This window comes from Sphingomonas sp. 179-A 2A2 NHS, from assembly GCF_045371305.1.
GTDB lineage: Bacteria > Pseudomonadota > Alphaproteobacteria > Sphingomonadales > Sphingomonadaceae > Sphingomonas.
In genome coordinates, this window is the sequence record NZ_JBIQDE010000010.1 from 1 (window position 1) to 53,606 (window position 53,606).

General features: G+C 64.4%; 47 protein-coding genes and 1 pseudogene. 26 read left to right on the forward strand and 22 right to left on the reverse strand.

Features of this window, described 5'->3' with window-relative positions; genetic code table 11:
• Nucleotides 1-147: 147 nt before the first annotated feature.
• From ACH0AE_RS16930 to ACH0AE_RS16940, 3 genes are all read right to left on the reverse strand, one after another.
• Nucleotides 148-2,454: an AAA family ATPase gene (locus ACH0AE_RS16930; RefSeq protein ID WP_406876030.1), complete on the reverse strand. Its 2,307-nt coding sequence runs from the start codon at nt 2,452-2,454 to the stop codon at nt 148-150.
• 140 nt (nt 2,455-2,594) lie between these two features.
• Nucleotides 2,595-3,749, reverse strand: coding sequence for a hypothetical protein (locus ACH0AE_RS16935; RefSeq protein WP_406876031.1), 1,155 nt, complete (start codon nt 3,747-3,749; stop codon nt 2,595-2,597).
• A gap of 143 nt (nt 3,750-3,892) precedes the next feature.
• On the reverse strand, nt 3,893-4,540 hold the full coding sequence (locus ACH0AE_RS16940; protein WP_406876032.1) for a hypothetical protein: 648 nt from the start codon (nt 4,538-4,540) through the stop codon (nt 3,893-3,895).
• 291 nt (nt 4,541-4,831) lie between these two features.
• Between ACH0AE_RS16940 and dcm the strand changes: the two genes are divergently transcribed.
• The 3 genes from dcm to ACH0AE_RS16955 are packed head-to-tail and all read left to right on the forward strand — an operon-like array spanning nt 4,832 to nt 7,931.
• Nucleotides 4,832-6,109 carry a DNA (cytosine-5-)-methyltransferase gene (dcm, locus tag ACH0AE_RS16945; protein WP_406876033.1) on the forward strand — a complete coding sequence of 426 codons (1,278 nt, stop codon included), beginning with the start codon at nt 4,832-4,834 and terminating at the stop codon, nt 6,107-6,109.
• Nucleotides 6,106-6,663 (forward strand): very short patch repair endonuclease, encoded by a 558-nt coding sequence (locus ACH0AE_RS16950; protein WP_406876073.1) that lies wholly within the window; start codon nt 6,106-6,108, stop codon nt 6,661-6,663. Before dcm ends, ACH0AE_RS16950 begins: the two co-directional genes overlap by 4 nt.
• Nucleotides 6,664-6,698: 35 nt before the next feature.
• Nucleotides 6,699-7,931 carry a type II restriction endonuclease gene (locus ACH0AE_RS16955; RefSeq protein ID WP_406876034.1) on the forward strand — a complete coding sequence of 411 codons (1,233 nt, stop codon included), beginning with the start codon at nt 6,699-6,701 and terminating at the stop codon, nt 7,929-7,931.
• 22 nt (nt 7,932-7,953) lie between these two features.
• Here the strand turns inward: ACH0AE_RS16955 and ACH0AE_RS16960 are convergent, their stop codons facing one another.
• From ACH0AE_RS16960 to ACH0AE_RS16980, 5 genes are read right to left on the reverse strand one after another with little or no spacing between them, the layout of a single operon-like run.
• Complete coding sequence (locus tag ACH0AE_RS16960) at nt 7,954-8,802, reverse strand: HNH endonuclease (RefSeq protein WP_406876035.1); 849 nt, start codon at nt 8,800-8,802, stop codon at nt 7,954-7,956.
• Complete coding sequence (locus ACH0AE_RS16965) at nt 8,786-10,390, reverse strand: ATP-binding protein (protein WP_406876036.1); 1,605 nt, start codon at nt 10,388-10,390, stop codon at nt 8,786-8,788. The genes ACH0AE_RS16960 and ACH0AE_RS16965 overlap by 17 nt, the downstream gene beginning before the upstream one ends.
• 18 nt (nt 10,391-10,408) lie before the next feature.
• Entirely contained in the window at nt 10,409-10,825 is a 417-nt protein-coding gene (locus ACH0AE_RS16970; protein WP_406876037.1) for an EcoRII N-terminal effector-binding domain-containing protein, read from the reverse strand.
• Nucleotides 10,822-12,753: a DEAD/DEAH box helicase gene (locus ACH0AE_RS16975; protein ID WP_406876038.1), complete on the reverse strand. Its 1,932-nt coding sequence runs from the start codon at nt 12,751-12,753 to the stop codon at nt 10,822-10,824. Before ACH0AE_RS16975 ends, ACH0AE_RS16970 begins: the two co-directional genes overlap by 4 nt.
• Before the next feature lie 31 nt (nt 12,754-12,784).
• On the reverse strand, nt 12,785-14,938 hold the full coding sequence (locus ACH0AE_RS16980) for an AIPR family protein (RefSeq protein ID WP_406876039.1): 2,154 nt from the start codon (nt 14,936-14,938) through the stop codon (nt 12,785-12,787).
• A 188-nt stretch (nt 14,939-15,126) separates the two neighbouring features.
• On the opposite strand from ACH0AE_RS16980, the gene ACH0AE_RS16985 reads away from it, so the two are divergent.
• Together ACH0AE_RS16985 and ACH0AE_RS16990 are read left to right on the forward strand one after the other, a co-directional pair.
• Entirely contained in the window at nt 15,127-16,926 is a 1,800-nt protein-coding gene (locus ACH0AE_RS16985) for a hypothetical protein (RefSeq protein WP_406876040.1), read from the forward strand.
• A complete protein-coding gene (locus ACH0AE_RS16990; RefSeq protein ID WP_406876041.1) occupies nt 16,923-17,924 on the forward strand; it encodes an HNH endonuclease in 1,002 nt (333 codons plus the stop codon). Before ACH0AE_RS16985 ends, ACH0AE_RS16990 begins: the two co-directional genes overlap by 4 nt.
• 268 nt (nt 17,925-18,192) lie before the next feature.
• Here the strand turns inward: ACH0AE_RS16990 and ACH0AE_RS16995 are convergent, their stop codons facing one another.
• The 4 genes from ACH0AE_RS16995 to ACH0AE_RS17010 form a co-directional block, all read right to left on the reverse strand.
• On the reverse strand, nt 18,193-18,801 hold the full coding sequence (locus ACH0AE_RS16995) for a GntR family transcriptional regulator (protein WP_406876042.1): 609 nt from the start codon (nt 18,799-18,801) through the stop codon (nt 18,193-18,195).
• Nucleotides 18,802-18,804: 3 nt separating this feature from the next.
• The gene (locus tag ACH0AE_RS17000; protein ID WP_406876043.1) at nt 18,805-19,695 is read right to left on the reverse strand and encodes a phytanoyl-CoA dioxygenase family protein; all 891 of its coding nucleotides are present in this window, start codon (nt 19,693-19,695) and stop codon (nt 18,805-18,807) included.
• Complete coding sequence (locus ACH0AE_RS17005; protein ID WP_406876044.1) at nt 19,695-20,303, reverse strand: acyl-homoserine-lactone synthase; 609 nt, start codon at nt 20,301-20,303, stop codon at nt 19,695-19,697. Before ACH0AE_RS17005 ends, ACH0AE_RS17000 begins: the two co-directional genes overlap by 1 nt.
• A gap of 74 nt (nt 20,304-20,377) precedes the next feature.
• A complete protein-coding gene (locus tag ACH0AE_RS17010) occupies nt 20,378-21,121 on the reverse strand; it encodes a LuxR family transcriptional regulator (protein WP_406876045.1) in 744 nt (247 codons plus the stop codon).
• Between the two features lie 220 nt (nt 21,122-21,341).
• Between ACH0AE_RS17010 and ACH0AE_RS17015 the strand changes: the two genes are divergently transcribed.
• Both ACH0AE_RS17015 and ACH0AE_RS17020 read left to right on the forward strand, forming a co-directional pair.
• Nucleotides 21,342-21,722, forward strand: coding sequence for a transcriptional regulator domain-containing protein (locus tag ACH0AE_RS17015; RefSeq protein WP_406876046.1), 381 nt, complete (start codon nt 21,342-21,344; stop codon nt 21,720-21,722).
• Entirely contained in the window at nt 21,694-22,134 is a 441-nt protein-coding gene (locus ACH0AE_RS17020; RefSeq protein ID WP_406876047.1) for a DNA -binding domain-containing protein, read from the forward strand. The genes ACH0AE_RS17015 and ACH0AE_RS17020 overlap by 29 nt, the downstream gene beginning before the upstream one ends.
• Nucleotides 22,135-22,159: 25 nt before the next feature.
• Here ACH0AE_RS17020 and ACH0AE_RS17025 read toward each other — a convergent pair whose 3' ends face one another.
• The gene (locus ACH0AE_RS17025; protein ID WP_406876048.1) at nt 22,160-22,618 is read right to left on the reverse strand and encodes a hypothetical protein; all 459 of its coding nucleotides are present in this window, start codon (nt 22,616-22,618) and stop codon (nt 22,160-22,162) included.
• Between the two features lie 237 nt (nt 22,619-22,855).
• On the opposite strand from ACH0AE_RS17025, the gene ACH0AE_RS17030 reads away from it, so the two are divergent.
• On the forward strand, nt 22,856-24,643 hold the full coding sequence (locus ACH0AE_RS17030; RefSeq protein ID WP_406876049.1) for a hypothetical protein: 1,788 nt from the start codon (nt 22,856-22,858) through the stop codon (nt 24,641-24,643).
• 200 nt (nt 24,644-24,843) lie between these two features.
• On the opposite strand, the gene ACH0AE_RS17035 is transcribed toward ACH0AE_RS17030, so the two are convergent.
• Nucleotides 24,844-25,248: a hypothetical protein gene (locus ACH0AE_RS17035; RefSeq protein WP_167297725.1), complete on the reverse strand. Its 405-nt coding sequence runs from the start codon at nt 25,246-25,248 to the stop codon at nt 24,844-24,846.
• A gap of 615 nt (nt 25,249-25,863) precedes the next feature.
• On the opposite strand from ACH0AE_RS17035, the gene ACH0AE_RS17040 reads away from it, so the two are divergent.
• The 4 genes from ACH0AE_RS17040 (at nt 25,864) to ACH0AE_RS17055 (ending at nt 29,154) form a co-directional block, all read left to right on the forward strand.
• Nucleotides 25,864-26,808: an ArdC family protein gene (locus ACH0AE_RS17040; RefSeq protein WP_406876050.1), complete on the forward strand. Its 945-nt coding sequence runs from the start codon at nt 25,864-25,866 to the stop codon at nt 26,806-26,808.
• Nucleotides 26,805-27,257 (forward strand): DUF2958 domain-containing protein, encoded by a 453-nt coding sequence (locus ACH0AE_RS17045; RefSeq protein ID WP_406876051.1) that lies wholly within the window; start codon nt 26,805-26,807, stop codon nt 27,255-27,257. The genes ACH0AE_RS17040 and ACH0AE_RS17045 overlap by 4 nt, the downstream gene beginning before the upstream one ends.
• 104 nt (nt 27,258-27,361) lie before the next feature.
• Complete coding sequence (locus ACH0AE_RS17050; RefSeq protein ID WP_406876052.1) at nt 27,362-27,562, forward strand: hypothetical protein; 201 nt, start codon at nt 27,362-27,364, stop codon at nt 27,560-27,562.
• Nucleotides 27,563-27,672: 110 nt separating this feature from the next.
• On the forward strand, nt 27,673-29,154 hold the full coding sequence (locus ACH0AE_RS17055) for a chromosome partitioning protein ParB (protein ID WP_406876053.1): 1,482 nt from the start codon (nt 27,673-27,675) through the stop codon (nt 29,152-29,154).
• 36 nt (nt 29,155-29,190) lie between these two features.
• Here ACH0AE_RS17055 and ACH0AE_RS17060 read toward each other — a convergent pair whose 3' ends face one another.
• Nucleotides 29,191-29,586, reverse strand: coding sequence for a thermonuclease family protein (locus ACH0AE_RS17060; RefSeq protein WP_406876054.1), 396 nt, complete (start codon nt 29,584-29,586; stop codon nt 29,191-29,193).
• Complete coding sequence (locus ACH0AE_RS17065; RefSeq protein ID WP_406876055.1) at nt 29,573-29,788, reverse strand: hypothetical protein; 216 nt, start codon at nt 29,786-29,788, stop codon at nt 29,573-29,575. Before ACH0AE_RS17065 ends, ACH0AE_RS17060 begins: the two co-directional genes overlap by 14 nt.
• 387 nt (nt 29,789-30,175) lie before the next feature.
• Between ACH0AE_RS17065 and ACH0AE_RS17070 the strand changes: the two genes are divergently transcribed.
• The 6 genes from ACH0AE_RS17070 to rlxS all read left to right on the forward strand — a co-directional run bounded on the left by ACH0AE_RS17070 (nt 30,176) and on the right by rlxS (nt 34,791).
• On the forward strand, nt 30,176-30,475 hold the full coding sequence (locus ACH0AE_RS17070; protein WP_167297719.1) for a DUF736 domain-containing protein: 300 nt from the start codon (nt 30,176-30,178) through the stop codon (nt 30,473-30,475).
• A gap of 138 nt (nt 30,476-30,613) precedes the next feature.
• Complete coding sequence (locus ACH0AE_RS17075) at nt 30,614-30,841, forward strand: helix-turn-helix domain-containing protein (RefSeq protein ID WP_406876056.1); 228 nt, start codon at nt 30,614-30,616, stop codon at nt 30,839-30,841.
• On the forward strand, nt 30,838-31,416 hold the full coding sequence (locus tag ACH0AE_RS17080) for a S26 family signal peptidase (protein ID WP_406876057.1): 579 nt from the start codon (nt 30,838-30,840) through the stop codon (nt 31,414-31,416). The genes ACH0AE_RS17075 and ACH0AE_RS17080 overlap by 4 nt, the downstream gene beginning before the upstream one ends.
• Nucleotides 31,404-31,997 (forward strand): lytic transglycosylase domain-containing protein, encoded by a 594-nt coding sequence (locus ACH0AE_RS17085; RefSeq protein ID WP_406876058.1) that lies wholly within the window; start codon nt 31,404-31,406, stop codon nt 31,995-31,997. Before ACH0AE_RS17080 ends, ACH0AE_RS17085 begins: the two co-directional genes overlap by 13 nt.
• 133 nt (nt 31,998-32,130) lie before the next feature.
• On the forward strand, nt 32,131-32,574 hold the full coding sequence (locus ACH0AE_RS17090) for a hypothetical protein (protein WP_406876059.1): 444 nt from the start codon (nt 32,131-32,133) through the stop codon (nt 32,572-32,574).
• A 255-nt stretch (nt 32,575-32,829) separates the two neighbouring features.
• Nucleotides 32,830-34,791, forward strand: coding sequence for a relaxase/mobilization nuclease RlxS (gene rlxS / locus ACH0AE_RS17095; protein ID WP_406876060.1), 1,962 nt, complete (start codon nt 32,830-32,832; stop codon nt 34,789-34,791).
• A gap of 180 nt (nt 34,792-34,971) precedes the next feature.
• Here the strand turns inward: rlxS and ACH0AE_RS17100 are convergent, their stop codons facing one another.
• From ACH0AE_RS17100 to ACH0AE_RS17110, 3 genes are read right to left on the reverse strand one after another with little or no spacing between them, the layout of a single operon-like run.
• Nucleotides 34,972-39,510 carry a hypothetical protein gene (locus ACH0AE_RS17100; RefSeq protein ID WP_406876061.1) on the reverse strand — a complete coding sequence of 1,513 codons (4,539 nt, stop codon included), beginning with the start codon at nt 39,508-39,510 and terminating at the stop codon, nt 34,972-34,974.
• On the reverse strand, nt 39,507-40,421 hold the full coding sequence (locus ACH0AE_RS17105) for a nucleotidyl transferase AbiEii/AbiGii toxin family protein (RefSeq protein WP_406876062.1): 915 nt from the start codon (nt 40,419-40,421) through the stop codon (nt 39,507-39,509). The genes ACH0AE_RS17100 and ACH0AE_RS17105 overlap by 4 nt, the downstream gene beginning before the upstream one ends.
• Nucleotides 40,421-41,281 carry a type IV toxin-antitoxin system AbiEi family antitoxin domain-containing protein gene (locus ACH0AE_RS17110; RefSeq protein ID WP_406876063.1) on the reverse strand — a complete coding sequence of 287 codons (861 nt, stop codon included), beginning with the start codon at nt 41,279-41,281 and terminating at the stop codon, nt 40,421-40,423. Before ACH0AE_RS17110 ends, ACH0AE_RS17105 begins: the two co-directional genes overlap by 1 nt.
• A gap of 394 nt (nt 41,282-41,675) precedes the next feature.
• On the opposite strand from ACH0AE_RS17110, the gene ACH0AE_RS17115 reads away from it, so the two are divergent.
• From ACH0AE_RS17115 to ACH0AE_RS17150, 8 genes and pseudogenes are all read left to right on the forward strand, one after another.
• The gene (locus ACH0AE_RS17115) at nt 41,676-43,697 is read left to right on the forward strand and encodes a conjugal transfer protein TraG (protein WP_406876064.1); all 2,022 of its coding nucleotides are present in this window, start codon (nt 41,676-41,678) and stop codon (nt 43,695-43,697) included.
• Between the two features lies 1 nt (nt 43,698).
• Nucleotides 43,699-44,100 (forward strand): CopG family transcriptional regulator, encoded by a 402-nt coding sequence (locus tag ACH0AE_RS17120; RefSeq protein WP_406876065.1) that lies wholly within the window; start codon nt 43,699-43,701, stop codon nt 44,098-44,100.
• Nucleotides 44,097-45,083 (forward strand): P-type conjugative transfer ATPase TrbB, encoded by a 987-nt coding sequence (gene trbB, locus ACH0AE_RS17125; RefSeq protein WP_406876066.1) that lies wholly within the window; start codon nt 44,097-44,099, stop codon nt 45,081-45,083. The genes ACH0AE_RS17120 and trbB overlap by 4 nt, the downstream gene beginning before the upstream one ends.
• Nucleotides 45,084-45,085: 2 nt before the next feature.
• Nucleotides 45,086-45,412 carry a TrbC/VirB2 family protein gene (locus ACH0AE_RS17130; protein WP_406876067.1) on the forward strand — a complete coding sequence of 109 codons (327 nt, stop codon included), beginning with the start codon at nt 45,086-45,088 and terminating at the stop codon, nt 45,410-45,412.
• Nucleotides 45,409-45,681, forward strand: a complete 273-nt coding sequence (locus tag ACH0AE_RS17135) for a VirB3 family type IV secretion system protein (protein WP_406876068.1) — start codon at nt 45,409-45,411, stop codon at nt 45,679-45,681. Before ACH0AE_RS17130 ends, ACH0AE_RS17135 begins: the two co-directional genes overlap by 4 nt.
• A complete protein-coding gene (trbE, locus tag ACH0AE_RS17140) occupies nt 45,675-48,113 on the forward strand; it encodes a conjugal transfer protein TrbE (protein ID WP_406876069.1) in 2,439 nt (812 codons plus the stop codon). Before ACH0AE_RS17135 ends, trbE begins: the two co-directional genes overlap by 7 nt.
• Before the next feature lie 5 nt (nt 48,114-48,118).
• Nucleotides 48,119-48,301: pseudogene (locus ACH0AE_RS17145) on the forward strand (P-type conjugative transfer protein TrbJ); the annotation flags it as partial.
• 17 nt (nt 48,302-48,318) lie between these two features.
• On the forward strand, nt 48,319-50,649 hold the full coding sequence (locus tag ACH0AE_RS17150) for a TonB-dependent receptor domain-containing protein (protein WP_406876070.1): 2,331 nt from the start codon (nt 48,319-48,321) through the stop codon (nt 50,647-50,649).
• Between the two features lie 67 nt (nt 50,650-50,716).
• Here the strand turns inward: ACH0AE_RS17150 and ACH0AE_RS17155 are convergent, their stop codons facing one another.
• From ACH0AE_RS17155 to ACH0AE_RS17165, 3 genes are all read right to left on the reverse strand, one after another.
• A complete protein-coding gene (locus tag ACH0AE_RS17155; RefSeq protein ID WP_406876071.1) occupies nt 50,717-50,905 on the reverse strand; it encodes a hypothetical protein in 189 nt (62 codons plus the stop codon).
• Between the two features lie 73 nt (nt 50,906-50,978).
• On the reverse strand, nt 50,979-52,301 hold the full coding sequence (locus tag ACH0AE_RS17160; RefSeq protein WP_406876072.1) for a KfrB domain-containing protein: 1,323 nt from the start codon (nt 52,299-52,301) through the stop codon (nt 50,979-50,981).
• Nucleotides 52,302-52,454: 153 nt separating this feature from the next.
• Nucleotides 52,455-53,492 (reverse strand): zinc-dependent alcohol dehydrogenase family protein, encoded by a 1,038-nt coding sequence (locus ACH0AE_RS17165; RefSeq protein WP_113731489.1) that lies wholly within the window; start codon nt 53,490-53,492, stop codon nt 52,455-52,457.
• Nucleotides 53,493-53,606 lie beyond the last annotated feature (114 nt).

Genomic DNA, 53,606 nt, shown 5'->3' on the forward strand with positions numbered 1-53,606 from the left:
CGCCCGCGCCCTCGTCAAAGACGATAAGCATCCCGGCTACGGCCAAACGAGCAAGGCGGCCCTCAGGCCACGCTTACGCTTGTGCATCGGGGTCGGGGTGAGATGCTCCCACCACGCCCTATCGATCGAGACCGGGCCGGCCATCGCCTAACCAGCAGCTGGCTGCTCGGGAGCTTGGGCGGGCGGGGCAGGTGCAACAGGAGGAGCCGCGACTGCGCCGACAGGTGCCGCAGCCCCTCCACCATCTTCCGAATCGTCCTCGCTGATGCGCATCATCATCCGGTAGTGCGCGCCGTGGCCCGTGCGCTCGAATACCTCTCTGAACACGCGGAGGTAGCCTTGCACGGCATTGTCATCGACGGCGACGTAGATATCGTCGTGCGAGCTGTGCGATCCGTCGTTGATCCACGAGAACAGCGAGGCGCAGATCTGGGCGTCGCGCCCTTCAAAAAGTGTGACGATCTCGTCCTGCTTCAGCCCGCCCAGGACGCACAGATAGTTCTCGACAATCCGGCGCATCGTGTTCTGGATCGTGAGGTTCGGCCGGTCCGGATTGCGCACCTCATCCCACAGCAGCTCGTATGAGGTCTTGACCGGGTTGTAGTCATAGTGGGTGAGCGAGGACACGTTCTCGCGCTTCCGAACGATCCAGAAGGTCTCGAACGACCGCGCCCGACCGCGGCGCTCTCGATCGAAACTGACCTCCTTGTGAAAGTAGATGTTGTGCGTGAGCAAGAACACTTGGCGGACATTGCCTACATTCTCCCGCACGTCTGATACGACCTTCCGGATTAGCGCACTGACCACGAACAGGACGTCGGCGTCGAGGCTCGAGACGGGATCGTCGAATACCACAATCTTCTCGACGGCGGTGCCGGTGGCCGAGATGCTGCCAGCTAGCTGGTGATAGAAGTAGAGGAAGGTGATGAACGAACGCTCGCCCTCGCTCAAGGAGTGTGCCGCCTCGCTCCCATCCAGTCGCACGATGCGATACATGTCACCGCGGTCACCAGCCACCTCGAGTCGGAAGTTGGAGAAGCCATACTGGCCGAGGATCCGATTGATGGAATCGACCGTCGGGCGGACGCTGGTGATCGTCTCCTCGATCGCGGAAAGCTGCCGTTTCAGGTCCGCTCGCCGCGTGGTCTTGTCAGCGATGCTGCCACGCATACCATCGATCGCGCGCCGAAGATTGCCGGCCGTGGTTTCGTAGGTGTCGAGATCCGTGCGTCGTTCCTCGACAACGAACCTCCATATCTGCGCGGTCAGTGCCGATTTCGCGCTCGCGAGGTTGCGGATGGTGGCGTTATACTGCTCGGTCGCCTCGTTCGCGGCCGCAATCAGGGCGGTGATCGCAGCCGTCAACTCGGCCGTAGCCTCGAGCTCGACCACGCTACTCGGCTCCTTCCGTTTCGCCGCAATGCGTTCGATATTCAGTTCGAAAGCAGTCTTCAGCGCCGCGGAGCGTTCGCCGAGGACAACTGCGTCCACAAACCGATGTGGCGCCGCAACGAGGCCGTCAATGCCGGCGACGACGGCATTGACGGCCTGCTCATAGGACGCAGCGAGAAGATCGATCGAGGCGAGATCAGCCTCATACTGCTCGTCGAAGAACGCGTTGAGATCATCAAGCAGTCCAGCGGGCGCTGGCTGCTGGCAGAATGGGCATGGACCATCAGCCTCGGTCAGATATCTGACGCCCTGCTTGACCCAGTCGCTGTTGCCAAGGCGGCCGATGAGAGCGGCCACGACCGCGTCGTCGCGGCCCACAATGCTGCGGGCGAGGATCGGGGAAGCCTCCAGACCCGCGAAGCGGTCGAATAAAATCGGAGCGATTGCGATCTCCGGCGTCGCTGCATCCTGGAAAACGGTCGCCGCCTCCGCCGTAAGGGCGTCCAGCGTCTTCAACTCCGAAGTATTGCTCTCTGCCTCGACCAGCAGCTTGGTGCAGAAGTCGCCCTTCTTGCCACGGAAGCCGGTGAAGGCGTCCATGAATTTGTCCTTGTGATCGACCTGCGACTTCCAGCACGCCTCGATCAGTGCCGCGCGCGCAGCCGCGAGCTCGGCCTCTCGGCCCCCGGTTCCGTCCTCTCCCACGAGATTTCGACGCAGGTTGGCCATGTCATTATCGAGTCCAGCGATCTCGCCCGTCAGGCGCTCGATCTCCGCCACCGCCCGGGTCGAATCCTCGCCGAGCGTAAAGATGCCCTGCATCTGGTCGCCGAAGCTGGCATCGGCGAAATCTCGGTTAAAGACCAGCGTCGCAAGCTCGCGTCCATCGCGCCAACTGACAGTATATCCCGCGCAAACCGACGCGTCGTGGATCGCGCGCGAGATCGTCGTCTTACCGCAGCCGTTGTGGCCGAACAGGTAGTTGACCTTCTTCAGATCCGTCAGCCGCTCGCCGGCGGCCGGATAGGTCGCCACGTCGGCGATCTCGATCTCGGTGATCAAGCGATTCCCCCCAAATACTCCCCCGCCTGCGACATTATCTCAATCCAACCACAGAATCGACGTAGATCTGTCGCCAGTCCCACGCGGTGGCTGAGGAGTTAAGCCTCGCGGTTAGGCCGGGCCGGTGCCTGATGGGCGGCCTACGTGTCAGGCTTATCTTCGCGTCCTAAGCCGAAATCGTCATATCCCGGCTGGACCTGTCCGAAGAGGATCAGGCCGATAAAGCCCATAAGGCTCGGGATCAGGGGCCCCTTCCGTCGTCGAAACATCAGGCGTCGAAGCCGTCTCTTCACGTGAGCAGTGACCAGCGCTTTGTAGAACAAGCTTTGCTCGGGAATTTGGCTGCCTGGCGCCAGCGGCAGGTTCGTGGGAAAATGGGACGGCCCCCAAATCGTACCATTTATCATCACCATTCGCGGCATAAACGCGACGAATCCTCCCGCTTTCACGCCCCACAGGTTTGTGTCGACATAGTCGTTGTATGGATGAACGACCGCAGCGCATCGCGAACCTACCGTCGGGGTCCGCCTCGCAACAGTGTCCATAATCTTCGCGGCGAGCTGTGCGCACTGAAATGCATTCGCACCCGCACCGACAATGTGGCGCAGCTTCGCTTTCTCTTTGGCCGAGACAAAGTTTTCCATGCCACCGAAAATCACATCGGTCTCGTCGACCAAGGTCTTGAGGAAGACGCGGAACGGGCCAAGCTCATAGTCGTAAAGGTTTCCTCCTTCGGTCCCCCACGGTGTGACCGTGCGAAAGTTCGACAGCACGGTCATTATGTTCACCGGTATCGCCTTGTGCCGGGCGACAATATGCAACTCGACTCGACGCTCGGTGCGGATTTGCTGCGCCGTCGGTATCGACGCCATAAGATGACCCAGAATGTCGAGACATAATTGACCGAAGGTAGGTCGCTTGACGATGCTTGCGGCGACCGCCTCTGAAATGATGTCGTATAGCCTATGAATTTTTCCGCCCAGCCGCCAACGGGCGAGCCCGGTATATGAGATGCTGCCTCCATAGTCTTCACTGCCGAAGACGATGTGCTTGTTGAAGCGCTCGTCAAGAACTTGGGTGCCGTTCGAGTTGGCGGCCGTTATCCGCTGATCTGAGCAGGCGAGCAGAAATTCCGGTCTGACGATGGAAATAAGGAGCGTCACGCCTTTAGAATCCTGATCTCCGACCCTGAACGGGTCGAAGCCATGCCATTGCCAAGGATGCTGCGCTAGGCCGAGCGCGGCGTCGTGGCGCGGTCGCACGCCCGCGAGATTCAGCGCCCGCTTGTTCTTCAAATGCGACCTGCCATCTTCCAGGACACGCGATCAGAAGCCGCGAATCTCCGAGCGGCTGACTTTCAGCCACTCGGCTCAGCCTGAATGGGCGTTCACTTCCATCGTGCCCCGCCGCTCGCCCCCGATGAACGCCAATTGCCCGGTCAGTCCAGCTGCTCCGGGAAGTGGTTGCGGCGGCCCGCCTCAAGATTCCGCACCATATTGTCGACGCCAACCGCGTAGAACTCCCCGACACTGATTGCGGCACTCTCCTTGAGCTTCCACTGGTGCTCGCCTATCACTTTGATCACCGCGTTCACCAGTGCGATCACGTCGTCTGGTTCGAGCGGATAATCGGCGTAGATCCGTTTCGGATCCTTGAAATAGCGCTTGTCGAGATGTGCGAAGAACTTGTCGCGTCGTGCCATTATTGCATCGATCGTACTGCGCCTTGATACCAGTTCATTGAGCTGTTTCTCGAGGACTTCGACAGGCGGCGGTCCCGATTTCCACGTGATATTCGCCCGGTTTTTCAGGCAGAAGTCGAGGAATGCGAACAGGCTTCCTTGAGCCCTCCGCGGCTCCTCCAGCAGTCGCGCCGCTGCAAGATGCAGGTCGGTTTCGGCTGAGAAGATCAGCGGATGGAGAATTGGTTCGATTTTCCAGAGGCGGTCTCCGTGTATACGGTGCTGCCGGATCAGCTCGCGATAGATGGCCAGCTTAGGCACGAGACCCGGGGGTTCCGAGCCCTGGATGAGCATGACATAACGGGATAGCCGCTCTTCATAGTTCGCTTGAATCTCGGCCTTCACAATCTCTCCTATTGCTTGACGCACCAATTTCCGGACGGCGCATGCGTAGCGCTTCGCATCGGCCGGGACTGGACTCCTGTATTTAAGCTGGCTCCGCAGACGCTGTGGCTCAAAAGCAACAGAATCGAACAAAGCGCGAACAAAACACCGTCCTTGTGAGTTCCCTCTGGACAAATTGCGCCATTGAGTCAAAAAAAGACCCAGCAAGGGAGGCGCGCGATGGCTACGGTACTGAAGCGAAGAGCGGAGATGAGGCGCAGCAGGATGCCGCGCGCGTCGCAGAGGCGTCAGATGGCCAAGGGCTCGTCGACGCCGACGGAATTCTCCAGGCTCCGCCAGCAGGCCGGACTTACGCTCGGCGAAGTGGCGGAAGTGCTCGGTTACGAAAGCCGGCAGGTCTATCGCTGGGAAAATGGCGAGAACGAACCGCGGCAGGTTGTTCTCGACGCCCTGCGTCTGCGCATTCCGACGAGAACTGACGGGGAGGACGAGAAGCCGGCATTCCGCTTCATCGATCTGTTCGCCGGCATCGGCGGTATCCGCAGAGGCTTCGAGACGATCGGCGGCAAGTGCGTCTTCACCTGCGAATGGGACCGTTACTGCCAGACGACTTATCGCGCCAATTTCCCCGACGACGATCATGATATCGCCTCGGACATTCGTCAGGTCGTGGCTTCGGAGATCCCGGATCACGACGTTCTGCTGGCTGGGTTTCCCTGTCAGCCCTTCTCGATCGCCGGCGTTTCGAAGAAAAACGCGCTCAACCGGCCGCATGGCTTTGCCTGCGATACCCAGGGAACGTTGTTCTTTGACGTCGAACGGATCCTGGAGGAAAAGCGTCCTGCTGCCTTCGTGCTCGAGAACGTGAAGAACCTGCTCAATCACGACAAGGGGCGGACCTTTGCCGTCATTCGGCAGGTGCTTTCCGAGAAGCTCGAATACGACATCGACTTTCGGGTGGTGAATGCGAAATCATGGGTGCCGCAGCACCGTGAGCGCATTTTCATCGTCGGCATTCGCCGCGATCTTGAAGTGGGTTTCAGCTTTGACGATTTCGTTGTGCCGGATCCGCGCGAAGGACCCAGACTCGGGTCAATCCTCCACCCCGAAGACGGCAGCGAGAAAGCCGAGCCGCCGTTCACGCTTGGCGACGGCATGGTCGCCGCGAAATACACGCTGACCGAGCATCTCTGGAAGTATCTCCAGGCCTATGCCGAAAAGCACCGTCAGCGGGGCAACGGCTTCGGCTTCGGGCGCTTCGGCCCCGACGACGTCGCCAGGACGCTGTCGGCGCGCTACTACAAAGATGGTTCGGAGATTCTGATCAGCCGGGGTGACGATATCCCCCGTCGCCTGACCCCGCGCGAATGCGCTCGCCTGATGGGTTTTGATGCGCCCGGTAAGTCGGACTTTCTGATCAAGGTATCTGACATGCAGGCTTATAAGCAGTTCGGCAATTCGGTCGCTGTGCCGGCCGTGGCAGCGGTCGCTTCCTATCTGAAACCCTTCCTCGACCGCGCGCTCGCAAGGGAGAAGGAGATCGCCGGCGAGCAGGAAGCCGGCAGCTGAGCGACGTCCACACGCCCGAACAGCGCTCGCGCAACATGGCGGCGGTGCGCGGGCGCAATACCCGGCCCGAGCTTCTGCTGCGCCGTGCGCTTCACGGCATGGGTTTCCGCTATCGCCTCAACGTCAGGACCCTGCCGGGTTCACCGGATCTGGTCCTGCCCGGGCGGACGGCGTTGCTGTTCGTTCACGGCTGCTTCTGGCACGGGCACGACTGCTCCCTGTTCGTGCTGCCGCAGACGCGCCGCGATTTCTGGCTGGACAAGATCGGCCGCAATCAGCTGCGCGACCGCCGGCATTCCGACCAGCTTGCCGAGGCAGGATGGCGTGTCGGGACCGTATGGGAATGCGCCATGCGTGGGCGGGCCAGCCCGGGCGTGGAGGCGACTACGGAGGATGTTGCACGGTTTCTGCGGGATCCGGACTGTCGTGAAATGTTCTTTCGCGACACCGGTGCGCATGTCGGCTCCGGCCATCCATCTCTGCTCTCCGAGCGTTTCACACCGGTGCCCGGCCGCGGCTCGAACGAAGGAGTTCTTGACGACGACCCTCGCTGAGTCATCATTACAGTGAAACTTCAGGATCGCCCGGATTGGCACTCACGGACCTTTCGAGCTGGTTAGACGAACGCCGGCGCGCTCCGTCGGCCTGGTTCGTCAAGCGCCTGCAGGCAAACGATACCCTCGCGACCGGATCGCATCAGGCTGGTCCCTATCTCCCCAAGCCGTTTCTGTTCGCGGTGCACCCGGCACTGCGCGATGAGGCCGCGAAGAATCCGCGGGTGGAGTTCGACATTTATATCGACTCCCAGGGCGATTACCGTCGGGTACGGGCGATCTGGTACAATAACCGCCTTCATGGCGGCACCCGTAACGAGACGCGGATCACCGGCTTTGACGGTGCCCGCTCCGATCTCCTCGACCCCGAAAGCACAGGCGCGATCGCAGTGCTTGCGTTCGATCTCGCCGACCCTTCCGCGCCGGTCTGCCATGCCTGGGTCTGTCGCGACGAGACCGAATCTGATCTGGTGGAAGCGACCGTCGGGCAGGTGGATCCCGGGACTTCGGTCACCTGGATCGCCGAAGGCACGCCTCACCCTGGTCGATTCATTCTACCGCGCCGCAGAAAGAGCGTGCCCCTTGCAAAGAGCGGGGAGGCGCCTGTGCCCCCGCACGGCCGAAACGAGCCGCCAACGGTCGAAATGCTCGTAAGCCGCTCGGCGCTGGCACACCCGCTTGCTGGGCAGCCGGTCGATACCCGGCTTCTTCGCCGCCACGAAGCGTTCCTCGACCTGTTCCGCCAACTGGAACATGAGCTGTATGCGCCGAGCGCGCTCAACGGATTTCCCGATATCGCCTCGCTGCTCGAGACGGCCGATCATATTCGTGCCGGCCGTCAGGCGCGTGATGACGGTCTGGCGCTGCAGCTGCGCTACCTTCTGACCGAAGACGGGCTGACGGAGGGCTCAGCCTTTTCTTTCCGGCCCTCGACCGGAACCGCGCGCAATCCCGATTTCGTGTTCGCGGCGATCGGCGCGGGAGCAGACGTGCAGTCGGGGACGATCCTGCTTGTCGAACCCGTTATCCGCGACCGATGGAAGGCGGCGGTCGAGGAAAGCGGAGCAACCAGGGTTCATATGCTGACGCTACAGCGCGGTGTCAGCCTTACCCAGTTCAACGAGATGGCGGCGGCCGGGGTCACTCTCGTCGTACCCGCGCGTCTCCATGATACTTACCCAAGCGAGATCCGGAGCGACCTGATGTCGCTCGAAAGCTTTATCGCCGACGTTCGCCATCTCGCCGCGCCGGTACGCCGGCGCGGCTGAGCGAAGTGGCAGGCGGGTCCGGTCAGGCCGCCAGAAGGTTCCGGATTTCCTCGACCGATGCCGGCGGATCGAAGCGATGCGCCATCGCATGGCAATTCGGGCACAGCGGTACGAGGTCGGTAGCCGGATTGACCCGATAGTTCGGTCCAATGCGCGAAACCGGCGTCACATGATGGACATGAATGAAGCCGCGACCGGCTTCGCCATAGGTCTCGCCGAAGTTGAACCTGCAGGCGAGGCAGCTGTCGCCGTGCAGCTCGATGCAGGCGGCGCGGTTGATCCGGCTCCGCTCGTAGCGGTTTGTCTCCACCCGGATCTTTGCGCCCTCGGGCAGTCCTTCCGGATTGAGCACCGTGTCCGGCTCAAGCTCCTCCACGGGCATGAGCGCCATGGCAAGGCTGAAATAGCGATGCGTCCAGCTGTTGAGTTCGCGATCGTTTTCATCATGGTCGTCGGTGTTCACCGCCGCAGGCGACCGCACCAGTGTGAGGCTGGCGCGATGCCATTCCGTGGGCCAGAGCTCCGGCCGGAGCGGGTCGAGACCCGCGCCGTCTACCTCAAGGGTAACGCTGCCTCTCGCCCTGGCGCAGAGTTCCGCCAGCGCCGCGAAGGTCTGCTTCGCCCCTTCGTCTGCTTCGCCCATCGCTGTCACCAGCGGGCCGGCAAATGCTCCTGGCATCAGCGAGTACGTTATGCTCCGCCATCCAAGTGTGACGTCGACGCCGAACGAGATCTCCCGCGGGGTATCCGCGGGCCTGAGTTCGAATGCCGGCCAGCCGCCCGAGGGCTGCTTCGACGCAGCAACGATCCTCAGGCCGAAGTCACGCGACAGCTGAGTGGCGAGCCTTTCGAGATCAGGCTGCCACATCATCCATGTCCGGCTCCGGGAGATCTTCGACCAGTCGGCGCAGGATGCGCGACACCTCGAAGCGAACCTCTTCGAAATGGCGCGCCGTCTCGTCGCTGATCGTGCTCAGCTCGGCCATGCAAAGCCCCCAGAGCAGCGAGTCCATCCCCTGCACCGTGACCCCGCTCTGGAGGTTGGGCACGTAGACCTTGTGGTAGTAGGGGTGCGACGTGTTGATGCGCACGGCCTTGTGTCCGTCGATAATCGTGGGCTCGAACAATGCACCGTCGTCGAGCGAGTCGACGGGCTGAACGAAAACCTGGCCCGGCTTCGTGGCCGAGCCGATCTTAAGTCGGATACGGAATGAGCCGTGCTTGTTCGTTACCTGCGCATCGCCGGTGTTGGGATCACGGATATCCACAACCGCAGTGTCGATCGAGCCTTCCTTCGACGCGATGTTGCGGTTCGACGAGTCATGGGAGTCGCCTGCCTTCTTGAGCGCGTCCTTCTTGCGGCCCTGACGATAGCGATTGTTCGCTTCGCGGCGTGGCGCGGTCAGGAGTTCGTCCTTGATCGCGATCCAGAGATCTTCGTTCAGGCTGATCTGCGATTTCTTGAAATCGATGTCGAAGACTTCATCGAGCTCGTGGGTGAACGAAAACTCGGCGCGCAGCAGCGTACCGTGCGGTTCCTTGCTGTACATGCCCAGCCAGGTTGCATCCTGAATCAGGCGGTTCTCGCGATAGATGTACAGACCCTGGGAGTCGTTGCCGAGCCGCGACTTCTTGAAAGCCGACTCGGAGGGGAACTCCTCTTTCCGCGGCAGGATATAGGCGCGGAAGACGATCTTCGCCTGCTTTCCGCCGGGCGCATCGATCGTCACGACTTCATCGGCGACCTTGTCGGAGTGGGCTATGCAGAAGGGGTCCCACGGCAGCAGCTTCTCATCATTCACCCGAATTTCGACAGTCGGCGCCCGATCGTCGCTCGGGTCGATGAAACGCTGGAAGACCATGGCAAGATGATCGCGCAGCCCCTTGACTGCCCGGTCGAGCGCGTTCTGCGCGGCCGCTCCTGATGGCGTCACATATTCCTTGATCAGCCGGTCGACCTGTTGCCAGAGCACGACCGTACCCGATTTCCCGTGCGCCACGGTCTGAAGATGATCGACGGCCTCAGGATCGGCTTCGTCATCGACCAGCAGTTCCCAGCCATGCTCTGCGACGTGACGCAGATCCCATGTCGCCTGCAGCGGCTCCATCTCTGGTCCGTCGCGAGTGATGACCGAAAGTCTGCGGCAGAACGCCGTGGACGCGGTCTTGAGGCCAAGGCCGAACTTACCGAGGCTCGAGGGATCGGCGCGCCGCGCCGAACCATAGGTCATTGCGTTCAGCAGACCCTTTCGGTTCATGCCCTCGCCATTATCCGCAATCGAGACCCGCACCGCACTGCGCAGATCCATCAGGATCTGCAGATCGATCACCGTCGCTCTGGCCGCGATCGAATTGTCGACGATATCCGCGATCGCCGTGTTGAACTTATAGCCGGTGTCGCGGAGACTCTCGATCGTCCGCTCGGGATCGGGTGGTGCCTGAACTTTTTCGACTGTCATTCTTCTTCCCTCTTCGCCTCAGGCGTTCACCCGGACAACCTTCCAGTCCCCGCCGAGTTTGAGCACGCCGTTCTGAATTCGCGCCGGCTGCATGCGCGTATAGCGCACCGAATAGCCTTCGCCTTCGCGATGTTCGAGAATGAGTTCGTCTCCCGCCCTGAGTCCAGCCGCCCGGATGAAGGGCGTCATGCGGGTCAGTCTGTATTCGTTACGCGTTCCGCCGAACAGCTTGCCATTGTAATAGATGAACGCGAACTCCCACTGCTCTTCCGTTTCGTCGCGGAAGAAGAGATGATGACGCGGGTTCTTCACTTCGTGCGAGAGCGGCGGGAAGAACGCGAGAATTTCTGGGTTCTTGGGCACGAGAATGCCGGCCTGGTGACCACCGGTTTCGCCCGCGTCGTTCGCGGTCAGCACCTTTGCTATTCGTTTCATCCTGCCAGATCCTTCGTGCGGGTGAGCGGCGAGGCGCGCAGCGCCCGCCCGACATCGGCGATATCTTCGTCCGTGCCTTCGACGCCGATCACGGCCGCGCCCGAGAGCTCGCGCTTGCGGCTCAGGCGGTCGTTGACGACTTCCTCGACTGAGTCCCCGAAGAACAGACGATGGACGGTGACCGGGCGGGTCTGGCCGCGCCGGTGCGCGCGCGCTGACGCCTGATCCTCGATTGCAGGATTCCATTCGAGATTGTAATGCACGACATGCGTGGCAGCGGTGATGTTCAAGCCCGCGCCCGCGGCGCGCGGGTTGAGCGCCAGCAGAGCGGGACCAGCCTCCGCGGAAAAACGGTCTACAACAGGCTGTCGGTCCTCCACCGGCGTCTCGCCATTTATCGTGGCTGCCATCGCGCCATAGCGCTGGCGAACGATATCGGCGATCATCGCGGCAAGACGATTGTAGGAAGTGAATACGAGCAGCTTCTGCCGGCTCGCAAACACCTCGTCGACGATCTCGAACAACCGGGCCAGCTTGCTGAATCCGAGTGCCCGGTCGATCGTCCAGGGCACGTCGTCGAGCAGCATCGGATGGGCACAGAACATGCGCAGCCTGGTAAGCGCGACGAGCGTGGCCGCGCCGCCATATTCGGCGAGCGTATCCAGCCGGATCTGCTCATAGGCAGCAGCCTCGTCCTCGGTAAGCGCGAGAACCTGCGGAATGTCGATCCGCTCGGGCAGATCCTGTGCGACCTCGGAGACCAGCCGGCGCAGCATGATCGGAGTGACAAGCGGCTCGAGCGCCGCCGCTCCGTCGACATCGTCCTGGAAACGCTGCTCGAACGATCCGACATCGCCCAGCAGGCCGGGGACGGCGAAGTCGACCAGCGACCAGAGGTCGCGCAGCCGATTCTCGACCGGCGTCCCGGTCACTGCGATGCCCGAGCGCCGCCGAAGCTGGCGCACCGCCTGTGCGCGGCGCGTGTCCGGGTTCTTGATGGCCTGCGCTTCGTCCAGCACGACGATGCGCCAGTCGATCATCCGGAACATGCTCCCGTCGCGTACGACCGTCTCATAGGACGTGATGATGACGTCGAACGGCGCCAGCACTCTGTAATCTCCGGTGCGCCGGGTGCCCTGATGGATATGTGTCTTCAGCCCGGGTGCGAACTTCGCGATCTCGCGCCGCCAGTTCTCGAGCAATGTCGTCGGCGCGACGATCAGCGAAGGTGCGGCTTCGCTGCGCTCGGGCGAGGCGAGCAAGGCGATGATCTGGATGGTTTTGCCGAGGCCCATTTCATCGGCGAGGATTGCGCCGAGACCTTCGCGCCAGAGGAAGCTCAGCCACTGCCAGCCATCCTTCTGGTACGGATAGAGCCGCCCGGTAAAGGAAATGAGTTCGCTCTCTTCCCTGCGTACGGCGAGCCCGGGCTGGATATTGCGCCCGGCAGTCTCGTCGGCGAGATGCCCGGTGTCGCCGGTGGCGGTTCGCAGCGCGAGATACTGTCGCAGCGACAGCGCGCCGGGCGCCTCGACTCCCGCGCCTGCAAGGATGTCCGCGATTTCCTGCTGCGCGCCGGCGGCCAGCGGATACCAGACTTCGCCGATGATCAGATGATCCGGGTGATCCTGCCACGTCCCGAAGGGACCGCTTACGCCACCGCGGCCGGTTGCCCGGACATGGCAGAAAAGGCCGCCGTCTGCGGCCGCATCGTCGTGATCGATCACGAGGCTGAGAAACGCCGGATAGCGCGAGCAGCGAAGCGGGGGCGCTCCGGGTGCTATGCTCTGCCCGCGGAACATCGATACGCCGTCGAAGACGAGCCCGTAAATCTCCTCGGCATTCGGCCGGACGGGATCGCCGCCGACCTCGAGTTCAAGAATGCCGGAGCGGATCTGCCACCGGGCTGCTTTGGGTCCTGCGCTCATCGGTTCCACGGTACCCGGCGAAATACGGGGGTCAAAGCCGCACCTGCCGGCGCGCGGTCCCGCTCAGCTGGATGCGACGCTCGCCCGCCGGTGCGTCCGTCGCGGGCGTCTCGGGTGCAGGCATCGGGAAACCTTCTTCGCTCAGCCGCCCGAACAGGTGGCGCAGGGCGTTGCGCTCCGAAGGCGCGAGAGCAAACTGTCCGCGGCCGAGCCGGCGGAGCGCGGCGTCCGAGCGGGGGCTGAGCAGTCCTTTCCGGCGCGCGAAAAGCGTCACTTCGTCGACCCGACCAGCGAGTGCGACCATGAGCCGATCCATCTCAATCTCGACGTCGATCCGCCGGACCGAGACTTCCTCCCGAGCGGCCTCGCGCTGGTCCTCCCGGTCCAGCAGAATAGCGTCGGGTAGCTCGGGCAAGGTGAATTCCGTCCGTGCGATCAGCGCCCAGCAGGCCTGCTGCTTGGCGAATTCGCCGACATTGCGGACATGTTCGGGCGCCTCTCTCAGCGTGCGCGCGACTTGAGGCGCGAGCTCGGAAAGCGTCAGCTTCAGCTCATCGGGAACGTCCTGCTGGTTCCAGACAAGCTGGAGATTGAGGCCCGCCTTGCCGGCTTTACGCAGATGATGCTGCAGCCAGGCCAGCGTGTAAGCCACGGTCTGCGACTTGTGCCCCCGATCGCTGCGGTACCAGTCCGCACCGGCGATCATCCGGTCGGTCCAGCGAAAGATCAGCGCGCGTGCGACTGCACTGCGGAACCAGCCATCGTTGAACGATAGCGGCGAAGCTTCCCAGTCCTTCGCGACCTGCTCGGCAAAGGCCAGAAAACACTTCTGAGCGCCAAGGCAGACGATGTGCGGTCGCGCCGCAAAGGTCAGCTCGTATTTCGCGAGGTCTGTCTTCTCAATGAGCTGCGTTTTCGGAAACTCGGTTTCGAACCGCCGCCGCTCGGCGGCAGTGCCACGCCCGCGGGCGTCGCGATACTGGCCGCGAGAGCGTTCATAGAACCACTTCTCACCTGCCAGCGCGCCTGCGCGCGGCGGAGGCGCCAGCCGGCGCGAGATCTGCTCGAGCGTAACGTGGAACGGATGCCCCGAGAAGAAGTCAGCTTCGCTGATCCGGTTCTGCGTGTTCGCGAAGCGCGAAATGCGCGGCACGACGGCCTCGATCAGCTGTGGCTGGACGACCGACAGTTTCATCTGGACGAAGACCTTCGTGAGGTCTGCCCCCTGATCGCGGGCGTGAAGAATTGAAGCGGTCGTCTGCCCGCCGTTCACGATCTGAAGGTTCTCGATCGCGGCGATGCCCAGAGTGCCGCTGCCAGTGGGTTCGGTACGGACCGCGCTGGCCGTCGCCGTCAGCCCGTTATTGTAAGCAAAGAACATTTCAGGTGTTTCGCGCAATGTCGCGATGATGCCCTTGTTCACCTTTGTCCGCGCCTGAAGAAATGTCCGGACATTCTGTTCGAGGAGGCGCGGCCCATAGAGCCCATAAATCCCTGCCAGGACATCACCCGGCAGTGCGATCAGATAGGACTGGTACCCGCCCGCTTCGGTAAATGCCGGAAGGCACGGCACAGGCGCGCCGGCAAGCGCGGCCAGATCGACTTCAATCGGTTCGATCGAACCCTGCGAGCGGGCAATAGCAGCGAAACGGGCGAAATCGAGAACGTTCGAAACGACCGGCCGCCCCTCGATCTCGCCTGAAAGTTCCGGTGGCCTGCGGGTCGACAGCCGCGCTGCGGAGAAAACGAGGATCTGGACGCGCTTCAGAAGCGCCGGCGACGTCGCGACCAGGCCGCAAGCGACATCCTCAGGCGAACCTTCCGCTAGCCCCGAGGTGAACCCCGGGCCAAGAAGATGCTCGACGAAGCGGCGTGCCCGGGCATTCAGAACCTCCAGCCGCGCAGCATTGAGGGTTTCGAGCTCCTCATCTTCACGAACATCGCAGATCGCGACATAGAGGATCCCGCGCTCCTGATCGAAAGCGTGACCGTCGATGCGGTATCCGCCACGCCCCTCACGCTCAATTTCACAGGGCTCGAGGTCCGGACAGTCGCCATTCTCTGAGGCCAGGGCGGCATAACAGTCGAAAAATGCCGCGATCAGGGTTTCGCCCGTGGCCTGCATCCGCGTCTGCAGATCGGACCGAAATTCGCGATATTCCGCTTCCAGCGCATCGTCCTGCATGTGCCCCCTCCCGACAATCGAGGCTATCGGGCAACGAGACCGGGTGCCACACAAAACTTCAGCTACTGGAGTGTACCAGATACTCCTGCCTTCAGGCGCAGGTGGACACGTGTCACAACCCGCACGTAGCCTGTCGCCCTCATTCTTGCAGAGATAACGTAGCTTCCTACCATGCGGGGTTTTGTGATTTGAAAGACCACGTGCCTACTCAAGACGAAGCGAACCTTATTCGGGAGTTTCTCTCACTGCTCGACGCTGAAGAGGGGAATATCATCGCGCGTCTCACGCAGGACCGACTGGGCCTTGCTCTCCGTGTCGCGCTCAACGAGCTTGACTGGCACAAATATGGTCTCGCGCACCGGGAAGGCCTTTCCGATGAAGTAAAACTGCAGACCTACGTCGTCGATATGGGGCTCGGAAGAGTGATTAGCCTGATGCTTCGCCTGCACGACGATTTTACAGTGCCTACGATCACCGTCCGACGACAGGACAGGCTGGTGCGCCAGCTCCTCGACATGGCAGCTGAGCTCGGCTTTATCGAACAGGGGCGCCGTACCGTCGAACTGGTATGGGCGGGGATAGCCCGGATAAGCCGACCCGAGCCCCTCATATTTGACTTCGAGCTGCCGCACCAGATTTCGGATGCTGAGGCGCATGAGCGTGACGTCGTCGAACACTATAAGCGCGAACATCTTCGGCTGACGCAGGAAGCGCTATCGGCAAGCGCAGGTGCGCGCTGGTTAAGCGGGGAAATCACGAATCTGCTTCGCGAAAACGTCTATGTCTGGAGGGACAGCTTCATTGGCTATAACGCCGACCCGGTCCTCGACGATTATTACATGGCCCTTGCGTGGACAGCCATTCGCGAGACGCCGCAATATGACTCCTTCAATGAGCGCAAGACCTTTGGCGGGATCCCGTTTCTCAAATACCTGCTTGCCAGTGCCTGGCTGGTCTCGCTCTGCCTCAAGCACGAGGCCTTCTGCGAGGCGCTAATCGCAAAGCACCCCGAGATTCGCCTTGAGGATATCCTCACGATCTCCGCAGATCGCGCAGAATTCATAGATACGCTGCGCCAAGCGCTCGACCAGACGGGAATGCGGTTCGTGACATACACCACGACGTCGCTGGAGGAGGCAGAACAGATTTTCGAAGTGGTCACGCTGACGCGCCGCAACGCGAAGCTGATCGAGAAACCAGTCGCCCCGATCCCCGTGATTGTACAATCATCCACTGTCTCGATCGTGAAATTTTTAGCAGGCCGGCATCGGCAGATGGAGTTCATGCTTGATTCGCTCAAAGCGAATTTTGCGCGCGATTTCTCGCTCAATCAGCAGACCCGTGAGGCATCGATGCAGCGGGTGATGGAAGAATTTTTTCGGGAGCATTTCGCCTCGGCGATTGTCCGAAGGAATATTCGTCTGCGACATCGTGGCCGCGAGCTCACGGATATCGATTTTGCAGTCTTTGATCCAGCTTTCGGCGATCTGCTGTTGTTCCAGATCAAATATCAGGATGCGCACGGCGCAGACTTTAAGGTGCGAAATTCGCGCATGGCGCGCTTTGTCAATGAGAGCATGCGCTGGCTGACAGCAGTCGACACATGGCTTGAAAATGCGGGGCCGGAAGTGCTGCGGAATGCGTTCCGCCTTCCAGCAGCAGGGAAAGTTACGCGCATCCGCAAAATCATCGTGGCGCGGCACCATGCCTATCCGCTCGCCAAGGTGCAGCTTGATGAGGACACAGCATATGCCTCATGGATGCAGCTGTACAACGCTGGGGCATATATGGGCACGAAGCAGGGGAATATTCGTACGCTCAACGGCCTGTTCAGCACCTTGAGGGCGCATATTGTTGGCGCTGCCGCGCGCTTCCACGAGGACCTTGAGCCGCTCGAATACCGCCTCGCAAACGTGTCCTTTCGGGTACGACAAAGCGAAGGAGACCCGACGGAGCATCCGGCTAGCATCAACGTAGTGCACCCGTGAACGCCAGGCGCGCCTGGTCACTTCTGACGGTTGAGGGAACCCGCCAGTATGGCGGCAACACCGGCTATGATGACGACCCGTCGAGCGTCTATCGTTATGACAGTGACGTCGCCAACCACCTACAGATGCAGGCTGGCGATGTGGTAATTATCCGGTCGAAGGCAAACGTGATCGGCGTCGCCGAGATTGAGACCATAGAAAAGGGCGTCGGCCACAAGGACCGCTTACGGTGCCCCCGGTGCCGCGCCACAAATATCAAACGTCGCGCCAGAAAGCTGCCGGCATGGAGCTGCAAATTTGGCCATGCTTTTGACGAGCCGCTCAATGAGCCCGTCGAGGTTACGACCTTTGCGGCCCACTATGGCGCAACCTTTATCCCGGCAGGAAACACGATCTCGGTTGGACATCTGCATGAGGCCGTGCTGCGTCCAAGTGACCAGATGTCGATTAAGGAGATCGACCTGGCAAAACTGGAGCCGGTCTTCGGTAGCGGATCTGCGATCGACGCGCTGATACGGCGGTTCGCTAAACGGCTTGTGGTGCCTGAAGAAGCCGACACGGATCCCGCCGGCGCTGGAGTTTCGATTATTGAGGCCCGGCGTCGCGTCATGCGCGAAATTGCCATGCGACGCGGACAAGCGCGCTTTCGCGCGAGGCTGATCCGGAGATACGGTGCGCAGTGCCAGATCAGCGGCTGCCGGTTTCCCGGCCTTGTCGAAGCGGCACATATCCTTGCCTATTCGGCGAGCGAGGACAACAGCGTCGGAAATGGCGTCCTGCTCAGAAGCGACCTCCACACCCTGTTCGATCTCGGACTCCTGGGTATTGACCCGGCTTCCCTTCGTGTGGCGTTTCATCCCGCTCTTCAGAGCGCAGGCTATGCGGAATTTGAAGGCAGGGTCCTGTTCGTGAACAGCTCGGGAGGCCCGTCCCGTAAAGCGCTCGCTGAGCGCTGGCAGTTTTTCAATGAACACCTGCCGGGCACATCAGACACCTGACTCAAAGCGGGCCGCTCAGCGAAATCAACTGATGTGCCCTCGCTAAAATCGAGCCGCCATCAGAACAGGAGCACGCGATGAGCAGCCTGGACGGCGCTGCCGTCCCATTCGCCGCCTCTAAGAAGCGGCAGCGTAGAGCCAACCACCACCTCCGTTATTCGCGAATGCCTTCGGCCGCTGTGGTCAAGCTGATCCAGATCGCAGGCGGCTACGCCGGCATTTCTCCGGAACAGGCTAAGGCGTTCTCCCGCCCCCACCGATGCCGAACCTAAACGCCTTCCACTATTTGTCGAAGCAGGCTCGGAGCGGCGGCAGCCCTACGGCGATGATACTTGTCGAGGAGCTTTGCGAATGAAGCAAGTTGGGGGCTGTCACCCATCAGCCTCATGCCCTCAAATTCTTCAACGATGTCGTTGAAGACGGTAACCTCCGCCCGTCGATAGGGCGCAAGTCTGTCATTCAACTGCTCGATCGCGCGCGCTTGCTCTAAGTTCCCGGACCTCCGCACGATAGCCATGAAAAGCCATTCGGTCGCAGCCACCATGCTCGCTTTCGAAGAATGCTGTTTGTTGTCTAGGACGACCTCTGCTGGCTTGGTCCGCTGCACCGCAGATTTGAGGATTTGCCCATTCCAATCGTAGAGGTCACGTAGTCCAGCTTCTGTCGGTAGGGGAACGCGGAATCCATTATGGTTCGGCGCCTCAACCAGTCGCTCGCCGGTCAAGCGGTGAAGAGCATCACGCACGGGGGTGATACTCGAAGCGATCTGTCTGCCGATCAGCGCCGGCTCGATCGGGGTGCCGGGCGGCAGTTCGCCCGCGACGAGCATGCGCTTGAGCTCCGTGTAGACACGTTCGAAGGTTGCGCCGGGACTCATTGCCTACGCTCCGGCGCGCTGCCCGGCGACATGCGCCTCGATCAGCGCCTGCTGGTCGGGCCGAAGCGCATCGATCGCGCCGATCGTGCCGGCCGCTTTGTCCTGAAGCAGAACCGACGGGCATTGCCCCTCGTAATTGCCGAGATTGGGGCGGTGCTGGCGATAGCCGACCAGCTGGGCCAGCTCCTTCGGGAAGTGACGCGCCACCTCAGGAGGATAGGCGAGCCACTGGTTCTCATAGGGCTTGAGCCAGCCGAGACAGTAGCTGACAATCGCGCCGCGGCGGGTCGTGAAGCTGCGGTTGCCGCCCGCGCCATGCAGCGTCGAGCCGAGGAAGAGCAGCGCGTCGCCCGGGTCGAGTTCGACCGCCACCGGCTGCGCGTCAGGGTCCGGCTCGAGCGCCTTGCGGCCATGGCTGTCCGGCCAGATCAGCGTGGTACCGTTGAGCTCCCGGTAGGGCGTGAACGGCCACATTACGTTGAGCAGATACTCGGTCTCGCCGATCGCGCCCCGCCACATATCCTGATCACGATGGGGAAGCTGCGGCAGCGCGCCGGGATGGAGCGCAATCGCTTGCGTCAGGTTGAGCTGCAGGCAATCGCACCATGGGCCGAGGACTTCGTTCGCGGTGGAGAGGATGTCCGCATGCATGACGAGGGCGGCGGCGTGCGGGCTGCGCGCGAGCAGCCGGCCGAAGCGCCTGGTCCGCTCGCCATAGAAGCCGCCCTGGCAGAACGGCGTCTGCGCGAATGCGTCGGCGAGATCGGCCTCGAGATTGGCGATGGTACTTCGGGGAAGCGCGTCCTTGATGACGGCATAGCCATGCTGGCGGAGCTGCCGGACGGTGGTGCTCACCGCATCTGCCTGTGCGGAATGGACGGGTTGCGTCGCCATCATGCGGCCTCCGCTTCGAGGATCTGGTTCGGCGGCAGGATGCCGTTGGCGGCGAGCAGCGCGGGCGTCTCCGCGGTGATTTTTATTTTGAGCGCGCCGAGCGTCATTCCATCGATGGTTCTGGGTTGGCCGAGCGGCCTTGCGTCCCAGCCGAATTCGAGGATTTGGTCGAGCCAGCCCTGTTCGGCGACGCCGGTATACACCGTGATGCCGTGCTCGAGCGCATAATGCGCAAGGCCGGTGACCAGCGCGTCGCGCCAGCGCCGCCGCTCGGCGGCGCGAAGTCTGCGATCCAGGCAGAAGCGCGTGATCTCGTAGATATCGGGGCCCGTCGGCTGAGCCTCTTCGCACAGATCGGCGAACAGCGTGTCGAGGATGTGCGGCCGGATCGTCGGAAGCAGCCGTGCCGAGGCGAGATGGTTCTGCGCGCTGTCGGTGAGGATCAGATAGCGAGCGTGCGTGTCGTCGAACTGGTCGATCTCATATTTTCCCGCGAGCACCGGCACGTCCCAGCCGAGCAGGTCGACGAACACGCGCTTCCTCGCTTCGAACATCGCGCGCATCACCGCGTCGCTGGCGGTGCTGCGCTCGTCCTGTGTGAACAACATGGCTGGACTCCCCTGGTGGAGCCCGGATGCTCGGCGCGTCGCCCGGCAGTGACCACTCCCCAGAAATGGGGAGTTTACCGTTTCAGCGCATCGGTGAAGGTGAGTGCCCCGTCATAGAGGGCGTGGATCGCGAGTTGAGTCCGGTTGGTGACTCCGTAGCGGCTGCGGGCCTCCTTCATGTGCTGGATCGCCGTGTCATGCCCGATGCCGAGGATCTGCGAGGTCTCCCAGTCCGACTTGCCGCGCGCCGCCCAGTAGATGCAGTCGCGCTGCCGGTCGCTGAGCCGCGGCCGGTCCTGGTCGGTACGCCTGACCCCCGAAAGGCGCCGGGCGCCCTCGAATGCGGTGGCGCCGACGAACTGCGCGAGGGGCATCCATTCGGTGCGGAAGGTCCGCCCGTTCGCTGTGGCGAACGAGCAGGATCCCGCCGACTCGCCGGGTACGTGCGCGGGCACGGTGAACCCGTCCGCAAGTCCGACGCGCCGGGAGTGGGCGAGAATATCCTCGTCACGCTTCGTCATCACGATGAGCTGCGGGAGCCTCGACCAAGGGAAGCCGACGCTGGTCAGATGGCTCGCACGGTGCACAGGATCCGACGGCCCGAGCCGCTCGGCGTCGAACCAGGCCTCCCATTCGCCGGGATAATTATGCACCCGGATCGCGGGCTGCGGCGCTCGCGGAACATCGACATGATGGGCCAGCGCATAATGCTGAAAGCCCATCTCGCGCGCGATCGCTTCGAGCAGCGTAGCGAGTTCGTCGATTGTCTCCGCGGTCTCGACCGCGAACGCAAATGCCTGAGCCGTCTTGAGGACCATGTGCCGCGCCATACCGTTGCAGGACGCGCCCCAAGCCGCAGCGCCCGAGCCTCAGCCGTGCCGGCCCCGCACGCGCCGCTTTCCCATCGGCGCAGCGGACGGATCGATAAGGTCTTTCTGGTAACCGGTTCGCTGCGAAGGGGCAAATGCGTCTGTTATCTCTCGAGGCCAAGGTGCTGTTCGGCCTCGCTATCGTCTCCGGCTTTGGCCGGACGCGGCGATGGGGCGCGCGCCTGAAAGCCGTCCCGACTGGCGGGACAGCGCGCCCTATCGCGCGCTGATTGGAATCGATCGCGCCGGGCTCGCTTGGGAATGGCTTCGCCGTGATCCCGCGTATGCGGCGCTGAGCGCCCGGCTGCGCGGCGCAGACGTCAGCGGCGACGCGCACCTCCAGATGGAGGCCGGCGCCCGGGCTTTCGGGCTGTGCTTTCGCCGAAGACGCTGCGCGGCCTGCTCCAGCGGCGCGGCTCTTATGGCATGCAGACCTCGATCCGTTCGTACTGCAGGTGCGGGCGATCCCGGCGGAAGGGTCGGATCCGGAGGCAATCAACCTTGCTCGCCTGGCGCGCTGGATGACGATCGTGCGTGGCGGAGACCGTGAGCATGTCGCCCTTTCCGACGGCTGGCATCGCATCCGGATCGACGTGCTCGAAGGGACACTGGTTGAGGAAGGGCCTGCAAGGCTGGACTATCTGTTGTCGGGGCTGACGCGGGTCGACGCGCATGTCCTGACCCTCAGGCGCATGCTCGGTCTCTGGCGCAGCGGCCGCTTCACTCGGACCCTGTACCCGCCCGAGCCGGGTCTGCCGCGACGGCTCGAGACGCTCCGCGTTGGCGATGCGCTTGCCGACGGCGCATCCTATCGTGAAATGGCGGTCGCCCTGTACGGCGAGGAGCGGGTTCGCGCCGAATGGAAGGGGCGATCCGACTTCCTCATGTCGCGCATGCGCCGACGGGCGGCCGAGGCTCGGGCGATGGCGTCGGGTGGCTGGCGTGCGCTTCTGAAACCGTGACGATCGGTGCCGCATCCCACGCGTATCACCAGCCTCGCGCGCTCGCTATAAGGCCGGACAGGAACAGCGCACCGGAGACCCATCCAAGCATGGGCGCAAGCCACGCACAGCGATACCTGCGTCTTCTCGATGCCCTGAATTTCGCCTCAACCCAACGCAGGCGCCGACCTGTAATCGCGACGCGGCTCCAGTATGCATCCTGGTGGCGCAGCAATTCGGCGAGCCTTCCATACATCTCCTGTACGACCATTGCGCCGAACATCGCGAAAGTCACGCCAGCGCCAAACAGAATGATCGGCAGGATATGTCCTTTTGCTGCTTCCCGCGCGTTAAGGAATGCCGCGGCGGCGCCGCCATTGAGCGCGAATAGCGATGCGGTAAGCCAACGAGAAATCGTGCCATATTCCGCCGAGACAAACGTAGCCTGTTTGTCGATGCGTTCGGTAGCTCGCCTCGCACGAAGAATGTTGGGATCGTCCGACACTCCGCTTGAGGTGCCACTGGCACCATTGCTGCACAAGGGGCGTGTGGAAGCGCATCGCCGACATCTGGCCCGGATCTGCACAAAGAATTCAGCCCTGCGGAAGCAGGGTTGGACATGCTTTACGTCGCAGGGGCCAACGCCGAAGATGAAGGTTATGGAACCGTCACGAGTTGATCTCGGCTTGAGGAGTTTCGGTCTCCGCTCATAAACGCAAGGCTCTGGATTTGGGGGGAAGGAATGAATACGAGCACGCCGCCAACAGCGCAGCCCGCTCGGAACCCGTCCGAAACCTGGCGACGAATCGTCGGGATCGGGGGGCTGGAGCCACGAGGACGCGATAGCGACTTTGTCGATCTGGTCCGAACGGCGCTTGATCCCGACGCGACCACTATAGTCGAGGCGCTCTCGACATGTCCGAACAATGAGACGCTGGTGCGGGCCGTGTTCGGCGTCGTGGCGCCGTTCAGTGCGATGTCGCAGGACATTGTCGACTTCATGCGCAGGGCCGACGCACGGCGAGGGAAGGCTTCGATACAGATCGCGATCGAAAACTCGATCGTCGGGCTGGAGCATCTCGAGGAATTTGCGAAGACCCTTCGGCAGGCACCAGGAGTAATCGAGATCTGGGACGCAACCATCCAAGACGCGTTTGATCTGGCGAATGCCGCGAGGAAGAATGTGCAGGGAAGAACCTTGCCGCACGACGTCGAAATCTGGCTCGCGGCGTTCAATCGAGGCGAGTTTCGCGAGCTCCCGCCCAGTCTTCACCCCGAACGAATCTCCAAAGACCTGACTGATCTGGCTTCGATCGCCGCGACCGCCCTCGATGCATTGCGTTCAGTGATCTGGTCGCGGAAGGAACGAGCCGCCTTGTTGGCGGAGCACCGGCATCCTGATTTCGGTGGAGGCAGAGTTCGGGATCCGATTGCCGTTGCGATGGCCGAACATGATCTGGTCGGGCCCTTGATCGGCCTCCTCGGCCAGGCGGCGATGGAGCAGGATCGTTCCGCCCTGGTAGCCGCCATTCGTCCTTTGTTCGCACGAATTCCGCGCCTGCCCGTGTCGACGACGGGCGAGTTGGCGACGCTCGAGAAGGTGCTGTCTCTGCCGGCATGGAAGAAGCGCTTCGAACTATACGCGGTCTGGATCGCTACCCGCATCGCTGGCGCGGTCGAGTCGGAGCGCGTGGCAGTCCACACCGATGCGCAAGGTGCGCTTCCCTTCGCATTCCAGGCGACTCACCTTGCCACAATCGAGAGCGCCGATGGCGAGAAGCGGCTTTGGGCAGAGCGTCGGGAGCGATGTGTCGGTCCGATCGGCAAGAACCGCACCGGCCACGTTCAGCCCGACTATGGCTTGTGGTCTGGTCCGGAAGCTGCCGATCGCTGCGATCTGATCGTCGAGGTCAAACACTATAAGACGCCTGCGCTGACCACGTTTGGCGCTGCGCTGGTCGATTATGCCAAGGCTCACCCGCACGCGACGACGGTGCTGGTGAATTATGGACCCGAGGCAGGCGTGGCGGACCATGAACGATGGTCGCATCACGGCGTTCTGAGTCGTTGTCACGAGATCGGCGATTTGACGCCGTATAATCGCGTCGCGTGCGACGCATTCCGGGAGTTGGTGCGTGAAGCCGCCGGACCAGAACCGCACCCTCGGCTGCTCTTGCTCGATGTTTCCGGCTCGACCAGCGATGGAGACGGCGGGTTGCGGACAAGGAGTGTTGCGAAAAGCTGGCTCAGCGCTCCCGAGCAAGCCCATCTCAAGCGGGTGGTAGCAGCCTCAGACGCGATCCAATGGGACCTGCCGCTTGCCGAGGCAGTGGCGAGGTTGGACAAACCCGTCGACGCGGATGGCGGCGATCCTCTCGCGGTGGCGCAGAAGTTGTTGCACGGCGCAAAGCGCATTTGGATCGCGACTGATTCCTCCGGGGTGTCCGCATTCAAGGCCGCAGGCTTCCGCCACTTCCGCCACCTTCGCCACATGACCGGCATCGATCTCGTCGAAGTCGGCAGCAGCTAAGCTGCGTCCGGCGAGGCATTACGAGGCAAGTATCCGCGCGGGAGCCACAGGTGGCTTTGACCGCTACCTCCGCCTGGCCCGCATTGGCCTCTCGGCCTTCGGAGCAGTCAGAATTGTGCGAATCTGCCGAGTTGGAACCCGCACCATGTCGAGAACGCGAGCCTTCTGCACGGCTCTTTGCGGAGCAAGGCGCAATCACCTCAGCCTGGGAGGCAAGACCAGTCGTCGAGCGACTTTGCGGCTGCCGCGGAGGTGAAGCCGCTGAGTCCGGGGTGCTTGAGGTTGGTTTTGGTGAGCCGCAGCGCTTCTGTCTGTGACATGATGTAGAAACGGTCCGCCGTCCGGTCGATGCCGGTCGGGCTCATGCCGAGCCGCACCAGCATGTAGAATAGGCCGGGTGTCGGCTGCTTCGGCTTCACCATCCAGCTGCCGGGTTTGCACTTGCCCTTTACGTCTACGATGAAGCTCGCGCCGCTCGGAGCCCGCACGACGAGATCGGCGAGCGGTGCGTTGGGCCCGAGGGTCAGGCTGACCGAATAGCCGCGCCGGGTCAGTTCCCCCGCTGCCAGAAAGACCGCGGCCCATTCGGCCTCGTTCCGGGTCATGGTCATCTGTCCAGGCTAAAGGGCACCCGTTTAGGTTGCGTGAACCGTGGCGAGTGCCCGTCGGCGCAGCAGGCGGGCGCCTCGCAGGCGATGCAGGTCGAGCGCGGGAGCCGCGGTACGCACACTGCGGCTGGCAGGCAGCCACAGGGTTCGCGCGTCTTTGTTCACCCGCGCAGCACACTTGCCTTGGACCCGGGGCACGGCGGCGGCTGGCCCCCTTGGCCCGCGCGCACGCCGCCGCGCCGGCGGTGTCGGCAAGAGTGCGTTCTTTGCTTTGCATCGCTGTTCCGCAACCGCGCTCTACGGCGCTTCGCGCCGCCGGGCCGCGCTGCGTCCCGGCCTGGCGGTGACGATCGCTGGCGCTGTTGCTAGGGACGCTGCGCTGTCGCGCAGCGGCTCTTTTTGGTGGCCGATCCCGGATGCGCGGGATGGCCGGCGCGCCCTTCTGGGCCCGCTCGGGCGCGGCGCAACCCGTGGCTTCGCCCCGGGTCCTCCACTGTCGTTCCGGCCTCGCGGTGCGCCCCGCCCTTATGGCCGCGGGCCCGTCCGGGCTTCCTCGCCGCCCACCCCGCTTTCCGGGGTCGGGTGCGGATTTTGGGACGAGGAGGCCGGGTCATGGGCAGGAATGGCGGATGTCGGGTGCGTGGCGAGGCTGGCGGCCGGGAGCCGCGCGCATCGCTTTATGACGAGGTGACGGGGCGGATCGTCGCCGAGCTGGAGGCCGGGCGCTTCCCCTGGGTGCAGCCATGGGACGCTGCTGCTGCCGTGCCGGGGCTGCCGCGCAACGCCGGATCGGGGCGTGCCTATTCGGGGATCAACGTGCTGATCCTCTGGGGCGAGGTCATCATGCGCGGCTATCCCTCGCAGGGCTGGCTGACCTTCCGGCAGGCGCTGGAAGCGGGCGGATGCGTCCGCAAGGGCGAGCATGGCGTCGGCGTGGTCTATGCCGACAGGTTCACCCCCGAGGCGGAAAAGGAGCGCGCCGCCGCAGAGGGCGGCGCGGCGCGCGCGGTGCCGTTCCTCAAGCGCTTCACCGTTTTCAACGTGGCGCAGTGCGACGGCCTGCCCGAGCGGATGGTGGCGGGCGCCGCGCCGCTGCCGCCGCGCGAGCTGGTGCCCGTTGCCGAGGCGCTGATTTCGGCGAGTGGCGCCGACTTCCGGATCGGCGGGGGCGAGGCATTCTATTCGCCGGGCGGCGACTATGTGCAGGTGCCGCCGCAGCCCGCTTTCCGGCACCAGATCGATTATTACCGCACCGCGCTCCACGAGCTTGGGCATTGGACGGGGCATGCCAGCAGGTTGGGCCGCGACCTCTCCCACCCGTTCGGAAGCGCCGGCTATGCCCGCGAGGAACTGGTTGCCGAACTCGCCTCGGCCTTCCTCTGCGCGGCGCTCGGGATTCAGCCGACCGTCCGCCATGCCGACTATCTGGGCTCCTGGCTGGCGGTGCTGCGCGCCGACAATCGCGCGATCTTCCGCGCCGCGAGCCTTGCCAGCAAGGCCGCCGACTATCTGCTCGCCTTTCAATCCGAGGCGCCGGCGATGGAGGTTGCGGCGTGATCCTCCTCACCCCCGAGCTTCGCGCTGGGCTCCGTGCGCAGTTTGACAGCGAGGCCACGGACAAGCGCCCGCTGGTCAAGCTGTTCAATCCGCTCTCCGCCGCCACATGGCTGGCGAGCGAGCTGGCCGAGGACGGCGACACGCTGTTCGGGCTCGCCGATCTCGGCTTCGGCTGTCCGGAACTGGGTTATTTCTCGCTTCGGGAAATCGAGTCGCTGCGCCTGCCCTTCGGGTTGCGCATCGAGCGCGACCTGCTTTTCGCGACCAATGTGTCGCTGTCGGACTGGGCGGCATGGGCGCGCAAGGCGGGGTCGATCCTCTGGGCGGAGCAGCTTCCAGGCTCCGGCGATGCGCAGCATCGCGGGAATGCTGCGGAGGGCGAGGCGCTGTTGCGCCGCGCGAGCGATACTGTCAGCGACCTGACCGACCGGTTTCCGCCGTCCGGGTGACGGCGGGAAAGGCGCGCGGCGCGCCTTTCGCCGCAATCCCCGAAAGCCGGTCCCGCCCCACTTCTCAAGATGAAACGGGCCCGGCGCTCACAAGGAGCAGGCACATGAAACTCCAATTCATCGAACTCGACAAGCTCTATGTCGACAACGCGAACATGCGCTTCGCCAAGCGCCCGCCGGATGTCTCCGACATCCTGCCGAGCGTACGCAAGCGCGGCATCCTCCAGACCCTGATCGTGCGGCCGGGCGAGAGGACCGCTTCGGCATTCTCGCCGGTTCCCGCCGCTTCCGCGCCGGGCAACTGATCGCGGAGGAGCGTGTCGGCAACGGCGAGGCCGAGCCGTTCCAGTTTCCCTGCGCGATCCTTGAGGCGGGCGACGATGCCGCCGCCGTCGAGGCCTCGCTGATCGAGAATATGGCGCGCCTCGACCCGGACGAGGTGACGCGCTGGGAAACCTTCGTGCGGCTGGTCAAGGAAGGCCAGTCGCCCGAAGAGATCGCCGACACCTTCGCGCTGCCGGTGCTTGGCGTGCGGCGCACGCTGGCGCTCGGCAATCTGCTGCCGCGCATCCGCGATCTCTACCGCCACGAGAAGATCGACGCGGCGACCGTCCGTCACCTCACTCTTGCCAGCAAAGCGCGGCAGCGCGACTGGCTGGCGCTGTGGGATGATCCGCAAGCGCATTGCCCGACGGGCTGGCAATTGCGCGGCTGGCTGCTCGGCGGGCAGGCGATCTGCGCCCGCTATGCGCTGTTCGATGTGGACAAGAGCGGCGTGGCGCTGGTCGCCGACCTGTTCAACGAGGAACGCTATGTCGCCGATGCCGATGCGTTCTGGACGGCACAGCATGCGGCGATCGAGGCGCGGCGCGCCGACTATCTCGAAGCGGGCTGGACCGGCGTCGAGGTGAGCCCCGCCAGCGAACATTTCCAGCATTGGGAATATGAGAGAGCCCCCAAGCGCAAGGGCGGGCGCGTCTATATCGACGTGCGTGTCAGCGGCGAAATCGTGTTCCACGAGGGCTATCTCAGCCGCAAGGAAGCGAAGCGGCTCGCGCGCGGCGAGGTCGTCGAGAGCGTCCAGCCCAAGGTCGTGCGCCCGGAGATCACGGGGCCGATGCAGACCTATATCGACCTGCATCGCCATGCCGCCGTGCGCGCCGCCTTGCTGTCGCGCCCTAGGGTCGCGCTCCGGCTGATGGTCGCCCATGCCATCGCCGGCTCGCATCTGTGGCGCGTCGAGGCTGAGCCGCAACTTGCGCGCAGCGATGCGATTGCCGAGTCAGTCGAGACCTGTCGCGGCGAGACGGTGTTCGACACTAGGCGCCGCGCGGTGTTGGCCAGCCTCGGCTTCGATCCCGAGACGCCCACGGTGAGCGGCGGGCACGTCGAGGGTGTGGATGGTGACCGGCTGACCGCGATCTTCCTGCGGCTGCTCGGCCTGCCGGACTGCGCCGTCATGGACGTGGTCACGGTGGTGATGGGCGAGACGCTCGCCGCCGGAAGTCCGGCGGTCGAGGCGGTCGGGCTGGAGCTGGGGCTCGACATGGCGCGCTGGTGGCAGGCCGACGAGGCGCTGTTCGACCTGATCCGCGACAAGGAGGTCCTGCAGCTGATCGTCGCCGAGGTGGCGGGCAATGCGGTCGCCAACGCCAATGCCGGCGAGAAGGGCGCGACGCTCAAGAAGATCGTCACCGACCATCTTGCGGGGGCGGGTGGCCGGGCCAGAGTCGAGAACTGGGTGCCGCGCTGGATGACCTTCCCGCCCGCCGCCTATACCGGGCGTGGCGGCGTCGGCACCGTGCGTGCCCATGCGCAGGCCGAGGCGGCGCGGCCTGTGCCAGAGGCAAATCCCGCTCCCGAAGTCACGGCCGAATCGCAGGCGCTCGCCGCCTGACATGCGTCCGGGGCGGCGCTGCCGCCCCGGACTTCCTCATCTTCTGCACCAATTCGGCTTGGGCTTGCCGTGCGGCCACCAGTTCGCGGCGCCCTGCTCGACCAGCGTCGTCGCGACGTCGCGCCCGTCCAGCCGGACGCGCGCGACAGTCCGGTTGTAGCTGCGTCCCACGCGCTCGATTTCCACCGTTCGCCCCTTGAGGAGTGCGATCGCCGCCCGCGTCGCGGCCTTGCCGCGCGCGAGCTCGGCGCGGCACCGGGCGTTGCCCGGTTGCGTCTCGGGCGCGTCGATCCCGGCGATGCGGATGCGCTCGCCGCTCTTCAGCCGGAAGGTGTCGCCATCGGTGACCCACGCAACCACGCCTGACTGGGGCGCCGGCGCGGCGCCGGCGAGGATCAGCAACAGTGGCGCCAGCAACTCAGTGCGCGGCACGGCGGATCACCTTCCTGGTCGCGCCGCAGAGCGAGCAGGCGTTGATCCTGCGCTCGAACCCGCCTTGGCCGGCGAGCTCGCGGGTCTTGATGTTAGCGTGCTGCCGAACACTCAGGCCCAGCCGCTCGGTGATGCAATCGTCGCACACCGGCTCGGGCGAAAGCCGCTCGATCAGTGCCCGCACCTGGTCCAATACGGTCATGTCATTCCCCCTGAGCCGGCTCTTGTAGCGCGCGCGTTCGCGTGAGGCAGCCCCGGTGCGGCGAGCCGAGAATGTCGCGGTGAGCCGTGCCGATGGGCGAGTTTCGACATCTCCTCGTCTTCGAGCAGCCGCAAGCGGCCTCTTTCACGATGGCCGTCTGGCACCGCGCGGCCTGAGGCCAGCAACGGCGTCGCCGGCTTTCTTCCCCGGCTTGGGGAGCTTCGCACCCCGCGCCTTCCTCGCGAGGCAAGAAAGCCTGCTTTGGCCGTCCTCCGCTCACGCTGCGGCCCGGCCCTGCGGCCCGGGTGCATGCCGGCCGCTGGCGGTGCCGGATCGACGCCATCGAGGCCGCACTGGCGCGGCTTCGAGCACATAAGGAGACGCATCATGGCCACCATCGGCAGCTTCACCCGCGACGACAACGGCGTGTTCACCGGCACCATCCGGACTCTGACGCTGAACGCCAAGGCGAGCATCAAGCCTTCGAGCAAGGATCACGACAAGGCGCCCGACTACCGCGTCACCACCTCGGCTGGCGTCGAATTCGGCGCCGGCTGGACCAAGACCTCGCGCGAGGACCGGCCCTATGTCTCGGTCAAGCTCGACGACCCGTCGCTTCCCGCGCCGATCTACGCGACCTTGGTCGAGGGCGAGGGCGGCACGCACAATCTGATCTGGTCGCGCTGATCGGCAAGCGCCCCGCGCCTCCCCGGCGCGGGGCGCACCCCGGGGGGTGTCGAAATCGCCCATCCCGGTTTTCGACACTCCCCGGCCAGTGCCCCGCCGGCCATCCCGGTGCCGACACGAGGCAGGAGATGCGAGGCCGTGGACAGCGACGATATCGACCGGGCAAGCAGCGCCAGGCGCGGCTCGCCCTTCCTCAATACCGAACAGGCGGCGGCATGGCTGGGCCTCTCCGCGCGGACCCTGAAGCGGTTGCGCGTCGCCGGGCAGGGCCCCGTTTTCCGCCGCCATTGCCGCTTCGTTCAATATCATGTCGACGACCTCGCGGCGTGGAGCCGCGAGCAGAGCGCGCGCGGGATCCGGTCGTGAGGCGCCCCCGCCCGCGCGCCGACACGCCGTTGCTCGTCTGGGGCGAGACGCGCCACGCGCACCATCTGCGCCGGCTGCACCGTCTTCGCCTTGCGATCCTGGGCGGCGCCGGACTGGTGCTGTTGGTGGTGCCGCCCATTTATTCACCCGCGCCCCGGCTGGTGTGGAACGCGTCCGCCAGCGCGCCGATCGGCCTCTATTGGGTATGGCCGGGCGATGCGCCCGGACGCGGCGAGATGGCCGTCGCCTGGGCGCCGCCGCGCTGGCGCAGGCTCGCCGCAGAACGCCATTATCTCCCCGCCAATGTGCCGCTGGTGAAGCGCGTCGCCGCCGTGCCGGGCGATCTGGTCTGCGGCGCGGAAGCGCGGGTCTCGGTGAACGGAGTGGCCGTCGCGAGCCGCCTCGCCCGCGATCCGAGCGGGCGCGCCTTGCCATGGTGGCAGGGCTGCCAACGGCTCGGCGCCGGCGAATATCTGCTGCTGATGGACGCGCCGGCATCGTTCGACGGGCGCTATTTCGGCGTCAGCTCGGGCCATGATCTCGTCGGACGAGCGAGGCTGATATGGCGGCGCTGAGCCTGATCGCGCTGGCGCTGGCGACGGCACCTGCCACCGACGGCGTGTGGCGCTGGTCCGCCGAGATCGACGCCGCCGCTGCCCGCTGTGGCGTGCGGCCCGAATGGGTCGCGCGCGTGATGCGGGCGGAAAGCGGCGGGCGGACGCTGCTCGGGGGACGGCCGATCCGCAGCGGCAAGGGGGCGATCGGGCTGATGCAGCTGATGCCGGGGACCTGGGCCGAGCTGCGCCGCGACCTCGCGCTCGGCGACGATCCCGACCTGCCCGCCGACAATATCGTCGCTGGCGCCTGCTATCTGCGGCGCATGTACGATCGCTTCGGCTATCCCGGGCTGTTCGGCGCGTACAATGCGGGACCTGCCCGCTATGCGGCCTGGCTTGCAGGCGACACGCGCTTGCCGGGCGAGACCGCGGCCTATCTGCGCGCGGTCGGCGCGCCGGCGCCCGCCGCGCCGGTAACGCCAACGGCACCGCGCGATCCGCTTTTCGTCGTGCGGCGCGACACGCCCGACGCTGCGCCGGAGGCGCGCCCGCAGGCGACCGAGACAGCCCTGTTTGTGCTCCGTCGAGCGGTTCCGTGACATGGCGAGGGCGGAAGGGCTCGTCGTGAAGTCCCAGCATGACGGACGGCAAAGCGGCCCTCAAGGCCCATGGGTACCCCCCGATTTGCTGCGCAAATCGGCTCCCCCCATGTCCGCTCCGCGGCGCCTCCGCGTGCGCTCCGGCGGCCCTGACCGCCGCTTCGCCGACCGTCCCCATGAGGGCGTCCTCGATGTTGGGGACCGCAAGCGGAGACAGGTCATAGCACAGGTTCTAACCCTCTCGGACGCGGCAAATCGCGTGATGGCATCACTCATCTCGGGGCTCGAGATCGAGTTCGGAAGGCAGGCGGGCGCGGCATTGGCGGCACGCTTTCTGGAAGCCGAGGAAGTCGATTTTCACTGGGATGCGCGGCTCCAGGAGCGCTGGCTCGGCAGCTATCCTGGGGGCGACGAAGCCGAATTCGAGCTCGACCGGGTGCGTGTGCTCGGCCGGATCGATGGGCGCTGGTTCGTCGCGGTGATGGTCGTCGACGGCGACGGCAATGCGCACGGCATGCTCGGCAAGCGCAGCTTCAGGACTGCGAAACGGGCGCGCGCGGCGTTCGCGGATGCATGAAGGTCGCGCCTGTCGAAGCCGGGATGCGCTGTCGGATCGGCAGCGTGTCCCGGCTTTCTCTTTGCTCCGGGACAGAAGGCAGAAGGGGGATAAGGGAAAACAAGATAAAGGCAGTGTCTCGCGGCACTGCTTAAGCCTTTGTCTGCACATCGTTTTTCCACGAGACACGCGTCGGCCGCCACGAGACAGGCGCCGCGGGAATGGCGGAAATCCTCGCAATTCGTCGCGATCCCGCGAGACTCGGACGTGCCGGCGATGAGCGACGACGACTTCACGCCGAAGGTCGGCAAGCCGAAGGGTAAGGACGGCAAGCGCCTCGTCAGATATGCCGGCCGCGCGCTTGCCGCGGCGCGCCTCGCCGGGAGCAAGACCGGGGTTCGCTCGCGTTGTTTCGACGGAAGCCGCATCGGAAGGGGCGCCAGCATCGGTCGCCTTCTCTTCAGCCGCGACCGTTTCGCCGGGCAGCGTGCGCGCCGTGCGATCGTCAAGACGCGGCTGGTGCGCATGGCCGGCAAGGGCCTGGCCGGCGCCCGGGCGCATCTGCGCTACATCCAGCGCGACGGCGTGACCCGCGAGGGCAATCCCGGCGAGCTGTACGGCCGTGACATGGATGCTGCCGACGGCAAGGCGTTCCTCGAGCGCTCGGCAGGCGATCGCCACCAGTTCCGCTTCATTGTCTCTGCGGAAGACGGCGCCGAATATGCCGACCTCAAGCCCTTTGTCCGGCGGCTGATGGCCCAGGCCGAGCACGACCTCGGCACAAGGCTGGACTGGGTCGCGGTCGACCATTTCAACACCGACCAGCCGCACACCCACATCATGCTGCGCGGGGTGGACGATCGTGGCGAGAATCTCGTCATCGCCCGCGAATATATCGCCCACGGTTTTCGCGAGCGCGCTGCCGAGCTCGCGACCCTCGACCTGGGACCCCGCACCGACCGCGAGATCCAGGATCGGCTGCGCCACGATGTCGAGCAGGAACGGCTGACCGCGCTCGACCGGCGACTGCTCAGGCGCATGGATGCGGAACGGGTGACCAGCCCGGCACATAACGATCCGTTTCAGCAGGCGGTGGCGACGGGGCGGCTGCGCAAGCTGGGTGCGATGGGACTTGCCGAGGATCTGGGTGGCGGACGCTGGCGGCTCGCACCGGGGATGGAGGAGACGCTGCGCCGGATGGGCGAGCGTGGCGACATCATCCGCCTGATGCAGCGCGAGATGACGGCGCGCGGGCTCGAGCGTGCGCCGGCCGACCGCGTCATCGAGGAAGCCTTGCGCGCGCCGATCATCGGCCGGGTGGTCCAGCGCGGTTTCTCGGACGAGCATCGCGATCGGCACTATCTGATCATCGACGGTATCGACGGGCGCGCGCATTACCTCGACATCGGTCGCGCATCGGCGACGGAAGCTCTGCCGGAAGGCGCCATCGTCCGAGTGGCGCCGCGCATCGCCGGGGTCCGCGAGGTCGACCGCACGATCGCCGCGGTCGGCCGGGCGCAAGGCGGGCTCTATTCGATTGATCGCCACCTCGCGCACGATCCAGACGCGAGTCGGGCCTTTGCCGAGGCCCATGTCCGCCGCCTCGAGGCGATGCGGCGTGCCGGGCTGGTCGAACGGCTTGGCGATGGCAGCTGGCGGATCGCCGACGATCATCTCGAACGCGCGGCTGTCTATGAGGCGCGCCAGCTGCGGGATCGACCGGTGGCGCTCGAGACCCTGTCCTCGGCACCGATCGAGCGCCTGGCGAGCGCGGATTCTCCGACCTGGCTCGACCGCACGCTTGCCGGAGAGGAGAAGCTCGTCGCGCGCAACGCCGGGTTCGGCCGGGAGGTTCGCGACGCGCTGGCCGGGCGCCGACAATGGCTGGTCGAGCAGGGCCTGGCGGACGTGGCGGGGAGCGGCGTCCAGCTGAAGCGCGGGACGATGGCCCTGCTGCAGCGCCGTGAGCTCCTGCGGATCGCCGGCGGGTTGGCGGACGAACTCGGCAAGACCCATGTCGAGGCCGGCGGAGGCGCGCGGATCGAGGGGCGGCTGACGCGGCGGATCGAGGCGGTGGGTGGGCGCTACGCGCTGGTCGAGCGCAGCCGAGACTTCACCCTGGTGCCGTGGCGACCCGTGCTCGAACGGCAGCTGGGCAAGTCGGTCGCGGGGGTCATGCGCGCCGACGGGATCAACTGGCAGTTCGGGCCTAGCCGCAGGGGGCCGGAAATCGCGTGAAGCGATGTCGGGTTTGCGCCTTTATCTCGGCCGTTCAGCCTGTTCCTGCGCGAGCCCGAAACCGGCCGTTCGTTCATTCGGCCCTGAGCGGCAGCGAGAACGCTGCCTTTGGGGACCTTGCGAATACCCCCCGGGCGGCAGGGTCACTCCTTTCGCTGTGCCCACACGCCCTGTTTCTGCTCAATCCGGTCGGGACCAATGACGCAGTTCCGGCTTAATGCCCTCGAGCCAAAGCAGGCCGTTATATCGGACACGCGTATCCGGCCTTCGCTTGGTTTCGTCTTCTACCGCCATGCGCTCGCCGATCACCGTCCAGACCGGCGACAAACCCTGCGCCTCGGCCAGCGACATCAAGGCCTCCCTTCGGATCACGGCGACGCTGTGCCCGGAGCGCTCGCTCGTCACGATGACCGGCACATCATGCGCGTCGCGATAGATGCCGAGATTTGCCGGATCACCACGCAGACCTAGTTCGGCTACGAGCCAGCTGATCGGAATGTGCCGACCAAATCCGTCGGGCAGACTGCCATCCAAATGGCTCTCCCAGCTGAAATCGACGGTCGGCTTGATTACGCGGTAGCTGCGTTCCTCTGGGCCGCGGACTTCAAGTGTGGACCAGGGATCGGCGTCCCAAGTCGCCCGTCGGCCCAGCTCCCCGATATAGGGACCATCCACGCGCTGCCTGGGTAGCCATTCGTGAAAGTCGTCAGCATTCGCTTCGGTCTCGGCGGCGAACCTGTCTCGATCTTCCCGCGGCAAAAGCAGCAAGGCGAGAAAATAGAATTCACTCTGCACCCACGGCGTGCCGAGGAAGCTCTTTTTGTGCTCGACATCGACGTCGATGTCCTGGGAAGCGTACCGGTACAGCGCAACCCAGTCGTCGTCGGTCAGATCGGAGCCGAGCGCCAGTGACAGGCGTTGGGGCGCCAGGTCCGCATCGAACACCCAGCCCTTGCGCTCGTCCCTTGGCAAGGCCGCACAAGCGAGAGGCGGAATGTTGGGCAACTCGGGCGGCGAGGGTGCTTCGGCGTCGGATGGCATGATCGACGGTTCGATGTCCCGAACGAATTCGGTATCCAGCGGATCGTCATAGACCCGTGCCGGCTGGCCCCAATCGGGTTTCAGCCAGAAATTGTCGGCAAGGCGTGCCATCAATTCCATCAGGGCGATACGCTGATATTTCTTGCCGATCCGCTCTACGCGGCCATGGTCTTCGTGGTGTGCGTCGCGAGTGCGGTCGTTGCCGAATAGTTCTTTGGTCCAGCCAAGAGAGATCGCACGATTGGCGACCCAGAGCTTGGCGCGATGCGCATCGACCTCTTTGCCCTTTCCCTTGCCGGGGATGAGCCAGCGATGGTCCGAGCCGCCCTTTGCCCATTCCTTTGCCTCAAGCTTGAAACGCTGTGCGTCCTCTGGAGAAAGAAGCGCCAGAAATGCCTTCTCGGCCCTCTTGATCCTAGGCACGTCACCCTTGCTAATGCTCACGCTAAAGGGGTCGCGTTGGAATATTATGCTCTTGGTGTCGTAGGCCGCGCGTAGCTCCTCGAACGCCTCCAGCACGTCCGGATGGCCCACGACAACCTGGTCAAAAAAGCTTTGGCCAGTCTCCTCGAAGGTGAGCGGGCGCGGCCCTGTGAGTGGTGCTGCGGCGAAACGCTCAACCCGGTGTTCGAGAATGTAGCGACCAAAGTCAGCCAGGCCCTTGTAGCACGAGTAGAGAATGGCATCCGCGCCAACACGCGCACTTCGGGCTTCGACGCGTGCCTCAGTGACGTTGAAGACCGGCGCCTTTGATCCGTAGGGCGGCCGGCACTGCGCAATATAGATATGCTCCGGGAGGGCGGCTGCCGTCGAGGCGAGCTCGATTACGCCACGAGCATAGTCGCGGGCGAGAAGATGTGCCGGCGGCTCGCCCTTGGCGAAGCAATGCGTCCAGACGGCTTCAGCGAAGATCGCGAGATGCGTGGGCTCCAGGGTCCGCAGGCCTGCCCCATAGACCGCGGCGTAAAGCCGCTCCACGACATAGGGATCATCGCATTCGGCGAATGCCTTAAATAGAAGAGGCGTAAGAGAGGGGCGCTCCGCCAGCACGCAGATTAGCGCCTTGGTGGCGCTGTCGCGCAGAATTGCGCTTGTCGAACTTTGGGACCAGGCAAGGGTTAGCGCAGCGAGCGCAAGAGCATCATCCTCAGCTGAGCGAATGCCGGCATTCAAGCACCAGTCGATCAATCTCCAGGCAGGATGTGCGGTGTCGCCATGCGCCCCGTTTATCGCGCAGGTCCAAAACGCATCTCGGTTCGGCAGGCGACGATTGATGAGGTTATTGTGGAGAAGCTTGGCGTTCCAGGGGTGATCTGCCACCACTGCCAGCTCGATCAACAAGGAGATCACGTCTTCCTCTGAACGGCTGAGCCGGTTCAGCAGTTCGAGTGTTCGATCGGAAAAGGCTTTCGCGGATCGCCATCGGATGCTTTCCACGAACGCATCCTCGACATCATAATGCTCCCACCACCGGGCTTCGCCGCCGGGGAGTAGATCGACGATTTCCGCTTTATAGTGATCGGCGCAGTAGAGGCCGAGAGCGTAGAACAGGCCGCGCCACTGCCATTCGATCCCATATTTGCCGAGTATGAAATTGAGGGGGCCGCCTTCCGCAAACAGGCCGGTCGGATCCTTGATGGGCTCTAATAGGGCGCGTGCGACCAGATGGTCCTGGAAGCGCTGGAAGGAAAAGCGTACCACGTCCTCCGGCGCGCTGATTGGATCGGCGGGATCGAAATCGGGGCTGGGATCTAGGCGCAACAATCCTCGGAAGCGAAGCAACTCTAACCAGGTTTTCCCCGGGGGAGGCGCGATCCCGGCAAATGCGTCCTCCACCAGGCGGTGGGCGTCGGGTCGTGTCACATAGTCGGTGCGGGCCGTCGCCATTTGCTTTGCCAGCGACAGGAGGGCGCGGCGTACCGGCTGAACGAGCGTCTCCGACCCATCATAGTCAGTACCAAGGTACCGGCCTGTGGACTCGAGCAGGAACGCCAGCACCTCGCTGGTACCGCGCATTCCTCGCGGGAAGGTCTTCCGGCCCGCCCGTTCGAGAGCAAGGCAGGCTGTGCGCAGGAACAAGGGATTGGAGAATTCCGGATTGAGCCACGGTGTTGCAGGTCTGACGATTCCGCGCCGGTCCATATACACCCGGGCCGCGCGTTCGATTTCGTCTGGCGTGTCGAAGCCGCTGACTTCGACTTTGGTCGCCATCTCCTCGATCGCGGGCGTGATCAGCTGCGGGTAATATTCGCTTCGGCAGGCTATGCAGAGGGTCAGGTTAGGGAATGCGAGAACCCGCTTTGCGAAAGCCTGCAGCGCGGATCGCCAGAGCTGCGCGCCAGCGCCTTCATTGATCGCGTCGATGACGATCAACCCGCGTGTGCCTGCGGTTTCGGCGCGTGCGTCCATTGCGCCCAGTAGGTGTTCGAAATCGTGGCCGGTCAGCTCGAAATGGCTGAGAATCTGCATCTCGGCGGTACCGTGCTGAGTGAAGTCCGTGCCGAGCAAGAACAGGGCGGGCGATCCTGCCTGGAGCGCGCGTTCCACCTCCGAGGCGATCAGGTGCGACTTTCCCGAGCCGGCGCGGCCGTTGAAAAGAAGAAAACGACTCTGATCGCTCCGGCCAGCAGGGGAGCCAATCTCGCCAAGGAAGTTTCTTGTGGTCGATTGGAGCTTTCGCAGCCCTTCAATCAGATAATCCAAGCCGGCGATCGTTGGGCTTGCCTCGGCGGATACCGGCCCACCATCCACGCTCGACGAAGCCTTCAAGGCCTCTCGTTCGGACCTCGCGGCTTGGCTGGCGTCGAAACTAAGTTTGAGCAGATCGTCGCAGATGCTGTGCCAAGCGGCATAGGCGAGTGCATTCTGCCCAAGCGATTTTAGGACCCTAGTGGTCTCGGCAAAGGCTTGAATCTTGGCCGCGAGCTGGTCCAGTCGCGCATTGTCACCCTTATTGCGGAATGGCCGGCCGCCTAGCTTCGATGCCTCCAGCAATTCGGCACGGGCCTTAACGAGCATCGCGCAATAGGCTTGGTTTCGCAGCAGCCCATCGAAGGCGGCGCGTGTCGAAACATCGACATGATCTTCTGGATGGTAGCGCTCTTCCAGCGCATCAACGGTGCGGCGGCATTGCGCCGCCAGCCAGGCCGGCGAGAGCTCGATCGATCCGAACCAATAGTCGACCAGACCGACCATCTTCGGCTCGGTCAGCTTCGCCTCGAGGTCGGGGGCGGTCCATGGAACAAAGGTGATGGTTCGGCCGAGGCCCTTGGCCTCCGCCTCCCATTTTGCCTTATGATTTTCCCATTGGTCCCATCCGCTGAGCTGCGGTCTGCCTTTGGTGGTTTGCCGCTGTGTTCGGCCGGTCAGTGCGCACGAGATGGCGACGTACATTGCCGTGAGCTTGGGATGCGTGGTGAGGGCCGTCTTGACGGAGTCGTCGATCGCGCCCCAATCCACATTCCGCGAAACGGTGTAGAATTTGGCCTGATAGCCATGCTCGCTGCCATCCTCGAGTATCCAGACCGCCTCCACGCCGCCGTCGCCGCCGGCTCCGTGGATCCGCCTGAACTCTAGTGCCGTGGCGGGGGGATCCCTTCGTGCGATCTGGCAGACCAGCTCCTCGAACGTCTCTCGCTGCCCAGCCTCGCCGGCGATGATCTTGGTGAAGTCGATCATTTCAGGACCTCCCCAAGCTTCTCGACTTGCTCATTGAATTTCTGAGGTTGTTCGGCTCGAAGCCGTTCAAGGTTCTGAAGCTTCCATTGTCCCGCTGGCAACCTGGCGACATCGCTCGGCAGTTTCAGGACGGACCAGTCCGGCTCGAGGGCAAAGAAGGAACTCAAGAATGCCGACGGACCCGGTGCCCGGACACGCGTCTGGATGTCAGCCACGAGCCGGTCGCGTGCTTCGAGCAGCGCTTCGAGAGGAACTGGTTCAACGGTCATCCCGGTGAACTCGCCGGAATATTGAGGAGCCAGATCGAGCATGTGCGGCGCCAGCAGTTCATTTGGCGGGCGGTTATGGCTGATCAGGTAGATCAGGAAAGCCGAGAAGATATCGTCGGTTATACCTTCGTTCGCATAGAGATGGAGGATGTCGAACAGGTCGCGAGGGTGCTGGCGGTCCAATGCAGCCGCGATCTTCCCCGCATAGAGGTCGGGCAGGGCTACCACCTGCATTTCGGCATATCCGAACCGATCTTCGACTGAGGGGCTTACGGAGCGCAGCTCCGGCTCGAAGACCGTGCCTCGAAGGACCGGGCTGATTTCGATCTTGATCTGGGTGTTGGCGGACCGCACGATGAGCTTTGCGCCGTCGCCGGAATTTTGTTCGGCCACCTTTGCGCTCAGCCGTTTGCGAAGGCTTGTGGCGACGCGCGAAAAGGCTTCGCGGATCGCAGCAAGAGACTCATTCCGATCCGCGATTGGCAGATAGACTAGGTCGATATCGATGGAGAGCCGAGGCAGATCGCGAACGAATAGATTGATCGCGGTGCCGCCCTTCAGCGCAAACGACTCTTCCTGTGCGATTTCAGGTATGGCCCGGACGAGCAATGCTGCCTGTCGGGTATAGAGTTCGGTCGACATTAGCTGGCTCTGGTTGTTCTCTTTGGCCGCTTGGTTCTCGGCACGGTGATCTGAAATTCGGGGTCGTATTCGCCGCCCGGCACGATCTGGCGCTTGCCCGAGCCAAGGTCGAAATCCTCGGCTCGCAGCTTTCGTGACCAAGCATGGCGGTGCTGGCTCGCGAAATACAGAAAGAGCCGCTTTGCCTTCACGCTTTTACAGGAGGCCAGGAGCGGTGCCATCAGCCGAGGGCGCAGGGTGGTGAGGCCCTCGAACAGTTCAGCCCCATGTTCAAAGCTGAAAGTCCGCGGAACCTCTTCGAGCACTTCGAGGATGGCGCGCTCGAGGCTGGAGACGCGGATCTGCTGCTTGCGGACCAGGCCGACCTCTCCTTGGGGGACAGCTGATCCCAAGGTGGAGGTCACCAGGTCAATCGTTCTGGTTTCGATACCCAAATCCGGATCTGCATCGTCGAAGAGCTTGCGTGACTTGAGCTCGATATCGGCGTCCAGCGCGAGCCGGCGAAGATAAGAGCGAGCAGCGGCCGCGTCGCTGTAGAGCCACACACGCCTGCGGCCCATCGATGCATATTGCCAATAGCCGGCGAGTTCGAGCGCGGTCATCCCTCCGACATGCACGGGCACCCGCAGGAGCGCTTGCAAGGAGAGCGTGGCGATCTCCCAACGGATCATGCTCGCGCCGTCTTGGGCGGGGCGCCGATAGAGGCGCGTGCCCACCCGCTCCAGCCAGCCGCGTTCGACATAATCGCGCACGGAGGATGCGGAGAGCCCCATCGAAGTTAGCCAAGCGGTATCAACCACGTAAAGCTCAGGGAGCTCATGGACTAAGCGGTTTAAGAGGGATGCTCTTTTTGCGCGCATGGCGCATTATGTAGGGGATTAGTAAACCTAATAATAGGTCCAGTTTAAATTCCAACGGTTTTCGGGGTTATAGACGCAGAAAGGATAGCTATCATAAACCCAGGGAGAATGACCCACCAGTCTCACGCATCAGCCAGGGCCATAGCGGATTGGATTCCCAGATGATCCGATTGAATTCGTATATGGTATCCGCGCTAGCCGGTCCCGCAATGGCAGCTATTGCCGCTTCATTCCCCAAGAGCGGACTGTCGGAACACGGTCCCAATGCAGCCATCACGCCGCGTGTCCTCAAACACGTACCTCGTGTCACCCGAGAGCGCCTGACGCTCTGATCGTAATCTGGCGACCCTTGAGGCCAAGCCCGCGCCATTGAGTCGTGCGGGCGGAGGCCCGCATGACACCGACTAAGCTCCTCCTTGGCCAGATGCTGGTTGTCGCCGCAATCGTCGTTGCCGGCATCTGGTTCGCGACGCAGTGGGCGGCGGCATCGCTCGCGTATCAGCCCGAGCTCGGCGCGCCCTGGTTCCGGCTCGGCGACACACCTGTCTACGCACCCTGGTCGCTCTTCCCCTGGTGGTTCCATTTCGACGCCTATGCGCCGGTCATCTTCGACGAGGCAGGCGCGATCGCCGCCGCTGGCGGGCTGCTTGGCTGCGCAGCGGCGGTCGGCGGCTCGGTCTGGCGAGCCCGGCAGCGGCGCAACGTCACCACCTATGGATCCGCGCGCTGGGCGAGCTGCCGCGACATCCGCGCCGCAGGCCTGGCCGCCGATGCGGGCGTGTTTCTGGGCCGCGCAGCCTCCCGCTATCTTCGCCACGATGGACCAGAGCACGTCATGGCGTTCGCGCCGACGCGCTCGGGCAAGGGCGTCGGCCTAGTCGTGCCGACGCTTCTCGGCTGGACCGGCTCGGCAGTCGTCCACGACATCAAGGGCGAGAACTGGCAGCTGACCGCAGGCTGGCGGTCACGCTCCTCGCACTGCCTGTTTTTCAATCCGACCGACGCGCGCTCGGCCCGCTACAACCCACTGCTCGAGGTGCGCCGGGGCGCCGACGAGGTGCGCGACGTCCAGAACATCGCCGACATCCTGGTCGACCCCGAAGGCGCGCTGGAACGTCGAAGCCATTGGGAGAAGACCAGCCATTCGCTGCTGGTCGGCGCGATCCTCCACATCCTCTACGCCGAGGAGGAGAAGACGCTCGCCCGGGTCGCAACCTTCCTCTCCGATCCCGGGCGCTCGTTCGTCGCAACGCTGCGCGCGATGATGACGACCAATCACCTCGGCACCGAGGAGACGCCGCTGGTGCATCCTGTCGTCGCGTCCGCCGCGCGCGAGGTGCTCAACAAGTCCGACAACGAGCGCTCGGGCGTGCTGTCGACAGCGATGTCGTTCCTCGGCCTCTACCGCGACCCGACCGTTGCCGCGGTCACAGCCGCCTCCGACTGGCGGGTCGAGGACCTGGTCGCCGCACCGCATCCGGTGTCGCTCTACCTGGTCGTGCCGCCCTCCGACATCAGCCGCACCAAGCCGCTGATCCGCCTGGTATTGAACCAGATCGGCCGGCGCCTGACCGAGCAGCTTCATGCCGCGGGCGCTCCGGGGCGCCACAAGCTGCTGATGATGCTCGACGAGTTCCCGGCGCTCGGCCGCCTCGACTTCTTCGAGACCAGCCTAGCCTTCCTCGCAGGCTATGGCGTGCGCGCCTTCCTGATCGCGCAGAGCCTCAACCAGATCGAGAAGGCGTATGGCGAGCACAACGCCATCCTCGACAACTGCCATGTCCGCGTCGCCTTCGCGACCAATGACGAGCGTACGGCCAAGCGGATATCCGATGCGCTCGGCACGGCTACCGAGCAGCGCGCGATGCGCAACTATGCCGGTCATCGGCTCGCGCCCTGGCTCGCGCACGTCATGGTCAGCCGGCAGGAGACCGCGCGTGCATTGCTGACTCCCGGCGAGGTCATGCAGCTGCCGCCAACCGACGAGGTCGTGCTGGTCGCCGGCTACCCGCCCGTCCGCGCCCGGAAGCTGCGCTATTTCGAGGACACACAATTCAAGGCGCGCGTGCTGCCGCCTCCCGCGATCGGATCCGGCGGGGCAGCCGACCTGCCGCCCGAGCGCGCCCATGACTGGCAGGACCGAGTCCGCCCCGTCGATACGCGGCTCGCCGAGACCGCTGGCGAAGACGAGGTGGAGGCCGGCGGCCTCGAGCAGGCGCGCCACCCCGCCCAGGAGATCGTCGCCGCGACGCCTGTCGACCTGGCTCCTGCCGACCCGCTAGGGCTGGGCGAGGACGAGGGCGATGCCGGCGCTGACAAGCGCGCGATGGACCAGGCTACGGCCGGCACGGCCCGGCGTGCCTATGCGCTCGACATGGCCGACGGGCGGCCCGACAATCTCGAGCTGGATTTCTGAGATGGCCGAGCGCGTCCGCCACCAGCTCTTTCTGCCGAGAGCGACCAGCGACCGTCTCGAGGCGCTCGCCGCAGCACCTGGCGCAAGCAAATCTGCGATCCTTGCCGATGCGGTGACCGCCTGGCTCAACCGCCGCGGCACTTCCGAGCTCGAGGACCGCTTCGCGCTGCGCCTCGACCGGATGTCCAACGCCCTTGGCCGCATCGAGCGTGACGGACATGTCATACTCGAGACGCTCGCGCTGTTCATCCGGTTCGAGCTGGCGATCCAGGCGCCGCTCGCAGAAAACGACGTGGCGGGTCGCGCGCTCGCGCGCGAGCGCTTCGAGGCCTTCGTCACCCAGGTCGGCCGTGCCGTCGCGACCGGCAGGCGCACGCTTCTTCCCGCGGAGGAGGAGCGATGAGCGAGATCCTCTCCTCGGACCGTCGCCGGGCAATGCTGCGCACAGCGATGGGGCCCGACATCGCGTCCGCGCTCGCCGATTCGCTCGTAACCGAGGTCATGGTCAATCCCGACGGGTCGCTACGCCTCGACCGGCTCGGCGAAGGCCGGATCGACACCGGCGTCGTCATCGGCGCGGCGCAGGTCGAGCGGATCGTCCGGCTGGTCGCGAGCCATGCCCGCACCGAGGTCCATGCCGGCCAGCCGATCATCTCGTCCGAGTTGCCGGCACATCTCGACGGCCGCGCCGGCGAACGCTTCGAGGGCGTGCTGCCGCCCGTTTCGACGGGGCCCTGCTTCTCGATCCGGAAGCCTGCCCAGCGCCTCTACACGCTCGATGACTATGTCGCCGACGGGATTATGACCGCGGCCATGGCGGACATGTTGCGCGCGGCGGTCACTCAGCGCTTCAACATCCTCATCGCTGGCGGGACAAGCTCGGGCAAGACGACTCTCGCCAACGCCCTGCTCGCCGAGATGCGCTGGGTGGACGCCCGCGTCATCCTGATCGAGGACACGCGCGAGCTGCAGAGCCCGGCGCCCGACACGGTGGCGCTGCGCACCCGTCCCGGGACGGTCTCGATGACCGACCTGGTGCGCTCGACGCTGCGCCTGCGCCCGGACCGGATCATCGTCGGCGAGGTGCGCGGGCCCGAGGCGCTCGACATGCTCAAGGCCTGGAACACCGGGCACCCCGGCGGGATCGCGACCGTCCATGCCAACTCGGCCGAGGCCGCGCTCTACCGCGTCGAACAGCTCGTCCAGGAGGCGGTCGTCACAGTGCCCCGCCGCCTCGTCGCCGAGGCGATCGACCTTGTCGTCTTCATCGCCGGACGCGGCGCGCACCGCTCGGTCGACGCGATCGCGCGCGTCGTCGGAGTCGATCCCGACACCGGCGCCTACGCGCTCGCCCCCTTCCACCTCCCTACCAGCCAAGGAGCCTGACCATGAAGACCATTGCCTTGTTCGCCAAGCCGCGCCTGCTGGCCGGCGCTGCCCTTGCCATCATCGCCGCCGGCCAGGCCTGGGCCTCCGGAACCGGCATGCCGTGGGAGGAGCCGCTCCAGCAGGTGCTGGAGTCGGTTCAGGGCCCGGTCGCCAAGATCGTCGCGGTGATCATCATCATCGTGACCGGCCTGACGCTGGCGTTCGGCGAGACGGCCGGCGGCTTCCGCCGGCTCATCCAGATCATCTTCGGGCTGAGTATCGCTTTTGCGGCCTCGAGCTTCTTCCTGTCCTTCTTCTCGTTCGGCGGCGGGGCGTTGCTGGCATGATCGGCAACGGTCAGCATCTCGAAGGGTTCGAGGCGCCGCTCCACCGGTCGCTCGCCGAGCCGATCCTGCTCGGCGGCGCGCCGCGTGCCATTGCGATCGTCAACGGCACCGTCGCCGCCGCGCTGGGCCTCGGACTCCAGCAATGGATCGCCGGCGTGCTGGTCTGGGCCGTCGGGCACACCGTCGCGGTGTTCGCGGCGAAGCGCGATCCGGACTTCGCCGCGGTGCTCGCGCGCCACCTGCGGCAGCGGGGATATCTCGCATGCTGAACATGCGCGAATATCGCAGCCGCACCGACCGGCTGGCCGACCATCTCCCCTGGGCGGCTTTGGTCGCCCCGGGCGTGGTGCTCAACAAGGACGGCAGCTTCCAGCGTACGTTGCGCTTCCGCGGCCCCGACCTCGAATCGGCGACCGAGGCCGAGCTGGTCTCCGCCTGCGCGCGCGCCAACAATGTGCTCAAGCGCTTCGGCTCGGGCTGGGCGCTGCACATCGAGGCCGAGCGCCGGGAGGCGCCGGGCTATCCGGCGAGCAGCTTCCCGGACGCCGCATCCTGGCTCGTCGACGAGGAACGGCGCGCGTCTTTCGAGGCGGCCAGCGCCCATTTCGAGAGCCGCTACCATCTCACTCTCACCTTCCTGCCGCCGCCCGATCAGGCCGACAGCGCCGGCCGCGTGCTGGTCGAGCGCGCCGACGCGTCGCAGGGCCGCGACTGGCGCCAGACGCTCACCGGGTTCGTCGCGGAGACCGATCGCGCGCTCGACCTGTTTGCGGGCTTCATGCCCGAGATCGCCGCGCTCGACGATGCGGAGACACTCTCCTTCCTCCACGGCACGATCTCGACGCGCCGCCACGGCGTGCGCGTGCCCGAGACGCCGATGTATCTCGACGGACTGCTCGCCGACACACCGCTCACCGGCGGGCTCGAGCCGATGCTCGGGTCACTGCACCTGCGCACGCTGACCATCCTGGGTTTCCCCGGCCTCAGCCGGCCCGGGATCCTCGACGCGCTCAACCATCAGGACTTCGGCTATCGCTGGGTCACGCGGTTCATCGCGCTCGACAAGACCGACGCGACCAGGGCGCTGATGCGGCTGCGCCGCCAATGGTTCAACAAGCGCAAGTCGGTCACCGCAATGCTGCGCGAGGTGATCTACAACCAGCCGGTCCAGCTGCTCGACAGCGACGCCGACAACAAGACCGCCGACGCCGATCTGGCACTCCAGGCGCTGGGCGGCGACCATGTCGCCTTCGGCTATCTCACCACGACGATTACCGTCGCCGACGCGGATCGCGCTCGTGTCGAGGACAAGGTCCGCGCGGTCGAGCGGATCGTCAACGGGCTCGGCTTCACCTGCATCCGCGAGGGGCTGAACGCGGTCGAGGCCTGGCTCTCGAGCCTGCCCGGGCAGGTCTATGCCAATGTCCGCCAGCCGCTGGTCCATACGCTCAACCTCGCGCACCTGATGCCGCTGTCGAGCGTCTGGGCAGGCCCGGCGCGCAACCCGCACCTCGACGGGCCGCCGCTCCTCCACGCCGAGACCAGCGGGTCGACTCCGTTCCGGCTCTCGACCCATGTCGGCGATGTCGGGCACATGATGATCGTAGGCCCCACCGGTGCCGGCAAGTCGGTCCTGCTCGCGCTGATCGCGCTCCAGTTTCGCCGCTATCCGGACAGCCAGCTCTATCTCTTCGACATGGGCCGCTCGGCGCGCGCAGCCACGCTGGCGATGGGCGGAGCGCATCACGGGCTCGGGCTCGGCGGCGACGCCGGCGAGACGATCGCGTTCCAGCCGCTCGCCGGGATCGACAATACCGGAGAGCGTGCCTGGGCGGCCGAATGGATTGCCGCGCTGCTCGCCCACGAGAAGGCCGTGGTCACGCCGGAGGTGAAGGAAGCCGTCTGGTCGGCGCTCACCAGCCTGGCGAGTGCGCCCCGTGAGGAGCGGACGCTCACCGGCCTGTCGCTGCTGCTCCAGTCGATGGCGCTCCGCTCGGCGCTCGCGCCCTATACGCTTGAAGGCCCGTTCGGCCGCCTGCTCGACGCGGCCGAGGACGATCTGCGCATGGCGGACGTCCAGTGCTTCGAGACCGAGGCGCTGATGGGTACCGGCAGCGTGGTCGCACCGGTCCTGACCTATCTCTTCCACCGTCTCGAGGCACGGTTCAACGGGCGTCCGACATTGCTGATCCTCGACGAGGCCTGGAAGTTCCTCGACCACCCGCTCTTCGCCGCGCGCATCAGGGAGTGGCTGAAGACGCTGCGCAAGAAGAATGTCGCGGTGATCTTCGCGAGCCAGAGCTTGGCCGACATCGCCGACAGTGGCATCGCGCCCGCCATCATCGAGAGCTGCCCGCAACGCATCCTGCTTCCCAATGCCGCGGCTATCGAGCCGCAGGGGCGTGTGGCCTATCAGCGGTTCGGGCTCAACGACCGGCAGATCGAGCTCGTCAGCCGCGCGACGCCGAAGCGGCACTATTACCTCCAGTCTGCGGCCGGCAACCGCCTCTTCGAGCTGGGCCTCGGGCCCGTCGCGCTTGCGCTGTGCGGCGCCTCCGATCCCGCCACCCAGACGCGCATTGACGCGCTGCTTGCGGAGCACGGCCCGGCCGGATTCGCTGCGCGCTTCCTCGAGGAGGCCGGGCTCGACTGGGCCGCGGCGCTGCTCGCCCGATTCCCCGATCCCCAAGCGAAGGAGTAGAAGTGATGCGTATCCTCACCCGCAAGAACCTGATCACGACGGCGCTGGGCCTCGGCGCCCTGGGCTCGCTGACGATGGGCTTCGCCACCTCGGCGCACGCGCAGATCACGGTGTTTGATCCAAGCAACTACAGCCAGACCGTCCTGACCGCGGCGCGGACGCTCCAGCAGGTCAACAACCAGATCCAGCCGCATCGCCCGTGTGCGTGTCAGCGCAGACCGCACCCTCGTCGGTAGCAGACGCCCCCACTCCCGCCGACCAGACGGGAAATGACATTACCGTCACCGCTCGCCGCCGCGAGGAGTCGGTGCAGGATGTGCCGATCGCGGTGTCGGTCCTGACCGATTCGGTGATCGCGAAATCGGGCAGCCAGAATGTCTCGCAGCTCGTCCAGCTTCAGCCGTCGCTCACCTATTACGGCACCAATTCGCGCAACGCGGCGATCAACATTCGCGGACTGGGCGCGCCGCTCGGGCTGACCAACGACGGCCTCGAACAGGGCGTCGGGATCTATATCGACCAGGTCTATTACAGCCGAATCGCGACGGCCGTGTCCGACCTGTTCGATGTGGCGGGCGTCGAGGTGCTGCGCGGCCCGCAGGGTACGCTCTACGGCAAGAACACGACCGCCGGCGCGATCAACGTCGGCATTCGCAAGCCCAGCTTCACGCCCGAAGCCTATCTCGAGGCATCGCTCGGCAATCTCGAACTTCGTCAGGCGAAGGGTGCGGTTTCCGGGCCGTTGACCGAAAACCTGGCCGCCCGCTTCGCGTTTTCGACGACATCGCGCCGCGGGACCATCTACAATGTCGCGACGCGGCGCTGGATCAACGAGCGCGACAATCTGAGCCTGCGCGGCCAGCTGTTGTGGCGCGCGTCGGACGATCTCGATCTACGCCTGGTCGGCGATTACAGCCGACAGCGGCCCGAAGCGGGCGCACAGATCTATGTGCGAACCGGCGCGACGCAGCGCTCGCTTAACCGGCAGTATGCCGCACTGGCGGCTGCGTTCGACTATGCGCCGCCCAGCACCAATGCGTTCGACCGTCTCACCGACCTCGACGCGGAGTTGAAGGCAGGGCAAGACTCGGCCGGGATATCGTTGATCGCCGATTGGAAGCTGGGATCCGGCACGCTCACCTCGATCATCGCCTGGCGGCTGTGGAACTGGCTGCCGTCCAGCGACCGCGACTTCACCGGGCTGCCGATCACGACCTTCTCGGGCAACCCGTCGCGTCACCGCCAGGTCACCCAGGAGGTACGCTACGCCTACGATGGCGAGCGTTTCGATTTCGTCGCTGGCGGCTTTTATTTCTGGCAGCGCTTCCGCACCGAGGGCGCGCAGGAACAGGGGTCGGCAGCGAGCCGCTGGCTGCTCAATCCCGGCAACGTGCCCGCCGGGTCGAGCGGATGCAATCCGCCGGCCGCGAACGCCTGCAACCCGGCGATCCTCGACGGGCTGCGTTCGGAAAACGACATCCGGTACAAGAGCGTCAGCGCGGCGATATTCGGGCAGCTGACCTGGAAAGTCTCCGACCGGCTGCGCATCCTGCCGGGCGTGCGCCTGAATTATGACAAGAAGGACGGAGCCTATTCCGCGACTGTGACGACGGGCAGCGGCAGCACCACGCTCAACAGCGATCAGCGCAATACCCTGCCGCCGCAATCCTACGCCGAGAAGTTCGACTCATGGAACCTGGCCTATGATCTGACGGTGTCTTACGACGTCGCCCGTGAGGTTATGAGCTATGCCACCTTTGCGCACGGGTTCAAATCGGCGGGCATCAACATGAACGGCCTTCCCCTGTCGAACGGGGCGCCGGTGCTGAACGCCGTCACCGTGCGCCCGGAGAAGATCGATCATTTCGAGATCGGCCTGAAGTCGCAATTTTTCGATCGTCGCGCGACGCTCAACCTTTCGGCGTTCTGGACCGAGATCAAGGACTACCAGACGACGGTGACGAACAACCAGTCGGGCGGTGTCGTGCTCGCCTATCTCGCCAACGCGGTCAAGGTCCGCACACGCGGGGCTGAGGCCGAATTCAGCTTCAGGCCCAGCGACAGGTTCTCGCTCTACGCCAACGGCGCGTTCACCGACGCACGCTACATACGGTTTCCAGATGCTCCGTGCCCGCCGGAACTGTCGGGCGGCACCGTGCTGCCGGTCGATGCGAACGGCAATATCGTCGGCACGCCGAGCGCGCCGGGCACGCCGGGCGGGTTCAGCCCGCCTTTTTGCGACGCGTCGGGCAGCTGGCTTCCCGGCGTCTCGAAATGGTCGGCCAGCTACGCCTTCGAATACACGCTGCCGGTCAGCACCGCGGGCAACGCCTACTTCGGGTTTGACGGCACGGCGCGCAGCAAGTTCTCGTCAAATGCGACGCGCTCTCGTTACACCGACGTCGACGGCTATTCAGTCGAAAACGTCCGGCTGGGATTTCGCACTGCCGACGACCGGCTCAACATCTTCGGCTGGGTCCGCAACCTGTTCGACCATGACTATTACGACCTGATTATCCAGCCTTGGCAGCGGTGATCGGCGCCGCTGCGGCGATCGACAAACGAAAGGGGCCGGGAAACCGGCCCCTTTTTCTTTGCCCTCGCTACTGGCCGCGATGGGTGGGGAACACGCCTGCCTCGGCCGCTGCATCCATCGCGGCGCGTAGCAGCTCCGCATAGCGGGTCGATCCGCTGCCGCCGCTCTCGATCAAGCATAGCGCCCGCTCCACCAGCCCGAAGGCGTCGCAATCGCGCTGATTGACGGGCGCGGCCGGGGCGGTGTGATCTGGCACGCTCGATTCCTCCATAGTCGGCCGCAACTATGTCGGCCGGCGTCCACCATAGTCGTCCGCGACTATGCTGAAGCTACCGGGTTCGCCCCCGGCTTTGGCTCTGCTGCTGGGGGTCCGTCACCTTGCCGATCCCGCCACGATAGTCGATCGCCAGCGTCTTGCCCTGGGCCAGCTCGCCGGTCTTGCCGGTGAGAAAGCGCAGCTCGTGGGTGATGCGCTTGCCGTCAACAAGCTGGGTGACGGTCTTGGCGTCCATCGCCACGATCGACCCCACATAGCTGCCGCTATCGCTCGCCGGGGTGGCGCTGGACTGGCTCTGTGTCGGCCCGCGATTTGTCAGAACAGCTTGGCCGTCCTGATAGTCGATCCGCGCTTGCTCTCCGATCCGTGGTGGATCGGGGAAGCGCGACTTGTCATGCGCCACGATCTTGCCGCCGTGCTGCTGATAGACACGCCCGCCGTCCACATGAACGATCGCGCCGCGATACTCGGCGGTCGCATGTGGGTCGGCCTTGGCGGCGTTGTCGAGCTGGTAGATCCCTTTCGGGAGCATCCCGGCCGGGTCCACCTTCTGCGCGATCCACTGGCCGCCAAACCGCTTCTCGTGCAGCCGGCTTCCGTCCATCACGACAACACGCTCGCCACCGTCAAACGCGGCGTTGCCGGTGGCTATGAGGCCCATCCCTAGAAGCCCCGCGCCTCGATCTTCGCCAGCTCGTCCGGGTTCTCGGCGAGGCGCTTGATCGACGCTGTAAGGCTGTCGTTCCAATCGCGGGTCGCCGGCCTCGATCGGCCGCCCTCGGGCTTGCCGGTCGAAGTCGTCGGAGCCTCGTCCTTCGCGCCTGATGTAATAAAGTCGGTCGTATAGTCTCTGTTCGGTCGATCCACGGCTAAGTTCCTCCTTCCAAATCTCTAGTCCATCTTTCAAATCGTAGTGCCTCGGATTGCTCCGATCGCGCGCGTCGATGATCGCAATGTTCACGGCCGATCCGAACATAGCATTGATCGCCGCCAATGCCTCCGGTGTCCCGTCATGGATGCGGGCCATGGTCCCGATCGACGCCCCGCGCCCCACGCGCTCGAACCGCTTTAGGGTGAAGTCAAAGGCTTCCTCGATGCGCGGCATGACGGCGGTGACGTGCAGGTTTAGGCCCATGTCCAGCGCCTTGCCGATCTTGGCGCGGCTCGATGGGTCCAGTAGCTGGCCCTCGTAAACAACGCGGGTGTCGTCGGGCACGCCGTTGGCGAGAACAAGGGTCGTCTTGCCCGATCCGGGGGAGCCGGTGATGAACCGGGCCTCCCGTCGCCACGGGTCGGACTGGTCGCCGATCGCACGCCGGTATTGCTCGGATGCCAGCACGGCCGCCGTGTTGTGGACAGCGTTGTTGTTCGGCATTGCCCTGCTCACCCTGCTCGGCATCTTTGCAGCGGGGATCGCAACCCGGAAATAGAGAGGCGATCGGCGCAACCCGAATGTCCCTGATGCAAGAACACCCCGCCGGATCGTCCAGACGGGGTGTTCATCCACAAATTTGAAGAAAATAGCGCCTCAGGCCTGGAGGATTACCTTCATCGCCTTTTCGCGTGCGGCATTCGCAAAGACGTCATAGGCGTTCAGGATCTCATCCAGCGGGAAGCGATGGGTCACCAGCTTGCCTGGATTGACCTTACCGGATCCCAAGGTCTTCAGCAGCATCGGCGTGGTGTTGGTGCAAACCAGCCCCATGGAGATGTTGATGTTCTTGATCCACAGTTCTTCGATGTGAAGCTGGACGGGTTTGCCGTGAACGCCGACATTGGCGATGTTGCCGCCTGCCGAAACGATCTTCTGGCAGATATCGAAGGTCGCCGGAATGCCGACCGCCTCGATAGCGACATCAACGCCTGCTCCGCCGGTGATCTCCAAAACGCGCGTAACAGCGTCTTCCGTTCCGACCTGGACCAGATCAGTGGCGCCGAACTGTTTCGCCAACTCCAGCCGCGCCGGATCCATGTCGATCATGATGATGCGGCCGGGCGAGTAGAACTGCGAGGTCAGCAGCACCGACATGCCCACCGGGCCGGCGCCGATAATGGCGATGGCGTCGCCCGGCTTCACCCGGCCGGCCTGGACGCCGATCTCAAGCCCGGTCGGCATGATGTCCGAAAGCATCACAAGCGCCTCTTCGTCAGCGCCCTCCGGGATCGGATAAAGCGAATTGTCGCCATAGGGGATGCGGACATATTCCGCCTGGGTGCCGTCGATCTTATGGCCGAGGATCCAGCCCCCGTCCGAGCAATGCGCGTAAAGCTGGCGCTTGCAATTCGGGCAGGTCCCGCAGGAGGTGACGCACGAAATCAGAACCGCGTCGCCCTTCTTGAGGTTGCGCACGGCTCCGCCGACTTCCTCCACCACGCCGACGCCTTCATGGCCCAGCGTCCGGCCTTCGGTCACCGCGGGCACATCCCCCTTCAGGATATGAAGATCGGTGCCGCAAATCGTGGTCTTGGTCACCCGCACGATCACGTCGGTGGGTTTTTCAATGACAGGTTTTGCCTTTTCGACCCAGTCTTTCTTGCCGGGTCCCTGATAGACGAGCGCTTTCATTCTCGTTTCCTCCTTGGCGCTGATTGTCCGATGTCTTCCGACATTCCCCAAGTGGCCTGCCGCTTGACTTCAAGATCGCCTGATTTTGCTCGCTGGGCAAGCGTTTTTCGCCCC

What these genes read in the sequence shown, in the direction of transcription:
- ACH0AE_RS17035 (WP_167297725.1), bottom strand. Translation starts at nt 25,248, where the DNA reads ATGACCCGGAACGAGGCCGAATGGGCCGCGGTCTTTCTGGCAGCGGGG.
- rlxS (WP_406876060.1), top strand. Translation starts at nt 32,830, where the DNA reads ATGAGCGACGACGACTTCACGCCGAAGGTCGGCAAGCCGAAGGGTAAG.
- trbB (WP_406876066.1), top strand. Translation starts at nt 44,097, where the DNA reads ATGAGCGAGATCCTCTCCTCGGACCGTCGCCGGGCAATGCTGCGCACA.
- ACH0AE_RS17030 (WP_406876049.1), top strand. Translation starts at nt 22,856, where the DNA reads ATGAATACGAGCACGCCGCCAACAGCGCAGCCCGCTCGGAACCCGTCC.
- ACH0AE_RS16980 (WP_406876039.1), bottom strand. Translation starts at nt 14,938, where the DNA reads ATGCAGGACGATGCGCTGGAAGCGGAATATCGCGAATTTCGGTCCGAT.
- ACH0AE_RS17065 (WP_406876055.1), bottom strand. Translation starts at nt 29,788, where the DNA reads ATGACCGTATTGGACCAGGTGCGGGCACTGATCGAGCGGCTTTCGCCC.
- ACH0AE_RS16965 (WP_406876036.1), bottom strand. Translation starts at nt 10,390, where the DNA reads ATGACAGTCGAAAAAGTTCAGGCACCACCCGATCCCGAGCGGACGATC.
- ACH0AE_RS17105 (WP_406876062.1), bottom strand. Translation starts at nt 40,421, where the DNA reads ATGTCGACCGAACTCTATACCCGACAGGCAGCATTGCTCGTCCGGGCC.
- ACH0AE_RS17040 (WP_406876050.1), top strand. Translation starts at nt 25,864, where the DNA reads ATGGGCAGGAATGGCGGATGTCGGGTGCGTGGCGAGGCTGGCGGCCGG.
- ACH0AE_RS17015 (WP_406876046.1), top strand. Translation starts at nt 21,342, where the DNA reads ATGGGGCGCGCGCCTGAAAGCCGTCCCGACTGGCGGGACAGCGCGCCC.
- ACH0AE_RS17120 (WP_406876065.1), top strand. Translation starts at nt 43,699, where the DNA reads ATGGCCGAGCGCGTCCGCCACCAGCTCTTTCTGCCGAGAGCGACCAGC.
- ACH0AE_RS17160 (WP_406876072.1), bottom strand. Translation starts at nt 52,301, where the DNA reads ATGCCGAACAACAACGCTGTCCACAACACGGCGGCCGTGCTGGCATCC.
- ACH0AE_RS16995 (WP_406876042.1), bottom strand. Translation starts at nt 18,801, where the DNA reads ATGAGTCCCGGCGCAACCTTCGAACGTGTCTACACGGAGCTCAAGCGC.
- ACH0AE_RS17135 (WP_406876068.1), top strand. Translation starts at nt 45,409, where the DNA reads ATGATCGGCAACGGTCAGCATCTCGAAGGGTTCGAGGCGCCGCTCCAC.
- dcm (WP_406876033.1), top strand. Translation starts at nt 4,832, where the DNA reads ATGGCCAAGGGCTCGTCGACGCCGACGGAATTCTCCAGGCTCCGCCAG.
- ACH0AE_RS17115 (WP_406876064.1), top strand. Translation starts at nt 41,676, where the DNA reads ATGACACCGACTAAGCTCCTCCTTGGCCAGATGCTGGTTGTCGCCGCA.
- ACH0AE_RS17000 (WP_406876043.1), bottom strand. Translation starts at nt 19,695, where the DNA reads ATGGCGACGCAACCCGTCCATTCCGCACAGGCAGATGCGGTGAGCACC.
- ACH0AE_RS16970 (WP_406876037.1), bottom strand. Translation starts at nt 10,825, where the DNA reads ATGAAACGAATAGCAAAGGTGCTGACCGCGAACGACGCGGGCGAAACC.
- ACH0AE_RS17050 (WP_406876052.1), top strand. Translation starts at nt 27,362, where the DNA reads ATGAAACTCCAATTCATCGAACTCGACAAGCTCTATGTCGACAACGCG.
- ACH0AE_RS17085 (WP_406876058.1), top strand. Translation starts at nt 31,404, where the DNA reads ATGGCGGCGCTGAGCCTGATCGCGCTGGCGCTGGCGACGGCACCTGCC.
- ACH0AE_RS17010 (WP_406876045.1), bottom strand. Translation starts at nt 21,121, where the DNA reads ATGGTCCTCAAGACGGCTCAGGCATTTGCGTTCGCGGTCGAGACCGCG.
- ACH0AE_RS16960 (WP_406876035.1), bottom strand. Translation starts at nt 8,802, where the DNA reads ATGATGTGGCAGCCTGATCTCGAAAGGCTCGCCACTCAGCTGTCGCGT.
- trbE (WP_406876069.1), top strand. Translation starts at nt 45,675, where the DNA reads ATGCTGAACATGCGCGAATATCGCAGCCGCACCGACCGGCTGGCCGAC.
- ACH0AE_RS17070 (WP_167297719.1), top strand. Translation starts at nt 30,176, where the DNA reads ATGGCCACCATCGGCAGCTTCACCCGCGACGACAACGGCGTGTTCACC.
- ACH0AE_RS17005 (WP_406876044.1), bottom strand. Translation starts at nt 20,303, where the DNA reads ATGTTGTTCACACAGGACGAGCGCAGCACCGCCAGCGACGCGGTGATG.
- ACH0AE_RS17055 (WP_406876053.1), top strand. Translation starts at nt 27,673, where the DNA reads ATGGCGCGCCTCGACCCGGACGAGGTGACGCGCTGGGAAACCTTCGTG.
- ACH0AE_RS17100 (WP_406876061.1), bottom strand. Translation starts at nt 39,510, where the DNA reads ATGATCGACTTCACCAAGATCATCGCCGGCGAGGCTGGGCAGCGAGAG.
- ACH0AE_RS17110 (WP_406876063.1), bottom strand. Translation starts at nt 41,281, where the DNA reads ATGCGCGCAAAAAGAGCATCCCTCTTAAACCGCTTAGTCCATGAGCTC.
- ACH0AE_RS16975 (WP_406876038.1), bottom strand. Translation starts at nt 12,753, where the DNA reads ATGAGCGCAGGACCCAAAGCAGCCCGGTGGCAGATCCGCTCCGGCATT.
- ACH0AE_RS17130 (WP_406876067.1), top strand. Translation starts at nt 45,086, where the DNA reads ATGAAGACCATTGCCTTGTTCGCCAAGCCGCGCCTGCTGGCCGGCGCT.
- ACH0AE_RS17165 (WP_113731489.1), bottom strand. Translation starts at nt 53,492, where the DNA reads ATGAAAGCGCTCGTCTATCAGGGACCCGGCAAGAAAGACTGGGTCGAA.
- ACH0AE_RS17020 (WP_406876047.1), top strand. Translation starts at nt 21,694, where the DNA reads ATGACGATCGTGCGTGGCGGAGACCGTGAGCATGTCGCCCTTTCCGAC.